Annotated in this window: 37 protein-coding genes and 1 pseudogene; 18 read left to right on the forward strand and 20 right to left on the reverse strand. The window is 44.6% G+C overall.

Translation table 11 applies throughout. From position 1 onward, the window contains the following. Positions 1-210: 210 nt before the first annotated feature. The 3 genes from QT974_RS02085 (at position 211) to QT974_RS02095 (ending at position 2,545) form a co-directional block, all read left to right on the forward strand. Positions 211-972, forward strand: a complete 762-nt coding sequence (locus tag QT974_RS02085; RefSeq protein ID WP_333466870.1) for a Uma2 family endonuclease — start codon at positions 211-213, stop codon at positions 970-972. Positions 973-1,009: 37 nt separating this feature from the next. After that, positions 1,010-1,597, forward strand: a complete 588-nt coding sequence (locus tag QT974_RS02090; RefSeq protein ID WP_333466871.1) for a Uma2 family endonuclease — start codon at positions 1,010-1,012, stop codon at positions 1,595-1,597. Positions 1,598-1,792: 195 nt separating this feature from the next. Further along, entirely contained in the window at positions 1,793-2,545 is a 753-nt protein-coding gene (locus QT974_RS02095) for a Uma2 family endonuclease (RefSeq protein WP_333466872.1), read from the forward strand. 63 nt (positions 2,546-2,608) lie between these two features. On the opposite strand, the gene QT974_RS02100 is transcribed toward QT974_RS02095, so the two are convergent. Both QT974_RS02100 and QT974_RS02105 read right to left on the reverse strand, forming a co-directional pair. Beyond that, positions 2,609-3,043, reverse strand: coding sequence for a hypothetical protein (locus QT974_RS02100; protein ID WP_333466873.1), 435 nt, complete (start codon positions 3,041-3,043; stop codon positions 2,609-2,611). Continuing rightward, the gene (locus QT974_RS02105; protein ID WP_333466874.1) at positions 3,036-3,266 is read right to left on the reverse strand and encodes a hypothetical protein; all 231 of its coding nucleotides are present in this window, start codon (positions 3,264-3,266) and stop codon (positions 3,036-3,038) included. Before QT974_RS02105 ends, QT974_RS02100 begins: the two co-directional genes overlap by 8 nt. A 332-nt stretch (positions 3,267-3,598) precedes the next feature. Between QT974_RS02105 and QT974_RS02110 the strand changes: the two genes are divergently transcribed. Beyond that, complete coding sequence (locus QT974_RS02110) at positions 3,599-3,997, forward strand: tetratricopeptide repeat protein (protein WP_333466875.1); 399 nt, start codon at positions 3,599-3,601, stop codon at positions 3,995-3,997. Between the two features lie 94 nt (positions 3,998-4,091). Next, positions 4,092-8,132, forward strand: coding sequence for a glycosyltransferase (locus QT974_RS02115; RefSeq protein ID WP_333466876.1), 4,041 nt, complete (start codon positions 4,092-4,094; stop codon positions 8,130-8,132). Here QT974_RS02115 and QT974_RS02120 read toward each other — a convergent pair. Further along, positions 8,127-9,287: a glycosyltransferase family 4 protein gene (locus QT974_RS02120; RefSeq protein ID WP_333466877.1), complete on the reverse strand. Its 1,161-nt coding sequence runs from the start codon at positions 9,285-9,287 to the stop codon at positions 8,127-8,129. The genes QT974_RS02115 and QT974_RS02120 overlap by 6 nt on opposite strands. A 522-nt stretch (positions 9,288-9,809) precedes the next feature. On the opposite strand from QT974_RS02120, the gene QT974_RS02125 reads away from it, so the two are divergent. Continuing rightward, the gene (locus tag QT974_RS02125) at positions 9,810-13,334 is read left to right on the forward strand and encodes a tetratricopeptide repeat protein (RefSeq protein WP_333466878.1); all 3,525 of its coding nucleotides are present in this window, start codon (positions 9,810-9,812) and stop codon (positions 13,332-13,334) included. Between the two features lie 32 nt (positions 13,335-13,366). Here QT974_RS02125 and QT974_RS02130 read toward each other — a convergent pair whose 3' ends face one another. The 7 genes and pseudogenes from QT974_RS02130 to QT974_RS02160 form a co-directional block, all read right to left on the reverse strand. Continuing rightward, entirely contained in the window at positions 13,367-15,613 is a 2,247-nt protein-coding gene (locus tag QT974_RS02130; RefSeq protein WP_333466879.1) for an O-linked N-acetylglucosamine transferase, SPINDLY family protein, read from the reverse strand. Between the two features lie 118 nt (positions 15,614-15,731). Next, entirely contained in the window at positions 15,732-16,256 is a 525-nt protein-coding gene (locus QT974_RS02135) for a type IV pilin-like G/H family protein (protein WP_333466880.1), read from the reverse strand. 105 nt (positions 16,257-16,361) lie between these two features. Then, positions 16,362-17,687, reverse strand: a complete 1,326-nt coding sequence (locus tag QT974_RS02140; RefSeq protein WP_333466907.1) for a methyltransferase domain-containing protein — start codon at positions 17,685-17,687, stop codon at positions 16,362-16,364. 264 nt (positions 17,688-17,951) lie between these two features. Next, positions 17,952-18,602: pseudogene (locus tag QT974_RS02145) on the reverse strand (phytanoyl-CoA dioxygenase family protein); the annotation flags it as partial. A 390-nt stretch (positions 18,603-18,992) separates the two neighbouring features. After that, positions 18,993-19,127, reverse strand: a complete 135-nt coding sequence (locus tag QT974_RS02150) for a hypothetical protein (protein ID WP_333466881.1) — start codon at positions 19,125-19,127, stop codon at positions 18,993-18,995. Between the two features lie 17 nt (positions 19,128-19,144). Then, entirely contained in the window at positions 19,145-19,561 is a 417-nt protein-coding gene (locus QT974_RS02155) for a putative toxin-antitoxin system toxin component, PIN family (RefSeq protein WP_333466882.1), read from the reverse strand. Beyond that, positions 19,558-19,803: a ribbon-helix-helix domain-containing protein gene (locus QT974_RS02160; RefSeq protein ID WP_333466883.1), complete on the reverse strand. Its 246-nt coding sequence runs from the start codon at positions 19,801-19,803 to the stop codon at positions 19,558-19,560. The genes QT974_RS02155 and QT974_RS02160 overlap by 4 nt, the downstream gene beginning before the upstream one ends. A gap of 97 nt (positions 19,804-19,900) precedes the next feature. Here QT974_RS02160 and QT974_RS02165 point away from each other — a divergent pair, with 97 nt between their 5' ends. Further along, positions 19,901-20,092, forward strand: coding sequence for a hypothetical protein (locus QT974_RS02165; RefSeq protein ID WP_333466884.1), 192 nt, complete (start codon positions 19,901-19,903; stop codon positions 20,090-20,092). A gap of 66 nt (positions 20,093-20,158) precedes the next feature. Next, positions 20,159-22,282, forward strand: a complete 2,124-nt coding sequence (locus tag QT974_RS02170) for an O-linked N-acetylglucosamine transferase, SPINDLY family protein (RefSeq protein ID WP_333466885.1) — start codon at positions 20,159-20,161, stop codon at positions 22,280-22,282. A gap of 14 nt (positions 22,283-22,296) precedes the next feature. On the opposite strand, the gene QT974_RS02175 is transcribed toward QT974_RS02170, so the two are convergent. The 3 genes from QT974_RS02175 to QT974_RS02185 all read right to left on the reverse strand — a co-directional run bounded on the left by QT974_RS02175 (position 22,297) and on the right by QT974_RS02185 (position 23,996). Beyond that, entirely contained in the window at positions 22,297-22,545 is a 249-nt protein-coding gene (locus QT974_RS02175; protein ID WP_333466886.1) for a ribbon-helix-helix domain-containing protein, read from the reverse strand. 76 nt (positions 22,546-22,621) lie between these two features. After that, positions 22,622-23,227 carry a Uma2 family endonuclease gene (locus tag QT974_RS02180; protein ID WP_333466887.1) on the reverse strand — a complete coding sequence of 202 codons (606 nt, stop codon included), beginning with the start codon at positions 23,225-23,227 and terminating at the stop codon, positions 22,622-22,624. A gap of 181 nt (positions 23,228-23,408) precedes the next feature. Then, positions 23,409-23,996, reverse strand: coding sequence for a Uma2 family endonuclease (locus QT974_RS02185; RefSeq protein ID WP_333466888.1), 588 nt, complete (start codon positions 23,994-23,996; stop codon positions 23,409-23,411). Between the two features lie 524 nt (positions 23,997-24,520). On the opposite strand from QT974_RS02185, the gene QT974_RS02190 reads away from it, so the two are divergent. Together QT974_RS02190 and QT974_RS02195 are read left to right on the forward strand one after the other, a co-directional pair. After that, positions 24,521-25,138, forward strand: coding sequence for a Uma2 family endonuclease (locus QT974_RS02190; protein WP_333466889.1), 618 nt, complete (start codon positions 24,521-24,523; stop codon positions 25,136-25,138). A gap of 124 nt (positions 25,139-25,262) precedes the next feature. Next, positions 25,263-26,438 carry an AI-2E family transporter gene (locus tag QT974_RS02195; protein WP_333466890.1) on the forward strand — a complete coding sequence of 392 codons (1,176 nt, stop codon included), beginning with the start codon at positions 25,263-25,265 and terminating at the stop codon, positions 26,436-26,438. A gap of 423 nt (positions 26,439-26,861) precedes the next feature. On the opposite strand, the gene QT974_RS02200 is transcribed toward QT974_RS02195, so the two are convergent. Further along, positions 26,862-27,488 (reverse strand): Uma2 family endonuclease, encoded by a 627-nt coding sequence (locus QT974_RS02200; RefSeq protein WP_333466891.1) that lies wholly within the window; start codon positions 27,486-27,488, stop codon positions 26,862-26,864. Between the two features lie 261 nt (positions 27,489-27,749). Between QT974_RS02200 and QT974_RS02205 the strand changes: the two genes are divergently transcribed. The 4 genes from QT974_RS02205 (at position 27,750) to QT974_RS02220 (ending at position 31,906) form a co-directional block, all read left to right on the forward strand. Further along, the gene (locus QT974_RS02205) at positions 27,750-28,925 is read left to right on the forward strand and encodes a homocysteine biosynthesis protein (RefSeq protein ID WP_333466892.1); all 1,176 of its coding nucleotides are present in this window, start codon (positions 27,750-27,752) and stop codon (positions 28,923-28,925) included. Positions 28,926-28,986: 61 nt separating this feature from the next. Continuing rightward, the gene (locus tag QT974_RS02210; protein WP_333466893.1) at positions 28,987-30,057 is read left to right on the forward strand and encodes a DUF262 domain-containing protein; all 1,071 of its coding nucleotides are present in this window, start codon (positions 28,987-28,989) and stop codon (positions 30,055-30,057) included. Between the two features lie 2 nt (positions 30,058-30,059). Next, a complete protein-coding gene (locus QT974_RS02215) occupies positions 30,060-30,797 on the forward strand; it encodes an MAE_28990/MAE_18760 family HEPN-like nuclease (protein ID WP_333466894.1) in 738 nt (245 codons plus the stop codon). Continuing rightward, positions 30,794-31,906: a DNA cytosine methyltransferase gene (locus QT974_RS02220; RefSeq protein ID WP_333466895.1), complete on the forward strand. Its 1,113-nt coding sequence runs from the start codon at positions 30,794-30,796 to the stop codon at positions 31,904-31,906. The genes QT974_RS02215 and QT974_RS02220 overlap by 4 nt, the downstream gene beginning before the upstream one ends. Before the next feature lie 69 nt (positions 31,907-31,975). Here the strand turns inward: QT974_RS02220 and QT974_RS02225 are convergent, their stop codons facing one another. Then, on the reverse strand, positions 31,976-33,256 hold the full coding sequence (locus tag QT974_RS02225; RefSeq protein ID WP_333466896.1) for a hypothetical protein: 1,281 nt from the start codon (positions 33,254-33,256) through the stop codon (positions 31,976-31,978). A 589-nt stretch (positions 33,257-33,845) separates the two neighbouring features. Here QT974_RS02225 and QT974_RS02230 point away from each other — a divergent pair. Together QT974_RS02230 and QT974_RS02235 are read left to right on the forward strand one after the other, a co-directional pair. Continuing rightward, positions 33,846-34,772 (forward strand): tetratricopeptide repeat protein, encoded by a 927-nt coding sequence (locus QT974_RS02230; protein WP_333466897.1) that lies wholly within the window; start codon positions 33,846-33,848, stop codon positions 34,770-34,772. A gap of 347 nt (positions 34,773-35,119) precedes the next feature. After that, entirely contained in the window at positions 35,120-36,010 is an 891-nt protein-coding gene (locus QT974_RS02235) for a Uma2 family endonuclease (protein WP_333466898.1), read from the forward strand. Positions 36,011-36,047: 37 nt separating this feature from the next. Here QT974_RS02235 and QT974_RS02240 read toward each other — a convergent pair whose 3' ends face one another. From QT974_RS02240 to QT974_RS02260, 5 genes are all read right to left on the reverse strand, one after another. Then, the gene (locus QT974_RS02240; protein ID WP_333466899.1) at positions 36,048-36,212 is read right to left on the reverse strand and encodes a type II toxin-antitoxin system RelE/ParE family toxin; all 165 of its coding nucleotides are present in this window, start codon (positions 36,210-36,212) and stop codon (positions 36,048-36,050) included. A gap of 222 nt (positions 36,213-36,434) precedes the next feature. Then, on the reverse strand, positions 36,435-36,659 hold the full coding sequence (locus tag QT974_RS02245; protein ID WP_333466900.1) for a hypothetical protein: 225 nt from the start codon (positions 36,657-36,659) through the stop codon (positions 36,435-36,437). A 286-nt stretch (positions 36,660-36,945) separates the two neighbouring features. Beyond that, complete coding sequence (locus QT974_RS02250) at positions 36,946-37,110, reverse strand: hypothetical protein (RefSeq protein WP_333466901.1); 165 nt, start codon at positions 37,108-37,110, stop codon at positions 36,946-36,948. Between the two features lie 84 nt (positions 37,111-37,194). After that, the gene (locus QT974_RS02255; RefSeq protein WP_333466902.1) at positions 37,195-38,922 is read right to left on the reverse strand and encodes a succinate dehydrogenase/fumarate reductase flavoprotein subunit; all 1,728 of its coding nucleotides are present in this window, start codon (positions 38,920-38,922) and stop codon (positions 37,195-37,197) included. A 129-nt stretch (positions 38,923-39,051) separates the two neighbouring features. Continuing rightward, complete coding sequence (locus QT974_RS02260) at positions 39,052-39,366, reverse strand: hypothetical protein (protein ID WP_333466903.1); 315 nt, start codon at positions 39,364-39,366, stop codon at positions 39,052-39,054. A 409-nt stretch (positions 39,367-39,775) separates the two neighbouring features. Between QT974_RS02260 and QT974_RS02265 the strand changes: the two genes are divergently transcribed. Both QT974_RS02265 and QT974_RS02270 read left to right on the forward strand, forming a co-directional pair. After that, positions 39,776-40,501, forward strand: a complete 726-nt coding sequence (locus QT974_RS02265) for a lysophospholipid acyltransferase family protein (protein WP_333466904.1) — start codon at positions 39,776-39,778, stop codon at positions 40,499-40,501. Positions 40,502-40,621: 120 nt separating this feature from the next. Next, entirely contained in the window at positions 40,622-41,437 is an 816-nt protein-coding gene (locus QT974_RS02270; RefSeq protein ID WP_333466905.1) for an alpha/beta fold hydrolase, read from the forward strand. Positions 41,438-41,565: the final 128 nt, after the last annotated feature.

Genomic DNA, 41,565 nt, shown 5'->3' on the forward strand with positions numbered 1-41,565 from the left:
AACAGCGGGCCGAACAAGAACAACAGCGGGCCGAACAAGAACAACAGCGGGCCGAACAAGAACAACAGCGGGCCGATCGACTTGCGGCATATTTAAGAAGTCAGGGTATCGATCCCGATGCAATTTGAAGCGGTGAGACGATCGATCTTAACTCTCAATCAAAAATTCAGAATCTCCAAAAAATTAATTGCAACACAACAATCAAAACCAATGACGGAAAAATCATTACCAGAAATAAAACTAATCCCGTTCGAGTACAACGTAACTTGGGAAAAAATGCCAGAGGATTTCAACTTACCAGAGGATCCTGTGGAAAACATCGACCAACCGCTGTTAGTAGCAGCCCTTAGAGAATCCTTGGAAATCGCAGGATTTATCCAACCTTCAATGCTGATAGCTTCCAATTTTGGATTGTGCGCCAAAGTCAACAACAAAATAATTGTAAAAGCACCAGATTGGGTGTACGTTCCCTCAGTATTGCCTCCAGAACCGGGAGAAATTCGTCGCAGTTATACTCCCAATGCACAGGGAGAATTACCGGCAATAGTGATGGAATTTATATATGAGGATGATGACGAGACTGGGTATTCTGTGAAACCGACATATCCTTACGGAAAGTGGCGGTTTTATGAGCAAATTTTGCAGGTTCCGCTGTATGTTATTTTTGACCCGCGATCGGGAGAATTGGACATATACCGCTTGGTTGCTGGAAAGTACGAAATGCAAGAAGAACCCGATACCGATCGCCGATTTTGGATAGAATCAATGGGATTATTTCTGGGGGTTTGGGAAGGAGAAAAATCTCAGAGAAGGGGTTATTGGTTGCGCTGGTGGGATGAGAATGGCAATTTGTTGCTGTGGGGTGCAGAACAAGTGGAACAGGAACGCCAGCGGGCCGATGAGGAACGCCAGCGGGCCGATCGCCTAATGGCATACTTGATAAGTCAGGGTATCGATCCTGATGCCATTTGAAGGTCGATCGATTTTCGATTAGAAATAAAGGAGAGCCATGACTGCAACAACATTAGAAGAAAAATTAGATCGACCGTTGCTATTTCCAGGGTTAAGCTGGGAACAATTCAAAACCTTAGAACCGATGCTGGATATTCCCGGAGTTCGGCTGTCATTTTTAGATGGGATACTGGAGATTCAGAGAATGCCTGGAAGAAAACACGAAATAGGGAAAGAACGAATTGGTGCTTTACTGGAAACATATTTGCTGAAAGCAGGAGTCGATTTCACTCCAACGGGTTCGTTGACTTTAGAAAATGAATCGGAACGAGTGAAGTGTGAAGCAGACAAATCTTACGAATTGGGTGCTGATAGAGAACGTCCAGATTTAGCGATCGAAGTAGTCGTCACTAGCGGCGGAATTGATAAGCTAGAGGCTTACAAACGCCTGCAAATCCCCGAAGTCTGGTTTTGGGAAAACAGCCGACTGTCTCTGTATGCTCTGGGAGAGGCAGGATACGAACAGATTGCGAGTTCTCAATTGCTCCCAGAACTCGATATTTCTTTACTCGTCAGGTGTGTTAATATGCCGAGTCATGTAGAAGCAATTAAGGAATTCAAAAGGGCGATCGATCTCAATTCTTAGTCAAAAATATTGAGCGTATGTGGCATCATTGAAGAATTGGTAAGCTGTTGCGGAATTAAAATTTAATTTTTTGGGGCCGGCTCGCGCGTCCACCCCACTCGTTGTTTCCAGAAACAGGATTGTTAAAATTAGATGCGCGCCAGCTTAACACCAGAAAAGTTTATAATAGAGCTACAACTCACAGGAAGCACGACCATGACAACAGTCGTTACCACCCTCAAAACTTCTGAAATCATATACCCTAGCGCTGATGGAGAACCAGTGGCAGAAACTTACGACCATCTCTACGCAATTTTAACCACTTTAGAAGTCTTAAAACAATACCTCACAAACCGTCGAGCTACTGTTTTAGCAAACCAATATTTGTACTACGCTCAAGGATTCCCAAAACTGCGCGTAGCACCTGATGTAATGGTGATTTTTGATGTAGAACCGGGTGGCAGGGATAATTACAAAATCTGGGAAGAAGGTCAAGTGCCGAAGGCGATTTTTGAAATGACATCACCGGGTACAAAGTCGGAAGATATAATTAATAAAAAAGACTTGTACGAGGGGATAGAAGTTCAGGAATATTGGTTGTTTGACCCTAGAGGTGAATGGATTCCCGAACAATTGCGCGGGTATCGACTGGGAGAAGATGGGTATGAATTAATTAGAGATAGTCGCAGCGATGTATTGCAATTGCGACTAGAAATAGAAGGAAAACTGATTGGATTTTATCGGGAAGATAATGGGGAGAAATTATTGATTCCCGATGAATTGGCTTCAGCTTTGCAAGCGGAACGGCAACGGGCAGAAGCTGAACGGCAACGGGCAGAAGCTGAAAGTCAACGGGCAGAAGCTGAAAGTCAACGGGCAGAAGCTGAAAGTCAACGTGCGAATGAACTCGAATCTTTGCTAGCTAGTTATCGATCGCAATTTGGAGAATTACCACAGGATAATGGCTAAAGATGGAGGGGTGCGATCGCACTTTACCGAGGCGATCGCACTCTTAGTTCTGAGGTAACATCATTACACTTCAGTGTATTCCTTGCTTTTTTGAGACTCTAACCAACGTTGATAAGCTTCTTTGTCGCCTCTAAAGGAATCGATAGAAACTTGACGTTCTGGCATGGGTTTGAGCGGAGCATCAATGGGCGAATATTGGCAATAGCAGATTACTACCATATCAAATTCACCGATCGGAATATCGGGAGTATAAGTTTCAACTCGCGCCACTTCCCAATCGCTGGTGCGGTAATGAGTGCTGTAACCGTGTCTATCTGGATCGTGTTCTGCTTCTACGCGAACAAACTCTGGGGGACGATAGCCAACTTCAGGAATTTCGTCATTAGAAGAGTCAAAGTGTTCGGCTAAAATCTTGGTTAGGCATTGGGTGTGTTCAAGCTTGCGTTTTTCCCAACCAGGTTGGCGCTTGTCTGCTCTAAAGACAATCCATTTACGCATCTTCATCCTCCTTGCTTTCTAGTTCTTTGTACCAGTCTGGAAACTCCGTTTGACCTTTAAAAACACAATCAACTTTGAAAAATTGGCCGTCAATTTTCTCAACCTCAATTAGTTTCCAACCATATTTTTGTTCCATCTCTTCACAACAATCTGGATCTGCTGCTGCGTGTCGAGACTTGTCTTCATCTGGATCGTAGCGCAACCATCGTGGATTTTTTGGCATAATTGATATTGCTCCCTGTGTTGGTTTGACAACCTTGGAGAAGTCGTCTGGATGCAGTATTTCCGTTACTGCGTCCGGGCGCGTATTTGTATAATTATAGGATAATTCAGTCCTGGACACACTCCGACCAAAGCACTGATTGTTACAAGCTCGGCCTGCTTCTGAACCAGACAATTGGTTGAAGTTGCTTGACAATTATCATTTAATATGGTTTGTAGTTTTCAGCGAAAATTTTAAATGGCGAAGGGCGATCGTTTTGCGATCGAACTTGGGCAATCTATAAATAGGTACGAGTGCGAGTGCCTGGAAAACAGCGACGCCAAGAGTTAGCAATGGAAAGTATACAGAAAAAATCTAGTGATAGTGGGGTTCGTAAGGGCGATAGAATTAAGCAGATTTTTGCGTTTGTATCGATGGCTGGTTTTGCTGGTTCTACGATTTTTGGTATGGTGAGCCTGTTCAGCAGCGGTTTGAGCAGCCAGCACCGACAAAAACCCGTGGCTGCTGTTGTGGTTTCTCAGGAGTCTCTGCTGGCGGCCCAGGAACGCGAATATCAGACGGTTTTGCAGCGGGAACCTCAGAATCAGACTGCTCTTGAGGGGTTGGCAAATGTGCGGTTGGAGATGAATAATAAGCTGGGGGCGATCGAGCCTTTGGAGAAGTTGGTGAAGCTAAATCCCGATCGGGCTGATTATAAACAGCTTTTGGGGCAGGCTAAGGGGAAGAAGTAGGGTGAGGGGATGATAAGGGGCGATCTCCTCTAATATTTTCTCATAAAAGTATCTAAAAATCTCGATAAATTTTTCATATAGTAAATCAATCAATATGATTAAACATATATTGTTATCTACAGACGATCCAGGAGTAGGGGGTGCGGCACAATGCAATCACTCCCTTTTATGCGGATTAGTAAAATTAGGTTATCAAATCACCTGCATACAACCCCAAGCATCTAATCTTTTAATCACTTCTCAACAACAGTTAGGTATTCAGCACATATGGCTAGAAAATTACACAGTTGATTTTTTCAAGCAAACGTTAAACAACCTATTATATCTACCGGATCTCATCATTTGCAGTAACTCCTGTCCCTTTTCAAATTTGGCAGCAAAGCAAGCTGCCATCCAACTAGAGATTCCCTATATCATTATTGAGCATCTGGTTGAGCCTCATCTAGCAGAGCAATTCCCTCAGGCCTACTTAGCTCAGCTATCGCATCACTACGCTCTAGCTAAGTCAGTCATTGCAGTTTCCCATGATAATTTAGGTTTATTGCACCAGCTCTTCAAGCTTCCTAAATATCAAGGAAAGGTTATTTATAACGGCAGACCTTCACAATATTTTACACCTCGCAATTTCTCAGATCGCGATCGCCTGCGACAAGAGTTTAGTATACCCTTAGATGCTGTAGTTTGCTTCACAGCCGCTCGCATAGAAGAGCGCAAAGGATATCAGTATCAATTAGAAGCGATTAGGCAGCTTGTACCAAGGCCAGTATGGTCTAAAATTTACTTTGTATGGGCCGGCGGTGGGATTTTTGAACCGCAGCTAGAACAGGAACTCAAAAAATCAGTTCAGCAGCTAGAAATAACTGATAAAGTTAAGTTTTTAGGACAAATATCAAATATTTCAGAGTGGCTGGATGCTGCTGATATTTTCGTTTTTACTTCCAAATTAGAGGGAATGCCATTATGTGTTATGGAAGCAATGGCAAAGGCATTACCAGTAATTGCCACAGGCGTCAGTGGCATACCAGAAGAATTGGGCAATACTGGTAAATTACTCCCTGACCCGAAAATAGATTCGCAAGCCACAATCAGAGAATTAGTTACAACTATTGAAGACTGGGTGGTCAATCCAGATTTACGTCAGTCTATTGGTTTGGCTTGCCAACAGCGAGCCGAACAAATGTTTAGAGAAGAACGAATGATTCAAGAAACAGTAAAAGTGATTGAAGGTGCTATGTTACCATTCCGAGATTATGTATCGCCTGGGTTTGATATCGTACAGCCTGACAATTGTTTCCCAAACATGATAGTAGGGGATGCTACGGTTCAACCTTGGGTTTACCTGCGTCGGGAAATACCCCATAACTGGTACGTAGACCAGCGACAAGCAACAGTAGGTTTTCTAAGTCGAGATGAGGCTCATATTCTTTACAATACTGCTCTTAAATTTAAGGGTAAAAAAGCTTTAGAGATTGGCTGCTGGTTGGGTTGGTCAGCTTGTCATTTAGCACTAGCAGGAGTACAGTTAGATGTAGTTGATCCTTTATTGTCGCTCCCAGATTTCTATGAAAGTGTCACCAATTCTTTGACAGCGGCTGGAATTGTTGATTCAGTTAATTTGGTCGCTGGTTGCAGTCCTCAAAAAGTAGATGAGTTAGCAGCTCAATTTCAACGCAAGTGGTCGCTGATTTTTATCGATGGCAATCACGAATCACCAGGCCCCCTTGAGGATGCGATATCCTGCGAACAATTAGCAGAAGCAGACGCTTTGATTTTATTTCACGATTTAGCTTCCCCTGATGTAGCTCAAGGCTTGGACTACTTAAGGGACAAGGGATGGCAAACTTTAGTTTACCAAACTATGCAAATTATGGGAGTGGCGTGGCGGGGGAATATTGAACCAGTTAAACATCAGCCAGATTCCAAAATCAATTGGAAATTACCAAAACATTTGCACCACTACTCTGTCAGCGGTTTATCACAAGATTCACCTAGTGATGAATTTATTGAAATTATTAACGCCGTTCGACCTTACACCCTACTGAGTGAAGCGCGACTATTTTCACTTTACTCGCTGGCTAAACAAGTTTGTTTGAACGATATTCCAGGAAATTTTGTTGAGTGTGGAACTTGTAAAGGAGGGGCGGCAGCACTTTTAGCAGTTGTTATTCAACGCTACAGCTTGCGCCCGAGACTTCTATACGCCTTTGATACTTTTGAAGGAATGCCAGATCCTACAGAAGTCGATCGCCACAACGGAATTCCAGCAAATGAAACAGGCTGGGGTGCAGGTACTTTAAAAGCTCCTATTCTTGAAAATTTGGACAAAATCTGTGAATTATTGCAAGTTAAAGATATTGTTGTACCTGTTCAGGGCTTATTTGCTCAGACACTCCCTGAATACAAGTCAGACATAGGCAGGATTGCTTTTCTACACGCCGATGGAGACTGGTATGAATCAACAATGGATATATTCCAGATTCTTTACGATGTTGTTGTACCTAATGGTTTTATACAGGTCGATGATTACGGACATTGGGAAGGTTGCAAGAAAGCAGTACATGACTTTGAACAACTGCGATGTGAGTCATTTTCACTGACAACTATTGATAGCACAGGAGTGTGGTTTCAAAAAAATCAAAAGCCTCAACACCTATCTCCAGTAATTATAATTGACGGTGTATTTTTCCAGCTATTCGATACAGGAATTGCTCGCGTCTGGAAATCTTTACTGCAAGAATGGACAAAAACAGATTTCGCTCAACATATTATTATCCTCGATCGCGGCGGCACTGCGCCAAAAATATCAGGTTATCAGTATCGCCTAATTCCACCTTATCTATCTGACTCTGGCGATCCGTCTGCCGATCGCGAAATGCTCGAGCAAATTTGCATCGCAGAAGAGGCAAGCTTGTTCATTTCCACATATTACACAACTCCCATCTCAACTCCCTCTGTATTCATGGCTTATGACATGGTTCCCGAAGTGATGGCATGGGATATGAACCGCCCACTTTGGCAAGATAAACATCATGCAATTAGACACGCTTCTAGTTATCTGGCTATTTCAGATAACACAGCAAATGATTTAGTAAGATTTTTCCCTGAAATTTCTAGAGAGTCGATCGAGGTTGCTCATTGTGGAGTAGAAAGTATATTCACTCAGGCAAATAATCAAGAAATCAATGAATTCAAGAATAACTATGGTCTTGTCAAGCCGTATTTTCTGCTGGTGGGTTTGAGAGGCGGTTACAAAAATGGAATCTTATTTTTTCAGGCATTTACTAAACTAGAAAATAAAGATAATTTTTCCATAGTATGTGTAGGAGGCGGAGACGAATTAGAAGAGGAGTTTGCAGCTTATGTTTCGGAAACGAATGTCCACCTATTACCGCATATTGATGATGCAGAATTAAGAGTGGCTTATTCTGGGGCTACGGCTTTAGTTTATCCCTCCAAATATGAGGGTTTTGGTCTGCCGATTCTGGAAGCAATGGCCTGCGGTTGTCCAGTGATTACTTGTCCGCTGGCATCGATACCTGAAGTGGGAAAAGATGCTGTACTCTATGTTAATGATGATGTTGATGAGATGGCGATCGCACTTCGCGACATCCAAATTCCTGATGTACGAGAATCGCTGATTGCTGCTGGTTTAGAGCAAGCAAGCAAGTTTTCTTGGTCGCAAATGGCCGAAACAGTGAGTTCAGTTTTGATTGAAGCGACGCTATTGCCTCTACAACTGAGTGAGTTAAACTTAATTGTTTTCCCTGATTGGGAGCAATCAGAAAATACTCTTTATTCAGAACTATCAAGTGCGATCGTGGGGGTTTTGACCCATCCAGAAAAAAACCGCATAACTCTCTTGATAGATACGAGTAATCTCAGAGAAAACTCCGAAATAGATGCTAACTTAATCGTCTCTGATATTGTGATGAATTTACTCATGCAACAAGAATTAGATGGCGTAGAGGAGTCAGAAATTACCCTGATCGGAAAGCTCAGCGCCATCCAGTGGAAAGCTTTATTACCCTGTATTAACTATCGAGTTGTCTTAGAAAACGAAAATCAACAAGCAGTTTTACTAGCTGGTGCAGGAAACCTTCCGGTTTGGGAAGATAATCCCATCGCCAGTTTATGAATTATCTTGAACTGCCATTTCATACAAAACCGATTCTAGTCGATCCATTGTACGAGTTCTACTTAATTCAGACAAAGCTCGTTGTTGCCCCCGTCGAGTAATAACTTCCCACTCCTCAGGATTCATAAGCAGGAAAGATAAATTATCTGCCAAATCTAAAGGATTCTCTGACTCAAAGATTAGCCCAGTTTCACCATGCTCTACAGCTTCCGGCGAACCTCCTGTGTTACTAGCAACTATCGTCAACCCGCCAACCATCGCTTCGATTAAGCCAATGCTGAAAGGTTCTTGAAATCGAGATGGTAAAACCCAGACATTATGTGTGCGGTATAATTCCTTGAGCTCTTCTCTCGACAAAAGTCCTACAAAACGAATTTTTTCTTGCAATCCTTCTAACTCAACAAATTTTTCAAGTGCTTCTACAAATTGAGGATTTAAGGAGCCTCCCGCAATTGTTGCGGTAAAATCAACACCCGCCTCGTGAAGCAAATAAAGAGCCTCGATAAAAACATCTACTCCTTTATAGTGCATTACTAAACTAGCATAGGCGATGCGTAGTTGTTCGCGGGGCGGTAGTTCTGATTGATAGAAGTCCTCAACATCAGCACCAGGATAAATAGTCTGAGCATTTTCAATCGCATACCCTTGTTGTTGTAAAATATCTTTTATATAATTACTAACAGTAATATAACGATATGAACCAGTAGGGGGTGTCAATGCTGATGGGTATCCCGGGTGACCGTTCATCACATAATGGGCAATGGGTACACCATTATTCAGTATTTTTTCTAAAACTGTCGAACCCAAGAAATCCATATTGCCCGCTAAGCAAATATTGGGTTTAAAGGATTGGAGCTCCTGCTCTAAAATTTGATAATTATCTACAGCTATAGCTGCCACTACCGCCGACGAAAAATCTTGGGGGCCTTGGTCAGTCCAAGTTCCCCACAAAGATAAACTGCGATGAACCATCATCGGCTCCGACTCAATTTTTGTATAGCTTGTAGTTAACCCTTCGACATTGGCCGTTAGTACCAGCACTGTATGACCGCGATGATACAAGAGTCTGGCATAATCTGCGATCGCCCGCTCGTACCCCCCGACGACCTGAGGCGGAAAGAGGTTATTAACAACCAAAATTCTCAGTTTGTCCAAAATGCCAATCCTCCCTCATGGAAATCACGCTAGTCAAAGTTTATTATTTAATATGGTTGCGACTTACGCAAGGCCCGTAGGGGATAATAATCACCAAGCCCATCTAGCTAAGATGATGCCTAAATAGATTGCTGGGAAACTCGCCTAAGTCCTGCCTCGGCAGATGTAGGAAAATTTTGGTATAATATGAAAACTACGAACAGCATTGCGGAAGTATATCCGCAAAATTAAGTAAAAAAATCTCCTGGCTAGCCTTCCTGATAGAATGGTATTGGATAATGATTGAGAGACGAGCGATGTTTGAGTGCAAGTCAAAACTGTTCCTTTGTGCCAACGCCATAAGTTCTCCAATAATCCAGTTGAACATTAGCAACCAAATCACTTTTAAACTAAGGAAATTGCCTTACTATGGATTTTCAAAAATTTATTGAACACTTGCCCAATCTTTACGATAACTGGAACCTTCCACGTGTGCGCCCAAAGTCTCAGAAATTTAGACAGGTATTAGACCAAGTGGAAGGAATGACAACCGCTAACATTATGCAGTTGCTAAACTTTGCCGTAGAATGTATGGAGCCAGGGGAAGTCTATTGTGAGATTGGTACTTTGCGGGGCGCTACTTTAATTGGTGCGCTTCTTGACCATCCAAATAGTATGGCTTACGCTGTAGATGATTTTTCGGAATTTGATGATTTTGGGGAAAATATAGATAAATTGAGTGAAAATTTATCGCTATTTAATTTAGAGGATAATATAAATTTTTGTCATCAAAATTTTGAAGATTTTTTTAGAGAATTATCAGCACTCAACCTGGAGGATACAATAGGCGTTTTTTTCTATGATGCCGATATTAGTTATCGCTCTCAGCTCTTAGCTTTACTATTAGTAAAACCTTTTTTATCAAGCCAAGCCATATTAATTTTAACAGATACTCATGAGAAGGAGACTCAGCAAGCTATATTAGATTTTATAGCCAGCCATCCTCAATGTAAGCTAGAACTTTATTTAGACACCCCAAATAATTTTTGTCAAAGTTTTGGGCAGGGAATATTTATTCTGAGCTGGAATATAAATAAGATTAGTATAATCCATAAAACTGTGGAACATTTTGAGGTTAAAAGTCTCAAAAATAACCTCAAAAATCCTCAAGCGAACACTCGCGACAAAGCCCTAAATTTTCTTTTTAAAGACGCTGCCCTATTAACTCACAGTCAACGATATACTGAAGCTGAGCAACAGTATAAAACTTTTTTGCTTTACAAAGGCAATCATGCCCATGCTTGGATGAATTTGGGAATTATTTACTACTTAACAAAAAAATATCAACAAGCACTTTCTGCCCTATCGAAATCTAGGGAACTTGACCCATCAAACTCCGCTCTCTATTATAACTTTGGCTTAGTTTTTGAAACAATTTCAAATTATCAGCAAGCAATAGATGCTTATCGGCAAGCGATCGTGCTAAATCCCCAACATATTGATGCCTACAACAATCTCGGTAATATTTTACTGCAAACTGGACAGGTACAGGAATCTGAAGCAGTTTATCGTCAGGCAATTAAAGAAAGTCCCAATAATTTTAGCAGCCACCAAAATTTAGGGAATGCGCTGATGGCTACTCAGCAATGGGATAAAGCGATCGAAACTTATGAAAAAGCTCTCGATCTAAAGCCTCGCGATCCAGATATTATGAACAATCTGGCTTTAGCTCATGAAGCTAGAGGCGAACGGGCTTTATCCTTGAGTTACTTAGCTTATTCTTGCTACCGTCAAAGGCATTTTGAAGAAGCAGTTAGATATTTTAAACAGGTATTAGAAATTAATCAAGGCGTAGAGCCTGCTGATTATCTTGCCCTTGGCGATTGTTTAAGTGAATTGAATCAGGAAGAAGAAAGTCTAAGCATTCTTAACGAGGGTCTCAAGCGTTATCCAGACGTAGCTGGCTTGTATTTTGCAGCAATTTCATTGCTCCAGACAAGCGGTCGCACTCAAGAAGCGATCGCTGTTGCCAGTCAAGCAGTTATTATACACCCAGATAATTTGCTATTTTATTTCCTAAATAAACTATTATTGCCGATATGTTATGATACTCCTGAAGAAATAACCTTTTACCGCCAGCAATATATCCAAGGCCTGCAAGATGTAATTCAACGCACTAATTTAGATAGTTTTGAAGCCAAAAAAAGCGCTTTGGCTGCCGTCAGGAAGTATACTACAATTTTTTACTTATCTTTTCAAGATTATAACAACCGAGACTTGCATAAACAGTATGGCGATTTTCTTCATAAAGTCGTGTCGGCTAACTATCGGTCATTGGTAGCTCCAAGACGGATGCCACCTGTTGGAGAACATGGCAAAATCCGTATAGGTTATCTATCTGAACAGCTTGGTAACTCAAGTGCAGCTAAATGGATGTTAGGCTGGCTGCAAGAGAGCAACAAAGATAAGTTTGAAATTTATTGCTACCGGACAAGCTCTTATTTGGATAGCGATAGCACTACTCAAAAAATTAGGACGCTCACCGATTTTTTCTACGATCTACCTGACAACTTAGAAGCCATAAGTGAGCAGATAATTAAAGACCAGTTGCACATCTTAGTCTTTTTAGCAATCGGTCTGCACCCACATACAACCCAATTAGCATCACTGTGTTTAGCTCCCATTCAATGTGCTGCCTGGGGGCACCCCGTTACGACTGGACTGCCAACCATTGATTACTTTTTGTCCGGAAACTTACTAGAACCGGAAAATGCTCAAGAACACTATACTGAACACCTAGTTCGCTTGCCTAATCTGGGAATTTCCTATCCCAAGCCCTTGATTCGAGAAATAACTAAAACTCGGGCTGATTTTCAACTTGCTGATGATGCAGTTATTTATCTCTCTTGTCAATCTGGTTTTAAATATCTACCGCAGTACGACTACCTGTTTGTGGAAATTGCTCGCTATGTTCCGAAAGCTCAGTTTGTATTTGTCTTTAGATCCAAAATTTTTCTTAATTCAAGTAAAACTGTAGAAAATAAATTCCGCCAGCGCTTACACAAAGCCTTTACAGCCGCACAATTGAATAGCGAAGATTATTGTGTATTTTTGCCTGCTCAAAACTGGGATGGCTACACCAGCCTTCTATTAAATTCAGATGTATTTCTAGATACTCTAAGCTTTTCTGGCGGTCACACTAGCTTCGATGCAGTTGCCTGCAATTTACCGATTGTCACCTGTCCCGGACAATTCATGCGGGGGCGCCAATCCTATGGAATTCTCAAAATGCTAGGCGTAACTGATACCATTGCTCAAAATGAAGCTGAATATATTGAGATTGCCGTCAGGTTAGGATTAGACCCCGAATGGCGGCGAGAGATTTCCCACCAGATGAATGAGCGTCATGCTGATCTGTTTGAAGACAAAACTTGTGTTAAGGCTCTAGAGCAATTCTACGAACAAGTTGTGCAAGAAAGGCTAAAGCAACAAGAAAGTACAACGTTAACCTTGCCAAATATCTCAGCAACAAAGACTGTACTCCATGTTGGGTGCGGGCCTGAGACCCCAGGTAATTTACCTGAAACTTTCTGCACCGAGGAATGGCAAGAACTGCGACTAGATATCGACCCTGCTGTGAGGCCAGATATCATCGGCTCAATCACAGAGATGAGTGCTGTACCTAACGAGTCAGTTGATGCTGTATACTCATCCCACAACCTCGAGCATATTTATCATTATCAAGTGCCGATCGCATTAGCAGAATTTAAGCGCGTGTTAAAGCTGGGTGGTTTTGCTTTGATTGTTGTGCCAGATATGCAGGTGGCAGCAGAGTATGTGGCTCGTGGTGACATGGAAAAAACACCTTTGTATATTTCTCCTGCAGGCCCAGTACCAGCAATTATGATGTTCTACGGTCTGGGTACATTGATTCCCGATGAGCCCTACATGGCTCATCGCACAGGCTTTACAGCCGAGAGTATTGGAGACAAAATGCAGGAAGCAGGTTTCCGCGACCTACAGGTATGCCGAGAAAATTTCAATATTGTCGTCGTAGGGTACAAATAGCAAGTGTTTAAAACCCAGCAGGGATTGACTGGTCAATGTTGACCTTCAACGTACCTCTGCCACATTTGCTCGTAGGCTTTCTCTATCTCGCGAGCAAACTGCTTGCCATTCCACAGAGGAGATGTTTGCCGCGACTGTCGCAATCTCCCAGATACCACGTGTCGCAGAGTTGGATCTTTTCCGAAGCGCACCCCCCACTCCACATACTCTTCGTCAGTCCAAGCAATCCCCTCCTCCACCCCAACATTCATCATCATCGTATAGCTATTACGCGCTGCAAATTGTTCGCCGACTCGCGTGACTAAAGGAATGCACATCCAGAGGGTTTCTAAAGTTGTTGTCGCACCATTATAGGGATAAGTATCGAGTACCACATCCGCAATCCCTAAATTCGCTCGGTGAGTTGATTCTAAGGGGTCTTGCGGTAAAAAGCGCAGGCGCGAACAGTCCACACCCTCTTCCTCCCCCAACTCGATAAAAAAGCGTTTAACTGCTTCCTCATCGGCGCCCCCTTTAATCAAAAAATAACTATTTGGTACTTGTGCAATAATCTTGAGCTGTAGCCGCGCCGTATGGGGATGGCGCTTGTACCCAGTCTGAGAGCTAAGATATACAACGGCATCGCCAGGAATATTCAAATCCTCCCGACGCCAAGTCGGTGTATCCGCCTCAAAACCATCCACACCTATATAAGTTTGAGGCAAACGCCAGATTTTTTCACTGTAATAATCTTGGGCAGACTCCGGTAGAACGTAGGGATCGGCAATAAAATAATCAACAGCCGGCAATCCGCAAGCATCCCAACCAAGCCAAGTCACTTGAATCGGCGCGGGTTTAAGCCCTAATACTTCACAACTTACATCTAAGGTAAGGCTGTCGAGATCGATCAAAATATCAACCTCATCCTGATAAATTTTTTCAGCCATTTCCACGCCGGAAATCCCCCCTTTGTGAGATTGGTCAAATAACTCAAGATACCATTCTTTTAACGGGTCTAACCCTTTTACATAAGCCATGAAATAGCCGTTAATTTGAAAGCGATCGCGGTCATGATACTGAATCAGCCAGCGTGCCAGCCAGCCCACAGAATGCCTGCCCAAACAATGAGAAACATAGCCAATCTTCAAACGCTTACCAGACTCACTTGAGCTTTTCCGAGCTAAGTGTCCTTTTCGGAAACGCTCGGCCCGATCTTTAGCATAGACTTGAATATTAGCTTGGCAGAGCTGAGCAACTTGGTTGTGAATTTGTCTATTAGTTTCTGCCCGATCCTGAATGTATGGAAAAAAGAAAGTTGTGCAAAACAGATTTTGAGTTCTAACTGAATCAAGGGAAAGCGACTGTTGAGCTACCAGTAACCCAAGCTGTGCTTGGTGTCTCTCGATCACCTCACCAACCTCTTCCCAATATCCCGTCGCACCCAAAAGCCCTCGAAGAATCTTGTGATTCCCATAAACTTTATCTGGCAATTCCTCTGCCAACGAATAGCACAATTTAGCAACTTCTATGCCTTTATCATATTGCCGAGAACTTTGATAAACAGTAGCCAAATGGTGCATAATCGCCAACCGCTGTAAAATATCCAGCTTTTCAGGATCTAAACGGGCGCAGGCCTCAACAAAGCGAGCTGCTAGTTGCGGCAATACTGCCCCAATTTCAAGAGCTGCTTGAAAAACTGTTTGCAAAAAAATGTGAGGCTCATAGGCATAAGCCACACAGGCTTCCGCTAATTCCAGGGATGACGGGTGCAGGGGAGCGCGATCTAAAACACTCTTCAAAACTTCCATTAATAGCAGAAAATCTACTTCAATCGGTGGCTCTGACTTGAGAATTTCAATCACGCCTAAAGAATTTAGTTGGTCTCCTGTGTAATTTTCAAGTAAGATGGAAAGCCCAATCAAATGCAAGAGGTTATTAATGTCAGTTGGGTTGATTTCTCTTATATGCTGGCGGATTGCCCAAGCCACTGAATAGTCTTCGAGATTTGCTTGCCGCTCGGCTTCTGTTTGCAGCACTTGAATCAATTCCACTGTCTCGATCTCTACTTCTTCCAGCTCTCCATCTGCCATGCCTAACAGCCAAGTCGTTTGAGCTTCTAGTTCTTGCCCTTGCAACAGCAACATCAACCCCAAATACCAGTAGTAAGACTTGATTTCGGGTTCGGCTTCGATTGCCTGTTCATAAAGATTCCCAGCCTGACCGTAATTTTTTTGGAGCAAGTATTTATGAGCTTGTTGCTGCCAATCGACCGACAGAGTGGATATAGAGTTATCAATCATAAAAGTAAAAATTTGATGAGAAAGCATAAAGAGATTGAGCAGCGCAAGTAGACGCTATCCAATCTCTTAAAAATTTTAGGTTAGGCAAACAAAAAACCTGAATGAGACGATGCCTTTCCTACTTCTTGACTTCCTCGCTATCTCCTGTACAGCTTACAGCCGCCGGGTTAGTAACAGCACCCAGTGCGCTCTGAGTAGTAGCCTTAGTCACGCACAATACTGCCACAGTAGTTGATTCGCTCGTAGCTGTATTTCCAGATAGAACTACGCTGCCTGTATAGGCTCTGAGTGCCGTGACGATTGGTATTGCTTGATTCCCTGCATACTGGTTTGTCTGGCTGACGATGGTATAAGTGAAATTACTTGTTTGAGTCTTGATGCCAAGTCCAAGTAAATTTATATCAGAGATGAACCCACCCACTTCCGCGACTTTAGCTTGCTGTGCCCGGTTCATCGAACCCGCGTACTGCTTGGCTTCTGACTCCTTAGCTTTGTTGGCTTGGTTGAGGAAGGAAGGCAAAGCGATAGCAGAAAGAATCCCGATAATGATAATAACGACCAGCAGTTCAATCAGCGTGAAACCCTTATCCTGCTTTCTCTTCTGTAGGTGTTGCAGGAACTTTGCTTTAAATTCAGTCTTCATGAGTTGTTTCTCCTAGAGGGGCGGGATGCTTGATTTCTAACTTCTAAAAGTAACTTACCCATTTGCGCTAGTTTTCATATCATCCGCCACCATTTTTTTATTTCCTCAACTATAGCGCTCCAAAAACACGTAAAGAAAGGCTTCTAGCCTACTCAACAGTTCAGTGACTTCTTCAAAAGCTGTATCTGGGCTAACAGCCTCCAGAGTAGCGGGCTGCACCGGTCTGAGCTTGAGCCAGCGTTCTGCCAAGGAGAGGGCAGAAGCAGATCCCTCCCACAAAGGTAGCAGACAAGCTGCCTTCATACTCTCGATCGCCAGCGGAACTGTTGTGGGCAAAGGTACATAACGGCTAATGGTGAAAGGTTTTTGGTTAGCAATGCAGTCGAGCAGGTCTTCTTTTGCCTGAGGAGTCCTTAGCTGAGGATGCAGGTGTACCTGTGCTTGCTGCCAGTCCGCCACATCCCATTCCGAAACAGGTAGAAATGAGTGAGCCTGGTTGCTGTGACCGCACCAAAAATCAATCAAACGGTGGACGGGATGTAATAGTTCAAACAAGTGAAGCCGCTCTTCCACAGAAATTTCTGGGAGGCTCATGGCTAGAAATGCAGGCAAGTTATCTGTATCTTTGAACAGTTCGAGTAATTCCCAGTGCCGCCAAGCCACCATGCTGACGAGTTCTAAATCTGTAGCTCTCAAGGCTGCAAACACTTCAGGAATGGTATAGCCTTTGTCCCCTTGTAATAAATAATTCATTAGCACCCGCTCTTCCTGTTGTTCAAGATCGGGACCCCAAGCTACTCGCTTCAGTATGACTTCATCTTTCAAAGCTTTCATCGTTTCTCTGGTTAAATCAATCTCTAATTCGCCCGGATTTCCATCCATTAAACCCATTATTTTAAACATCTTTTGAGCTCTAAAATAGCTGGCTCGCTGAAATAAACTGTGGAGATTGGTACGGATAATGCCCTCGGGTTTCAGCACTGATTTCATTGCTTGCAAACCCCCAACAGGATCTGGCAATAGATAAAGAACCTCGTCATTGTTTATATAGTCAAACTGTAGACCTAAGCCTGGTAGTTCTTCTATCGGCATAGCATAAAATTCTGCATTTTTAAAGCCGTGATATTCCAATCGTTGGCGGGCTAACTTAACTGATTCTTCTGATAGATCAATTCCCACGATTCTCGACCCTGGATTTGCTTCTGCCAAGACCAAGGCTTTGTACCCACTACCACAGCCGGCATCCAAAATAACTTTTCCTTGAGTTTCTATTAGTTTTTGATTCCTTAAATAGTAAGGCGTGACTAAGTTATGAATATAAAGCAACTCATACTGATCCTTAGGAGATTCTTCGAGTGGAGTTCTGGGGTAACAAACAGTATCGAATTGCTGACGAATTTTTTCTATTCCCTCAACATATTTATCTTTCATGCTGAAATTATCCTGATGCTGACTTGAGGGTGGTAGATCAATTTTCTCTAGTTCTGTAGCGAGTTCGGCAATATTCTCTGACAGAGGATACATATGCTGGTACTGAAGGATTTGTTTGCCTATCAAAGCCAAACGCCCTTCAAAATTAGGAGTAACGGATGGGTCAAGTAAGGGAGTTTTATAAGGCTCAACATCACACCTTTGAAATTCAAAAGCTAAGCTGATGCGCGGATGAGGCGCTCTTTCGCTGCTGCGGCCTCCCCAGTGCAATACTGCGTGATTCCAACACAAAACAGAACCCGCAGTTGCGGGCAATGCACGAATGTCTTGAAAGTTGATACTTTCCTTTTTTTCACCTTTTTTGATGTTACCATAATTGGCATCAAAAGGAGCTGGCAGGATGTACATACATCCATTGAGTGGGATGGCATCGCTGAGGGGAATCCAGATGGTTACACACTTGGGCATTCCGTCTGGTAAAAGAGTATTTTCGGTGTTGTCGCGGTGTGGCTGCCATCCTTTTTCGGCATTAGTAGTGTCGATGTACCAACTCCAAAAAGCGGGCAACTGTTGATACTCCTCACCGAGGATAGCTGATAATATTTGCGACAACCGAGAAAAAGTATGCCAAAACTCATCGTAAATGAAGGCGAATGGCACAGGCCAGCCTGACTCTCGCAGTTTTTCTATGCCAGCAGCCATCCGCGAAATCTCTGCTTCAGACAAAAATGAATCGAGTTGAAAGTAGCCTTCTTTTTTGAGATTGAACAACAGTTTGTCGATGTGTTCTTGCTCAATTGAAAGAACACTTCCAGATACTGAAGTAACATCTTCACTTACGGTTAGCTGCGGATTCAGATTTTTCCAATATTCGGGATTTTGAGCTTGCTCTAAAAGATTTTTGAGGCTAATCATCGGTTTTGGCTGTGTCTCCGGTGAGTTGACGACTGATAATTTATCACTTTTTCCGGTAGGATGCTTTACCAGTTTGAACGATCGCGAGCAAATAGGTCTGATCTTGCGGAGTTAGGTTAATGTAGGAAATCTCATTGATGCGAATCTACCTTTAAAATAAAGCTTACCCAAAATTATCATAAATATTATCAGCACTCCCGGCACGATCGATCGCACTTTTCCCCAAACCCCACACTCAACAAGACCACAGCTTTGCCATAATAGTTAAGGTCAAAGTTTCCCGCCCCGCGCCAAACCGGATTATACAACCAACCAGCACATCAATGAACACCAACTCAAAGTATTCACCGGGCCGCCCTTTCCCTGGCCATCAAGTACGCAGGGCCTAGCTTATCCATCCCCTCCACCAACTTCAACGCCCCGATCGCCCGCCGTGTTTCCCCCAGCCCGATCGTAGCAGCTATCCTCGGCTGGCGGGCATCGCAACAGCCAAGATACGAGATGGAGGGCGATCGTCCGTACCACGGTTTGCTACTTTGCTCTCAATCGAGCCCCTCTCCTAAGATTCGATCCAGAAAACCAGAAACTGAAACAATCTTAGTATTGCCCAAAGTTTCTACCTCAGTAAAATCTCGATCGCCAGTTATTAAAAAATCTGCATTACCAGCCAAAGCACAAGCAAGAAATTTAGCATCTTTCCTATCTCTAGGAAAATCCACCTCAACCTCCACCTCGATCGACTGCGTTACCGTATCAAAAATCTCCCACCACTCTTCTATCACTTCCTGGCTTAGCTTAAACTTGGGACGTAACAAAACATCCTTATATTCTGCTAGAATTTCTAGTGATACCAGCCACTTCCAGTCCGGGCGATCGATGATTGACTGAATCGCTCTTTTGGGCATCCCTCCCCTCAAGATCGCAGATACTAAAATATTAGTATCAACAACAATCTTCATTCGCCTCTCCGGTAAGATTCAATCTCCATTGTAATCTCCTCCTCTGTAATTTCTTGAACGTCTGGTATAGCTTGCGTTTTATCAAATAAGTTCTTTACTTTACGAGCAATGATTCGGCGACTATTTTGCTCAGATAAAAGCCTTAACGCTTCTCTCAGCACCGCTTCTACATTTTCATATTTTCCCGTGTCTAACTCAGATTGGATCAACTGTTCTAATTCTGGGTTTAAAACAACATTCATCGTCACTTTCCTGTTAAAAACTGTAATGTGCCGCAGTCATGACAGAGACTTGGCATAATAGTCTCAATATCTAATTATACAACCAACCAGCACATCCATGAATACCAACATCAGCCCCATCCTCAAAGTATTCTGCTTCTCCGCCGCGTTTTCCCTGGCCATCAAGTACGCAGGGCCCAGCCTATCCATAGCCTCAACCGACTTCAACGCCCTGATCGCCGTGTTTACCCCCAGTATCATCCTAGCTGCGATTCTGGGCTGGCGGGCATGGCAACAGCAGCCGAGGTAGGAGTTGAGGAGTCGCACAAAACACCAAAAGCCGCACAATACCAAACAATACAGGACAGACGATCGCATGGATCTAACCACCTTGAATCTCAAACCCTTAAACTTGCTCATTTTCCCCGATTGGAGCCAACCAGAAGAATTACTGTATTTAGAGTTGGCCGCAATTATTAAAAGTATTGTCACTCATCGCGATCGCCATAATCTAGCTCTTTTAATAGATAGTACCGAAATTTCAGAAGACTCGGAGTTAGACGCTGATTTAATTTTATCCGGGATTCTCATGAATCTCTGCATGGAAGAAGATTTAGACTCAAGCGTCGAACCGGAAATTATTTTATTAGCAAACCTCAGTCAAAGCCAGTGGCAAACTCTTCTGCCACAGATTCAATATAGAATTAAGTTAAAGGCAGAAAATCACCATACAATAGCCGACTCTGGAACCGAAAAAATCCCTGTAGTGGAACTGGAACAACTTAGTGATATCGCCCTTGACTCCGAAGCATTGGTGTTGAAAAAATTTGGCAGCCAACTCTACACTCAAGGAAGATACGAAGCAGCCATCAAGCACTATCAAAGGTTTTTAGCATCCCAGACAGGAGATATAGAACTGTATTCTAACTTCAGCGAGTGTTTGAGGAACCTTAACAGAACCGAAGAGGCGATCGCAATTCTCGAACAAGGCATTCGCCATTACCCAACAGCCGGACAACTGCACTTTGAAATCATCAAAATTTGCCAGCAAAACGGACGCACTCAGCAAGCTATATCGAGTGCAGAAACAGCCACCAAAATCCTGCCAGACGAATATGTTTTTAAACTTTTTAAACATTTAACACTGCCGATTGTTTACGACACCTCAGATGAAATCCTATTTTACAAGGAAAGATATGTCCAAGAATTAGAAATATTAATTCAGCAAACCTCTCTAAACAACCCCCACGAAAAAATTAATGCTTTGCGTGGTTTTGGTAGTTTCACTAATTTCTACCTAGCCTATCAAGCCCACAATGTTGTGGAATCCCAATCAAAATATGCCAATTTAGTTCATCAAATTATGGCCGCCAACTATCCCGAGTGGGTGGAACCGCGACAGATGCCTCCGCTGCCGGAAAATGGGAAAATTAGAGTCGGTTATGTTTCTAGTTACTTGCATTCTTACAGCGGCACTTTATGGTTGACCGGCTGGTTGCGCTATGCCGATACGAAACAAATAGAAATTTACTGTTACTACACAGGTAACGAACCAGATATAATTACAGAACAATTTCGCCAATACAGCCATTTATTCCGCCACATTCCTCACAACTTAGAAGCTGTATGCCAACAAATTATTGATGACAAATTGCATATTCTGGTATTCCCTGAAATTGGCATGGATGCACCAACTATCCAAATAGCAGCTTTGCGCCTCGCACCCGTGCAATGTTCGGCGTGGGGACATCCTGTCACCTCAGGTTTGCCCACAGTTGACTATTTTATTTCCAGCGAATTGATGGAACCGGAAAATGCACAATCGCATTACTCAGAAACCTTAGTTAAGTTGCCTAATATTGGGGTTTCCTACCCAAAACCACTCGTGGGAGAATTAAACAACAGTCGCTTAGATTTTGACCTCCGAGAAGATGCAATAATTTACTTTTGCTGCCAAGCTCCTTTCAAATACTTACCGCAATATGATTTTATTTTAGCAGAAATTGCCCGCCGCGTTCCGCAAGCTCTGTTTATTTTTCCGCGCGGCGAACTGTTGCGAAAACGGCTCAAGCGGGCTTTTGGTGCCGTCAATCTCGACAGCGAAGATTACTGTCTGTTCCGAGCAATTGCAACTCGACAAGAGTATATAGCCATGAACTTTCTTGCCGATGTTTTCTTGGATACTTTCACTTGGTCGGGGGGCAATACGTCTTTGGAGGCGATCGCCTGCAATTTACCTATAGTAACCTGTCCGGGAGAATTTATGCGGGGACTGCACGCTTATAGCTTTCTCAAGATGCTGGGAGTGACAGACACAATTGCCCAAAACGAAGCAGAGTATATTGAAATTGCTGTTAAGTTGGGTAAAGATTCGGAGTGGCGGCGAGATATTGGACAACGCATGAGTCAGCGACACGATTATTTGTTTGACGATCGAGTTTGCGTGACTGCTTTAGAAGCTTTTTATCAAAAAGTTGTTCGAGAAAGACTTGAAAATTAAAGCAATCTTATTTCCTATCCCTGGGAGCTCCGGTAAGTTTCAATCTCGACTGCAATCTCCTCCTCGATAATTTCTTGAACCTCTGGTATATCTTGAGTTTTGTCAAATAATTCCTTGACTTTGCGAGCGATGATTTGGCGAGTATTTTGCTCACATAAAAGCCTCAAAGCTTTTCTTAGCACCGCTTCTACATTTTCATATTTTCCAGTGTGTAACTGAGATTGAATCAACTGTTCTAATTCTGGGTTTAAAACAATATTCATCGCCTATTTCCTGTTAAAAAATGTTGAGATATAGATGAAAACACCGCCCTGGCACTAAAAGAGAGATCCTAGATTTTTAAGTCGGCATAATATCGTCGAGTTTCAGTTGTAAATCTGGAAACAAGCAAGAAGAAATAGTATCTCCCAAGCGATATTGCTGCTGCTGGTATGCACCATTAACTAATTGGCAGACTGTGAAAGTCGGTTGCTTTGGATTGCCAATAAATTGCCAACCACCCAAGCCCCGAAAGTCCACAATCCAATATTCGGGGATATTCAAAAAAGCATACTCTTCCACTTTTCTTGCATAATCATCTTGCCAATTAGTGCTGACCACTTCAGCAACAAGCTTAATGGTACTACCGTTACAAATAACTGGTTCTTTTTGCCAAAGTGGTTCTTGACTTAGTTCTGCTTTATCTAAAATAATTATGTCAGGACGGAGCGCTGTAGCTTCAGCATATAGTGGTTTTATTAGACAATTTTTGGGTACCAACCAGTTGAAGTTATCCCGAAAAATTTCGACATAAATTCTCCCCGCAATGCTCCCGGCAACAGCTTCGTGAGGACCAGTAGGTTCCATGTCTCTGAGTTCTCCATCAATTAGTTCATAGCGTGTATTATCCCCATATTGGGAGATAAACTCCTCAAAGCTAAATAATTTTGGTGTAGTGTAGGTCATAGATCGTGTTTTAACGGGATGTAATTTAATTGTAAGTTATGCGATCGCGCTCCCAGCTTGACAATTTCGCCCGATCGCCCTTATCGCCCTGTTTGCCCCACTATCATTATAGATGCACTTCTAGACTGGCGAACCCAACCCACTCAAACCAAATTAAGCATAAACAATAAGTTCGATCGCCCTAACCGACAATTCCCCTCCGAAACTCCCTCATCGCTTCCACACTCGAAGCCATCAGCAAGCAGCGACACAGTAAATTAATATCTAAATCTGGCAAAACAACACTTGCAGAAATTTTTGCATAACCCTCAGAACCCAAACGATACATAGCCAATACACCATCTTCCCAGAACCTGACTTCAGACACTCCCAATACTCGATAGCGCTCCAATTTTCTCACAGTACCGCTAGTGAAGACTACTTCGATACATAAATCTGGAGGAGAATTGGGGGTTATACGTCTGCCAATAAAATAAGATTCATCAGCTTGTACAGACACTACCCCTTCCGTTTCTTGGGTAAAGCTTCCCGTAGGTGCAAACTCAATTTCATTTTCGGCGCAGTAGATAGCCAGCAGCGTACAAATTGTTCTACTAAAAAATTCGTGTTCCGGGGAAACTGCCAAAATTTCTACCTCTCCTTTGTAATAAAACAACTTGATTCCAGGAGAGTCAGAAAACCCCTGTTCAATTAATTTGAACTGTTCCCAGCTAATCCCAGAATGAATGAATCGTTGGTCTAGTGGTCGTAAAAGTGTCTGTGTCATCATGCGAACCTCTATCAAACTATTGGAATAATCTTAAACAATCATCATTTAGAGTGCATCTAGTTTTTCAAGAGGGCGAAGCATGACCGCATATAAGTTATTAGTTATCATCTCATATTGATTTCGGTCATGCTTCGCCCCTACAAAGATATTTGCCTTGCGCCAGATGCACCCATCATTTACCTCTCCGGTAAGCTGTAATCTTTCCTGCAATCTCCTAATTCATCGCCTATTTTTTGTTAAAATTTATCAAGTGCGATCGCACTTCCAGCTTGGCTAAATTTGTTCGATCGCCCTTTCGTTACCTTCCAACCCCACATCCAGCGCCAGTAAAGACTTGTCAAAATAGTCTCAATGCCTAATTATACAACTCAAGGTCAATTCTAGGGACAAGACGGCCCTCGAAAGAGCGATCGCACTTCTGGCAGTAGAGACACAATCGAGAAGCGCGATCGAGCTACACTTGTCTAAAGGCAACTAAATCCCAGCCCAGCACAACCATCAAAACCCAAATAGAGGCCATCACCATGATTCAAGCCCTACCAGAATTTGTAACATTCGATGAATTCATTGACTGGTGTCCTGAAAACTCAGAACACCACTATGAATTGCACAATGGAGAGATTGTTGAAATGCCAAAAGCAACAGGCAAACATTCTAAAGTCGCCGGTTTTACCGTACTGAAGGTAGGAATTGAGATTGAGCGCCTCAATTTACCGTACTTCATCCCCAAAGAATCTGTCATCAAACCCATCAGCGAGGAATCGGGGTATGAACCAGATATTATTGTACTCAACGAACAAGCAATTGTAAACGAGCCGCGATGGGAGAAATCATCAATTATCACAAGGGGTTCATCAGTACCCCTAATCGTAGAGGTAACTAGCACTAACTGGGGGGATGATTATGCCCTCAAATTAGAGGCGTACGAGGCAATGGGTATTCAGGAATATTGGATTGTAGACTATCTAGGATTGGGTGGAAGACGGTTTATTGGCAATCCCAAACAACCTACTTTTTCAGTTTACCAACTAATTGATGGGGAATATCAAGTTAAACTGTTCCAAGGGGCTGAGGTGATTGAGTCCCCAACTGTCCCAGAATTGAATCTGACAGCGCAGCAGGTGTTCGCCAAAGGGAATTGAGCAGGCTGCGTTGTAGGAGTATATTGTAAAGAGGCGATCGCATTTAAGCTATCTTGTAGAGACGCGAGTGCAAAAGCGTCTAAAGCAAGGTCGGCAATTCCCCGTTATAATATCTAAAAATCGCATGAAGCTAGGACAGTGGATCGGCTTATTAGCCCTCATCGCATCTTGTTACATCCTCTGGCAAATCAGGCAAGCCCTACTGCTGCTGTTTGCCGCCATCGTCTTAGCCACGGCATTAAACAAACTAGCACGCTACTTACAAAAAAAATTCCGGTTCAAAAGGCCGATCGCCGTACTGTGCTCAATTAGTTTCTTATTCCTCGTCTTCGTAGGCTTGTTCCTGATAATTGTACCACCCTTCGCCCTGCAATTCCAACAACTTACCCAAAGAGCCCCTCAAGGAATAGCACGATTAAATGATTGGGTAGATGCAATCGAAACTCGCTTCTCCGGACAAATTGGCCAACGGTTGCCGAATCTTGATGTTAACGACATTATGCGACAACTGCAACCTTTATTCAACCAACTCGTTGGGGGTGCAGGAGCCTTTGTCGGCAACACATTAGGTGTCATTCTGAGCTTTTTGCTGGTCTTAGTTTTGACCTTAATGACCTTAGCAGATCCCCTCTCTTACCGCAAAGCATTTATACAACTATTTCCCTCGTTTTACCGCCGACGAATCGAGGGTATTTTAGATGAATGCGAAATAGCTCTAGGTCGATGGGTAATTGGTGCGTTAATTAGCATGAGTGTGATTGCTTTTTTGAGCTTAATTGGTTTGTCAGTTTTGCAAGTTCCCCTACCGTTAGCTCACGCTGTAGTAGCAGGATTTCTGAACTTGATTCCGAATATTGGCCCTACTATCAGCGTCATTCCGCCAATGACGATCGCACTTTTAGACTCTCCCTTAAAATCAGGTTTAGTTCTCATTCTTTACTTTCTAATTCAACAGTTTGAAAGCAACATCCTCACGCCTTACGTCATGGCACAGCAAGTATCGCTGCTGCCAGCAGTAACATTAATAGCTCAAGTATTCTTCGCCACCTTCTTTGGATTTTTAGGCTTATTGCTAGCCCTCCCCCTCACAGTTGTCGCTCAAGTTTGGATTAGGGAAGCGCTAATTAAAGACATTCTCAACCAGTGGAATGCTAATCCTCAAAGGTTGGCCGCAATTGATTCGGCTATCGACGAAGAATATGAATCTATAGGAGTCACACAAAGCAGGTCAGAAAAGTTACCCGAACACAAACCAGACATCCCTGATGATGCTAAAAATGACGAGACTGCCAATCAATAATTCAGGTTTGTAGTCAGGACTTCAGTCCTTCTTTATCCCCAGATAGAGGACTGAAATCCTCACAGGTTTGTAGTCAGGACTTCAGTCCTTCTTTATCCCCAGATAGAGGACTGAAGTCCTCACTACCAACTGAGTAAATGACGCTGCTGATAAAATTGAATAATTCAGGTTTGTAGTCAGGACTTCAGTCCTTCTTTATTCCAGATAGAGGACTGAAGTCCTCACTACAAACTTAGTAAGCTTATGGTACCGCGACCGTTGAATAACTATCTTAAGCCATAGCATTTTAAACCGCATCAATTCAATTTTGTAGTCAGGACTTCAGTCCTTCTTTCTTCTAGATAGAGGACTGAAGTCCTCACTACAAACTTAGTAAACTTATGGTACGCTCGCCCTTCACTAACTATCTTAAACCATAGCACTCTAAACCGCATCTTTTCCAGCGCTAAAAATCTGTTGCACCGTCAAATTCAATTCTGGAAATGTGGGCGAAACAATTTTATCGTTCCCCCGAAACTGACTAACTTGATACTCGCCATCAACCAAATGGTGAACAAAAAAAGTAGGTTGTTTCGGATTGCCAATATAGCGTCTGCCGCCCAGTCCCAAATAGTCGGCAATCCAGTATTCAGAAATGCCCAAAGCTTCGTAATCTACCAACTTGTAGCCATAATCATCCCGCCAATTGGTACTGACAACCTCCACAATTAGCCGGACAGAACTACCCATTGTAATGATAGATTCCTTTTTCCATCTCGGTTCGCTGTCCGTCCCTTGTCTGTCCAAAACGATCGCATCCGGTTCGTAACCAGATAACTCGTTATCAGCTTTAACCACGCATTCCTTGGGAACGAAGTAGGGCAATTTCAGTCTCTCGATTTCAATCCCTAGCTTCAGGCAAAGGAAGCCAGCTACTTCTGAATGTTCTCCGGTTGCTTTAGGCATCTCAACAATAGCTCCATTGTGCAGTTCGTAACGGTTTATCGAATTTTCAGGATACCAGTCAATAAATTCATCGAACGTGACTGGTTTTAATATCGCTTGAGTCATCGAGTTCGCTCCTTATATTATTTATTTATGTAGGACTTATGCAATCATCCTCAGAAACCCGGTTTCTGACCATATTTATCGCGATCGAACCCAAGATTTTCGTAGAAACCGGGTTTCTTAGCCTCATTCTTATTATGATATTATCAGATCCGTTATAATGTCTTCCTTTCATTTTAAATCTAGCCCGATCGCCAAAACTGCATTTGTGCGATCGACATTCCATGAAACTAAAATCTAAAAACTAAAATCTAAAATAGTCTTATGAGATCGATCGACGAAATCAACGATAAAATCAGCCAAGGCAAAGCCACAGTCTGGACAATCGAAGAACTCAAAACCCGAGTCAGAGAAACCAGCATTAGCCAAGCAGCAAAAGAAGTCGATGTGATTACCGCAGGCACTTTCGAGCCCATGGAATCCTCAGGCGCCATCATCAACCTCGGCCATACCGACCCCCCGATAAAAATCCGCCAGTGCTGGCTGGACGGCGTTTTAGCCTACTCCGGCTTCGGCGCCGTAGACCTGTACCTGGGAGCCACCCAAGTAGCCGAAGACGGCGAAGAATCGCGAGAACGGGGCGGCGGACACGTCATCGAAGACTTAATCGCCGGCAAACCCGTGCAGTTGCGGGCGATCGGGCAAGTCACAGACTGCTATCCCCGCGCCTCCTTTGAAACCACGATTACCCGCGATACCATCAACCAGTTTTATTTATTCAATCCCCGGAACGCCTATCAAAACTTTATTGTAGGAGTCAACGGGGGCGATCGCCCGCTGTTCACCTACCTCGGCCCCCTGCAACCGAACCTCGGCAACGCCGTCTATTCGAGCCTGGGAGCCATGTCGCCGCTGCTAAACGACCCCCACCTCGAACTGATCGGCATCGGCACCCGCATCTTCCTAGGAGGCGCTCAGGGCTACATCACCTGGGAAGGAACCCAACACTTCCCGCTGCAAAAACGGCAGCCCAACGGGACTCCGATCGGCCCAGCCGCCACCCTCGCCCTCATCGGCGACGCCAAACAGATGAACTCCAAATGGGTGCGGGGCTGCTACTTCAAAAACTACGGCCCATCGCTAATGCTGGGAGTCGGCATCCCTTTTCCTGTTTTAAACGAAACAGTCGTCGCCCACTGTGCAGTCTCAGACAAAAAAATAGTAGCGCCGGTGGTAGATTTCTCTATCCCCCGGCGCGTGCGTCCCACCTTTGGTTTAGTCAGTTACGCTCAATTAAAAACTGGTCGTATTCTCATCGAGGGTAAACCCGTGCGGGCCGCCCCGCTGGCGAGTATGTTTCTCTCGCGGCAAGTAGCATTGGAATTGAAGCAGCAAATTGAAGCGGGTCAATTTACCCTCACGGCCCCAGTTGCTCCCCTACCAGTCGATCGAGTATTTCTCCCGCAAGATTTGTGGGGGGCACAAGTCAGGCTGGAATAGACAATTCGTAGACTAAAGTCATGGATTATAACTTGAATGAACCACGAGAGGATATTCAAAGATGATCGACGAGAACCAGTCTAAATTCACTGATGAGGAGGTTGCTAATGCTGAGGTACAGATTTTTGAACACACAAAGAGAATTGAGTTCTATCTGACGGAATATTCCATTGAGCTTCTGGCCCAAAAGATGCAGAATGGAGATTTCGAGATTCCGGCCTACCAGCGCGAGTTCACATGGGAACCAGAGCGCAAATCCCGGTTCATTGAGTCGGTATTGATGGGGCTTCCGATCCCTTTCCTCTTCTTTTGGGAAAGCCCGTCAACAGGTAAGCTTGAAATTGTTGATGGTTCACAGCGCCTGAGAACGATTCAGGAGTTCGTTCTTGGTGACTTTCCCCTAGGTGACTTGGAAGAACTATCGCTACTGACCGGATTTCGATTCAAAGATCTACCCGAATCTCGGCAACGAAAAATCAAGAACCGTTCCATTAGGGGGATCGTGCTCAATGAACACGCCGATGAGCAAGCACGATTCGATCTTTTCGATCGAATTAACACAGGAAGCAAGGTCGCGAACAAGGCTGAGGTGCGTCGAGGTGCGTTAGGAGGTGCTTTCCTCGACCTTGTGATTTCACTCGCCCAAGAGCCGAGCTTTGAAGAACTTGCACCAATATCTGACAAGCTTTTATTAGAGCGTGAGAGAGAAGAACTCGTTACACGATTCTTCGCTTACGGTGATGGACTGGAGACATACAAAGACAGAGTGTCGCCATTTCTTTTCACCTACACGAAGAAGATGAACGATCGCTTTAAAGATAACCCAGCAGAAATTGAGTCCTATCGGCAACGCTTCAGGGACATGATAGACTTTGTATCGCGCAACTTCCCGTCGGGTTTCCGCAAAGCACCTAAAGGTAAGGCTACACCCCGATCGCGTTTTGAAGCTATAGCCATTGGAAGCTATCTGGCACTTCAGCAACGGCCTGAGATAGCCAACCAATCGATCGAAGTTGAAGAATGGTTGAATAGCAAGGACTTTACAAAAGTGACCGGAGCAGACGGTGCGAACGCCATAGGCAGACTCAGGGCTCGTATAAATTTCGTTCGCGATCGTTTACTTGGAGATTGAGGATGGAGGATTTGAGCCAAGCTTTTGAAGAGCGTTTACAGGAAATCGAAACTTACCTTGACCTGCTTGAATCCATACAGCAACAAGTGCAGGGAGGATCTCCACAAATCGGGGAAGCTACAATCACTCCACAACAGCAGAAAATCCTCTATTCGAGTGTTTACTTACAGCTCTACAATCTTGTCGAGTCAACGATTACTCGGTGCGTAGATGCCGTATCTCAGGCAGTGGTTAATAACAGCTCGCTGCCCAACGACTTGTCCATTGAGTTGCGCCGCGAGTGGGTGCGATGCACCGCACGCACTCATACCGATATCAACTACGAGAATCGCCTGGAATCTGCATTGAAACTCTGCGATTACCTAGTCCAATCACTTCCCATATCAACTTTTGAAGTTGAAAAAGGTGGAGGTGGAAATTGGGATGATGAAGAGATTTACAAACTTAGCAAACGTCTAGGATTATCCTTAAATATAAGTCGTGATGCTAATCGTGCTGTCAAACAACCATTTCGGGATGACCAAGGCGCACTTTCTCTGATCAAAAGTTTTCGGAACAAACTAGCACACGGTAATCTATCATTTGCAGAGAGTGGCAATAATATTACTGTTAGCGATCTCCGTGACCTCACTGAACGAACAGCATTGTATCTAAGAGAGGTTGTAAATTGCTTCAAGTTATCCATAGATGCACATGAGTTCCTAATGCCGGAGAAGCGACCTAAAGGAGCAAAGCCATGAATCCAGATGCGACTATCATCGGCACTCATATGAGCAAAAAGCCTCATACCGATCGCAGAAGTACAGCAATTAGCTGCATCGATCTATTTTGCGGTTTGGGCGGTCTGACACATGGACTGATCAAAGGAGGTATTCATGTTGTTGCTGGTATTGACATCGATCGACAATGCCGCTTCCCATACGAGAGCAACAACGACGCCCTTTTCGTCGAGCAGGATGTCAGCACTTTATCTGGTGCCCAACTTGCAGACATTTTTGGCGATGCAAAATTGCGTTTACTGGCCGGCTGTGCGCCCTGCCAACCATTCTCGACTTACAGCCGTAAGGGACGGCAGGAACGCCAGGATAGCAAGTGGGCACTGGTATCCGAATTCGGTCGGCTAGTACGGGAGACTCAACCCGAATTCGTGACGATGGAGAATGTACCACAGCTTTTAGAGCATGAAGTTTTCAAGGATTTTTTGAAGGAATTAAAAGGCTATTCGATAGATTGGAGCATTGTAGATTGCGCTCAATATGGAGTTCCACAAACTCGTAAACGGCTGGTGCTACTAGCATCTCGATTCGGAGCTGTAGAATTAGTACCTCCAATTTTTTCCAGACAATCCTGCACAACTGTGCGTGAAGCCATTTCCCATCTACCCGCCCTAGCAGCCGGATGCTCCGATCCAAATGACGCACTTCATACCGCCTCCTCACTCAATGACCTGAACCTCCGCAGAATCAAAGCCTCAAAACCAGGAGGCACATGGCATGACTGGGATGCTTCACTGCTGGCACAATGTCATCGTAAGAAATCCGGACAAACTTATCCTAGCGTTTATGGTCGTATGAAGTGGGACGCCCCGGCTCCAACGATCACAACCCAATGCTTTGGCTACGGTAATGGTCGGTTCGGGCATCCGGAACAGGATCGTGCAATTTCTCTCAGAGAGGCAGCCATCCTTCAGACTTTTCCCGAAAACTACCGCTTTCTGGCTCCTGGCGAGCGAGTCTGTTTCAGCAAACTGGGACGCTTAATAGGAAACGCTGTTCCTGTTCAAATAGGTCAGGTAGTGGCGCAAAGCCTACTCGATCATGTAGAGAAATTTGATAAGTTCCTCAAGTAAAAATGCAAGATTAAAAGTTTTTTAACCTTTAATCTTGCATTTTTACTTGCCTTATTTTTGCCTTATTTTTTATTCTTCGCTGGGTTTAGGCTTCTTAACTGGCTTAGGAAGAGGTTCCTTGGGGACGGCAGGTGCGACTGCTGCCGCCGACTTAATATTAGGGCGTTCTATGCCAGAAGCATCACCGCTGGGTCTAGGAGTAAAGGGACGCTTGCTTCCCCCTCCTTTGTAGCCACCGCCGCCACTAGGCTTGCCGCTTCCGGGGGGGAATTTCCGCTTTTTAATAGGCAGGGCGCCAATATTGTTGGCCTGCTGAATCATCAGACTGTCAGCTTGCAATTTGACGTGGAAATCCCAAAAAAACCCGATCGCCTTTGTGCCTAAATCTCCCTTGAGTTTCAGCTTAAAAAACTTCATCTTGTCATCATTCTTGCGGGGAGCTTGCTTGATTTTGACGATGACATACTTTTCTTGATCTTGCAATTGTTGATAAATCACCTCACCTCTAATCGAAAAATAGCCATCTTCAACATCAGGTTCCGAGGGCGGTAAAGATGCGGTCGATGCTTCGCCGCCCTGCTCAATGTCCCCTGCTTCGAGGTTTTCATCATCAGAGGAAGGTTCGGGAGATTTTTTGAGCGTTTCGGGTTCCCAAACTCCCATAATTTGGGCGTGCAAATTACCGTCTTCTTGCCTGGTGCGGGGATAGACCACCCACAGGTGTTCTTGTTCGAGATCCAGGTGATTTTTGACTAAACTCATGACTCTACCCAGCAAAACTGCGTCAATGGCAGTTCCGTCGGCAGCTATTAGCATACCCCGGGTAAATTGCTCTTCGGATTGCGTGTAGCGGCCCCGCACCAAACCAACAGCTCGATACTGTCTGGGTTCGCTCGGGGGCGGAATCGGGTGCTGGCGCATCACCGAAGCAATGTCATCGGCGGCCTGAGTGTCATTAACGGCAGGCTCGGCGGTGACGATCGCACCGCCCGCAGGTACTGGAGGTGCGGATTTTGGCTCCGATGGTACCGGAGCATTGCTGGGCGGTTCTTTTGGCTTTGTTTTGTCCCGCTCGACAGCCAAATTGTAGCGCGGTCGGTGCAGCGAGTCGGTTGGCGCTGGGGCGTCCGTTGGCGCTGGGGCGTCCGTTGGCGCTGGGGCGTCCGTTGGCGCTGGTGGTTGACTGTTGTCAACAGGTGCAGCCGACGCGGCAGACACAGGACTTTCGTCTGGTGTCTCGGGAACAGAGGCTGTAACTTCGGGCGGATTCACGGCTGTATCGCTTGGCTGAGCCTTGCGAGTGGAAGTAGATTTGGACGATTTGGAAGACCGGTTCGGAGAGGGGTTCATAAAAAACTCCTTGCAGCGGAGACACATCCCTTGAGGGAAATTAGGAATAAACTGAAGAAACTGCTTTAACTACTACTAGCACCAGACTTGAGGCTAGCGCCGCCAAGTTTGATTTTGACCCGTCAACGCCAACTTTGAACGCTTTGACTGCCTTGGGATCGCTAGCTGCTAAACTCCTTGCTGGCAAAGAGTTTGACAGTTGCTAACCCCATGATAAGGTCGATCGCGCGAAAGCTGGCGTTGCCAGCTTGTAGTATTTAGGATATTCAGCTTGCCTATTTTACTTAATCCAATTACCTAGCGGGCCGATCCGCCATGTTTTAGGTAATTTTGAGCTTCACCAAACTCTCATTGGACACTCCTCGGCAGTCTTTGGGGCTGCGGGTATGAGTGTCCAAAATTGTTTGGCGGGCGTGGAGTTGTGGGTCTGTTACCATATTAGCTGCAAGCAAAAGACTGCTTTGTCAATTGGACTTTGAAGTTAAGAACTTTTATGGTTGCATGGATCTGGTTAAATTGCAGATGCCCCTTGGCGATCGGTTAATTTCTAAGAAAACAGTACATTTTAAGCTGGGATAGTGTGAATTTTATGGAGAAAGCAAACAAGCGTCGCGGGTTGATTGGTGTGGTGGTGGTGCTGGCGATCGTCGCTTTTGTGGGATTTAGTTTGCTTCCACCAATTTTGGACAGGATTATCAAGGCCAATCAAGCGCCAAGTCGATCGACTCCAACGCCAACTCAGACAGCCGCATCTAACGAAAAGCAATCGCAGTTGCTGCAAGATCAGGTTCGGGGGTACGAATTGGTTTTGCAGCGGGAACCTGACAATGTAACGGCTTTGCGGGGCTTGTTGCAGGTGCGGCTGGAGTTGATCGGACAAGGAGTGGGAGCAATTAAGGATGTGGTGCCGACTTTGGAAAAGTTGGCTAAACTGAATCCTGAAACTACTGAATACGGGATTTTGCTGGCTCAGGCGAAGGAACGCACGGGCGATCGCGAAGGAGCCGCTGGGGCCTATCGGTCTATTTTAGCGTCTAAGCCCGGGGAGATTGCGGCTTTGCAGGGATTAGTGAATTTGCTGTTGGTGCAGCAGCGGCCCGAAGCTGCGATCGGACTGCTGCAAGATACGCTCAAGGCTGCTCCGGGTGCGAATCAGGCGAAACCGGGAAGTATTGATGTAACTTCGGTGCAGTTGATTTTGGGACAGGTTTATGCGGTGCAGAAACGATACCCAGAGGCGATCGCGATTTACGACGAATCGGCTAAGGCGAATCCGAAAGATTTTCGTCCGACTTTAGCTCATGCGATCGTGTTGAAGGAACAGGGCAAAACAGACGAAGCAAAAACGTTGTTTGATAAAGCTACTGAGCTAGCTCCACCTAACTATAAAGACCAAATTAATCAGTTAGCTAGCGGCACTCCTTCGCCTTCTCCAAAAGCAGATGCGAGTCCCGAACCGGCGGCTCCCGAACCGGCGGCTTCCCCAAGTCCTGAAGGTTCGCTACCTAAGCCTTAAGGATAGTTTTGAGTTTAGAGTGCGTGATAACTGTAGGGACACAGCACTGCTCATTGGTGTCAACAACCAGGTCAAATCTAATCAGAGACTGCTGGCAAGACTATTCAATCTAGATCCCCCCTAACCCCCCTTCTTAAGGGGGGGACAAGACTCTTCTCAAAGTCCCCGCAACGATTCGGGGGATTTAGGGGGATCTAGACTACGATAGAAGCGATATTTTTCAAGGGTTTTAGTCTTAAGTTGACACTAATGAGCAGTGCTGTCTCCCTACCCATGCAGCGTTCTTTAACCTAGATTTGAGATTGCCAATTACCAATAGCTAATTAGGCAAGATATCGGAGGGAATTATGACTACTAGCGTTAACCAAATTGTTCTACCTCCTGCTTTTCCAGACCACACTCAATTACCAGAGTCGGATGGTACTTTTGTGAAAAATTTCCAGGAGCATCCACAAAGTTTAATTTTAACAGATTCGATCGGCCCGATTTTACAGGCACTTCATCCTGATGGACAATATGCGATCGGTCAAGACTGCGGCATTTATTGGCGAGAAACAGAACCACCGGAAAAAGGTGCAGAAGCTCCTGATTGGTTTTACGTTCCCAATGTACCTCCTAATATTGACGGTCAAATTCGCCGTTCCTACGTGCTGTGGCGGGAACACATAGCACCGTTAATTGCTCTGGAATTTGCTAGCGGGAATGGCGATGAAGAGCGCGATCGTACTCCGTTATCTCGCAGCGAGGAAGGGGTAATCACGAAACCTGGCAAGTTTTGGGCCTACGAACGGGTGATGCGAATTCCGTATTACGGCATCTATGAAATTAACAGCGGGCGATTAGAAGTTTATCGGTTGATTGACGGATATTATCAACTTTTAGAACTGAATCAGCGCGGTCATTTTGCGATCGCACCTTTAGGCGTAGAATTGGGACTTTGGCAAGGAAGTTATCAGAATCAAACCATGCTGTGGCTGCGTTGGTGGGATGAGGAAGGTAATTTGCTGTTGATTGGCGATGAAAGAGCTCAATTGGAGAGATTGCGAGGGGAACAACAGCGGGAAAGAGCCGAACAAGAAAGGCTGCGAGCCGACAGTGCAGAACAAGCACGACAAGCTGAATTTCAGGCAAGAAGGGCTGCAATTCCTCGGTTGTTGGGAATGGGTTTGAGTGCCGAACAGGTGGCGGAGGCGTTAGGTTTATCGGTGGAGGAAGTTACGGAGGATGGTGGAGAGTGAGATAGTGAGAGAGAATTGGGGAAAAGGGCGATCGATCTTAATAGACTTCATCGTGGGAACCCATTTTGAGCAATAAAATCGCTTCCTCTTCATCTTCTGGATCGGTGACAAACTCAAATAAAATCCGATAATCATAGTCTATTGAACATGACCAGATACCGATAAATCTCCCGCCAATTTGTGATATCGTTTCCGGTTGCATCAGAATGATTTAACCGCGAAGGCGCAAAGGACGCAAAGGAAGAGAAGAGAGAGATTAATACAGGACGATGAACAGAGGATTTGATATGAGTTCGCAAGCTGGGGTGAAAGCAGTCTTCAGACAAAAGTTCTAGCGTAGCTTCAATTAAAGGGCGAAGTTGAGGATTTTTACGAACTAACTTTTTGAAAGTACGAATAGATTTGGGAGTCCAACCAATTTTCATCAATCATCCAACTCCGCCATAAAATCGGCTACCGAACCAAATTTAACATTGCCCTCAGCATACTCTTGACGAACTTCTGCGATTTCCTTGAGTAATTCATTGCGTCGCTGTTGTCGCAGACGATTCTGAATAATATCTAGAAGCATGGCTTGGTCTTCTAATGATAAAATTTCTACAGCTTCAAGAGCTTGCTGGAATTGAGATGTCTCTGTCGTTTTACTCATATTTATTGTTCAGTAATTTACCAGATTATTTTCATTTCAACCAAGGGTGAACTTTTTTTTGAACATATCTTCCCAATGGTATCCCTAGAATAAAAAAAATAACCACAAACTCTTGGTTTGTGTTGCCGAAAACAGCAAAGAAAACCATTGATAATAGACAAAACCAGAGAATCCAAAAAGCTATTCCACAAATACAACCATCTACTTCACGAAACAGAAAAAATGTAGACTTTTGTGCAGGTTGTGATGGCGCTATTTCTGGAAATGTAAAGCTTCTGGATTCCCGTTATCCACGACGATATTTTGCTTCATGTTCTTCTTTTTTACGCTTATGTTCTTCCCATGAAAGCCATGCCATAAATACACTTGCACAAGCTGCGATAGCTTCCCACATAAATACTGCCTCTTCAGAACCACAATATTTTTTATTAATTTTAGCCAAATTTATCATATCTTAGCATTTTTCACTTCTGCTGTGTGTAAGATTTTCCTTGTTCCCAAATTCAGCAGGGGAACAAGGATTTCACACTAGCTTCTAGTATTTACGTTCCTGCGGCTCAAACATCGTAATCGCCACCGGCATATAAGCCAAATCAATCCCCGCAGGCGAATAATAGGCCAGCGTATGCTTCAAGAAATTGCCATCATCGCGATCGCTAAAATCTTCCCGCGAATGAGCGCCCCGACTTTCCTGCCGGTTCAAAGCTGAAGTTAAAATCATTTTTCCCACGATTATCAAACTCCGCAATTCCAAAGCTTCCACAATTTCCGTATTCCAAGATTTACCCTTGTCGTCTAAGTAAACTTCTTGATATTGTTTTTCCAATTCCTCCAATTTATGCAAACCTGACTGCATCAATTCGGCGCTGCGAAATACTCCGCAATACTCAGTCATCGTATCTTGGAACTTTTGCCGAATTTGGTTGATTCGGTATTGTCCGGGACGGTCTACAAGTGCTTGAATTTGCTGTTGTGTTTCCTGAATGTAACGCTGTTCGTCTACTGTGGGTAACTTGCGATTTTGGACAAATTGTGCGATCGCCGCGCCAGTCACTTTACCGTAAACAACGCATTCTAAAAGCGAGTTGCTGCCCAAACGGTTTGCGCCGTGAACAGAGACGCAAGCTGCTTCGCCGGCGGCAAAGAAACCGTCCACCAAACCCTCAGCGCTGCTGCGAACTTGCCCGCTGACATTAGTCGGAATTCCCCCCATTGAATAGTGAACTGTCGGACGCACGGGCATCGGCTGATTTACGGCATCAATGCCTAACAAACGGTGGGCTTCTTCCCAAGCAAAAGGTATTTTGCTCATGATTTTTTCGCGTCCCATGTGCCGCAAATCGAGGTAGATAAATGGGCCGCCTGCACTACCATTGAGATTAATTCCTCTACCTGCGCGAATTTCTAAGGAAATCGATCGCGATGTAATGTCCCTGGGTGCCAATTCCATGCGCGACGGGGCATAATTGGCCATGAATCGATCGCCCTCGGAATTGATCAAATAAGCGCCTTCGCCCCGCACGGCTTCCGAAATCAACACTCCCACCGGATACAAACCCGTCGGGTGAAACTGCACGAATTCCATATCTTCCAGTGGCAATCCCGCCATCGCCGCCATCGCCAAACCGTCTCCAGTCGAGGCGTAATCGTTCGAGGTGGTGTTGTAAACCCGGCCGTAACCCCCCGTAGCAAACATCACCGCCTTAGCGCGCACGACGGCAATTTCGCCGTCTATCAGGTTAAACATAACTACGCCCTTGGCTTGGCCTGCTTCCAAAATCAGGCGTGTGACATACCACTCTTGATAGATGTGAACTCCACAGCGGCGCAGATTGTTGACTAATTCGTGGAGGATAGCGTGGCCGGTTTTGTCGGCGGCGTAGCAGGTGCGGTTGTGGGAATGTCCGCCGAATGCGCGCTGGGCAATTCTGCCGTCTGGAAGGCGCGAGAAGAGGACTCCCATGTGCTCTAAATCGATGACTACGCCCGGTGCTTCGCGGGTGAGGATTTCTACGGCGTCTTGGTCGGCTAAATAGTCTGAACCTTTTACTGTGTCGAAGGCGTGGGCTTTCCAACTGTCATCTGGATCGACGTTTTGCAGGCTGGAGGCCATGCCGCCTTGGGCTGCGACAGAGTGCGATCGAATCGGGTGAGTTTTGGCAACAACAGCTACCTTTAAACTGGGGTCAGTCCGGGCAATTTCTACGGCTGCGCGGCAACCTGCTAAACCGCCGCCTACGATGATTACGTCGTGTTCTAGCATTTTTTTTAATTATTTTGAGTGTTCTGCTCAACTTATGGTGACGCAAAAAAAAACTTCCTACCAAAAGATCGGGAAGTTTTTTAACTTTTGATTTGAATTGAAAATCAAAGTCTAAAATCTCAAATTGAACTAGCCGACGTTTTGGACTGACCTCTGAGCGGACTGATTTCCCGTTGCAGAAGGTTGATCTTCGGTGGCGGGGTCTACAGAAAGCACTTCAATGTTATTGAGCAGAGTTGTCACGAAAGCAAACAGCAAGAATGGCAGAGACAGCACTAAAATCAAGCCAACTGTAGCCAAGGCGTAGATTTGGCGGGCGCTGCTCCAGAGGGCGAGTGCGGACGCTAGACTCAGGAAGATGACTATCAGCCAAACAATGATTTGACCGTAAATGTCGCCAAAGGTGAGGGTACATTTAAGGCGATAGTTTTGAATGTTATCCATTTGATGCCTCGGGAGATTGCTATTACGACTTGTCGAAAAATACTTTGACAGTGCGTCAATGCCGACTGTAAATTTTTTATTTTAGCTGCTGCAACTTGCTTTTTGCGTTGTTTTAAACATTTTTATAGAAGTTTGCAACAAGACTTTATACATTTGTGCTTCTGACTGGGAAATTTTACCGAAACCAGACTTAAGCACTCCGACAAAGAAACCGGGTTTTTACTGTTTTGGCGCCTGTAACGGGTATTTTCGCAAAAAACCCGGTTTCTGAACCCCCGTGCGTCAGGACTACGACAGAAAGGTACAAGGGGAAAGTCTACTTTTTGACCGATCGCGATTTTTGTAAAGTAATGTTAAGCTGCATGGGTATGGAATCAACGTTTATAGCGTTTTACCTGTGTTTTAGCCCATGTCTTTCGATCGCACATTAATGATTTCGCGCTGTTTCCTGGCTGGTGTGGGAACGCAGATGTTTGTACACCACCAGCAGCGGATTCCGCAAGAGAGTCCGGTACTGGTGGTGAGCAATCACCGCAGTTTCCTAGATCCTGTCGTGTTGACGGTGGCATTGGGTCGATCGATCCGGTTTGCGTGTCATCATTACATGGGTCAAGTTCCGGTGATTCGGGAAATTGTGACGACTTTCGGCGCTTTTCCCTTAGAAGCACCGGAGCACAGACAGCAGCATTTTTTCTCTCAAGCGACGGCGCTGCTACAACGCAGGGAGATGGTGGGGGTGTTTCCTGAGGGTGCAGAACCGATGGTGAACTTTACTCAACCAAATAATATGGGGAAGTTTCAGCGGGGATTTGCTCATTTGGCTTTGCGGGCGCCGGTGCGAGATTTGGCGGTGTTGCCGGTGGCGATTGCTTCGATGGAAGAACAGTCGGTACCGTCGGGGGTACCGCTGAAGTTGTTAAGTTTGTTCGATCCTTCAGAACCTTTGTTCGATCGCGCGGGGTGGCATCCTGTGATAGTTTATCAGCGAGTTAATGTTTTAATTGGCCGCCCTTACTGGATTACAGTCGATAGACAGCAGCAGTATCGAGGCAAAAAAGCCAAAGTAGTTGTTGCTGAACTTACAGAACACTGTCAGGGGGAAATTGCACAATTACTCGATCGAGGGTGTGTTTAAGTCAGTTGACAGTTGACAGTTGACAGTTGACAGTTGACAGTTGACAGTCAAATACCAAATACCAAATACCAAATACCAACTACCAAATACCAACTACCAACTACCAGATTAAGTTTAATCATGCCAACTGCTAACAATAAGGTTCGTTTTCTGTGCCCGAAACCGCCAAAACCCGATCGCCCTTTATTTGTATTTCTGCCGGGTATGGACGGGGGCGGTTTGCTGCTGCGATCGCAAATTCCTAAATTAGCTCCGCATTTCGACATTCGCTGCTTAGCTATACCAGCCGACGACATGGCTAGCTGGGAGGTACTGGTTAAGGAAACAATTGCCTTAATTGAAGCAGAAAAGAAAGTTAATCAGCGACCCGTTTATCTGTGCGGCGAGTCATTTGGGGGATGTTTAGGGATAAAAGTTGTTTTAGAAGCTCCCCAATTGTGCGATCGACTAATTTTAGTAAATCCAGCTTCTTCATTCCGACAACAGCCTTGGGTGCAGTGGGGTTCCCACCTAACTCAGTGGTTGCCGGCAAACCTTTATCCGCTGTCGGTAATCGGTTTGTTGCCGATATTAGCATCACTGGGAAAGATTGGGCGGGACGATCGGCGAGCTTTGCTGGAAGCGATGCAAGCGGTACCGCAACACACGTCTGTGTGGAGATTGGCGTTAGTGCGATCGTTCAATGTTGATGAAAATCAGTTGCGTGCGATCGAACAGCCGACGTTAGTAATTGCTAGCGGTGCCGATCGGCTGCTGCCTTCTATGGCAGAAGGGAAGCTTTTAGTCAAGGTAATTCCGAATGCTGAAATGGTGATGCTGGCTAATAGCGGTCATGCTTGTTTGTTGGAAACAGATGTTGACCTTCATGCGATTATGGAAGCTCACAAATTTTTAACAGAATCCGAAGAATATTTATCATTAGTCAGCAGTCATTAGTCAGCAGTCAGGGAGCATCTCATTTTTGTAATTTTTTTTTAGTGCGAGCGTCCCCGCTCGCGAGCTATATTAAGGTTCTTCCTTACTTGGTATGCTAAACTAACAGTTAAAATGCCAAGTAAGCAAAC

Origin of the sequence: Microcoleus sp. BM001215392 (assembly GCF_036700185.1) — a bacterium.
In the GTDB taxonomy this organism is placed as follows: Bacteria; Cyanobacteriota; Cyanobacteriia; order Cyanobacteriales; family Microcoleaceae; genus Microcoleus.

Excerpts from the sequence above, each read along its gene's own strand:
- QT974_RS02085 (WP_333466870.1), top strand. The coding sequence starts at position 211 with ATGACGGAAAAATCATTACCAGAAATAAAACTAATCCCGTTCGAGTAC.
- QT974_RS02090 (WP_333466871.1), top strand. The coding sequence starts at position 1,010 with ATGACTGCAACAACATTAGAAGAAAAATTAGATCGACCGTTGCTATTT.
- QT974_RS02095 (WP_333466872.1), top strand. The coding sequence starts at position 1,793 with ATGACAACAGTCGTTACCACCCTCAAAACTTCTGAAATCATATACCCT.
- QT974_RS02100 (WP_333466873.1), bottom strand. The coding sequence starts at position 3,043 with ATGCGTAAATGGATTGTCTTTAGAGCAGACAAGCGCCAACCTGGTTGG.
- QT974_RS02105 (WP_333466874.1), bottom strand. The coding sequence starts at position 3,266 with ATGCCAAAAAATCCACGATGGTTGCGCTACGATCCAGATGAAGACAAG.
- QT974_RS02110 (WP_333466875.1), top strand. The coding sequence starts at position 3,599 with ATGGAAAGTATACAGAAAAAATCTAGTGATAGTGGGGTTCGTAAGGGC.
- QT974_RS02115 (WP_333466876.1), top strand. The coding sequence starts at position 4,092 with ATGATTAAACATATATTGTTATCTACAGACGATCCAGGAGTAGGGGGT.
- QT974_RS02125 (WP_333466878.1), top strand. The coding sequence starts at position 9,810 with ATGACAACCGCTAACATTATGCAGTTGCTAAACTTTGCCGTAGAATGT.
- QT974_RS02130 (WP_333466879.1), bottom strand. The coding sequence starts at position 15,613 with ATGATTGATAACTCTATATCCACTCTGTCGGTCGATTGGCAGCAACAA.
- QT974_RS02135 (WP_333466880.1), bottom strand. The coding sequence starts at position 16,256 with ATGAAGACTGAATTTAAAGCAAAGTTCCTGCAACACCTACAGAAGAGA.
- QT974_RS02140 (WP_333466907.1), bottom strand. The coding sequence starts at position 17,687 with ATGAAAGATAAATATGTTGAGGGAATAGAAAAAATTCGTCAGCAATTC.
- QT974_RS02155 (WP_333466882.1), bottom strand. The coding sequence starts at position 19,561 with ATGAAGATTGTTGTTGATACTAATATTTTAGTATCTGCGATCTTGAGG.
- QT974_RS02160 (WP_333466883.1), bottom strand. The coding sequence starts at position 19,803 with ATGAATGTTGTTTTAAACCCAGAATTAGAACAGTTGATCCAATCTGAG.
- QT974_RS02165 (WP_333466884.1), top strand. The coding sequence starts at position 19,901 with ATGAATACCAACATCAGCCCCATCCTCAAAGTATTCTGCTTCTCCGCC.
- QT974_RS02170 (WP_333466885.1), top strand. The coding sequence starts at position 20,159 with ATGGATCTAACCACCTTGAATCTCAAACCCTTAAACTTGCTCATTTTC.
- QT974_RS02175 (WP_333466886.1), bottom strand. The coding sequence starts at position 22,545 with ATGAATATTGTTTTAAACCCAGAATTAGAACAGTTGATTCAATCTCAG.
- QT974_RS02180 (WP_333466887.1), bottom strand. The coding sequence starts at position 23,227 with ATGACCTACACTACACCAAAATTATTTAGCTTTGAGGAGTTTATCTCC.
- QT974_RS02185 (WP_333466888.1), bottom strand. The coding sequence starts at position 23,996 with ATGATGACACAGACACTTTTACGACCACTAGACCAACGATTCATTCAT.
- QT974_RS02190 (WP_333466889.1), top strand. The coding sequence starts at position 24,521 with ATGATTCAAGCCCTACCAGAATTTGTAACATTCGATGAATTCATTGAC.
- QT974_RS02195 (WP_333466890.1), top strand. The coding sequence starts at position 25,263 with ATGAAGCTAGGACAGTGGATCGGCTTATTAGCCCTCATCGCATCTTGT.
- QT974_RS02200 (WP_333466891.1), bottom strand. The coding sequence starts at position 27,488 with ATGACTCAAGCGATATTAAAACCAGTCACGTTCGATGAATTTATTGAC.
- QT974_RS02205 (WP_333466892.1), top strand. The coding sequence starts at position 27,750 with ATGAGATCGATCGACGAAATCAACGATAAAATCAGCCAAGGCAAAGCC.
- QT974_RS02210 (WP_333466893.1), top strand. The coding sequence starts at position 28,987 with ATGATCGACGAGAACCAGTCTAAATTCACTGATGAGGAGGTTGCTAAT.
- QT974_RS02215 (WP_333466894.1), top strand. The coding sequence starts at position 30,060 with ATGGAGGATTTGAGCCAAGCTTTTGAAGAGCGTTTACAGGAAATCGAA.
- QT974_RS02220 (WP_333466895.1), top strand. The coding sequence starts at position 30,794 with ATGAATCCAGATGCGACTATCATCGGCACTCATATGAGCAAAAAGCCT.
- QT974_RS02225 (WP_333466896.1), bottom strand. The coding sequence starts at position 33,256 with ATGAACCCCTCTCCGAACCGGTCTTCCAAATCGTCCAAATCTACTTCC.
- QT974_RS02230 (WP_333466897.1), top strand. The coding sequence starts at position 33,846 with ATGGAGAAAGCAAACAAGCGTCGCGGGTTGATTGGTGTGGTGGTGGTG.
- QT974_RS02235 (WP_333466898.1), top strand. The coding sequence starts at position 35,120 with ATGACTACTAGCGTTAACCAAATTGTTCTACCTCCTGCTTTTCCAGAC.
- QT974_RS02240 (WP_333466899.1), bottom strand. The coding sequence starts at position 36,212 with ATGCAACCGGAAACGATATCACAAATTGGCGGGAGATTTATCGGTATC.
- QT974_RS02245 (WP_333466900.1), bottom strand. The coding sequence starts at position 36,659 with ATGAGTAAAACGACAGAGACATCTCAATTCCAGCAAGCTCTTGAAGCT.
- QT974_RS02250 (WP_333466901.1), bottom strand. The coding sequence starts at position 37,110 with ATGATAAATTTGGCTAAAATTAATAAAAAATATTGTGGTTCTGAAGAG.
- QT974_RS02255 (WP_333466902.1), bottom strand. The coding sequence starts at position 38,922 with ATGCTAGAACACGACGTAATCATCGTAGGCGGCGGTTTAGCAGGTTGC.
- QT974_RS02260 (WP_333466903.1), bottom strand. The coding sequence starts at position 39,366 with ATGGATAACATTCAAAACTATCGCCTTAAATGTACCCTCACCTTTGGC.
- QT974_RS02265 (WP_333466904.1), top strand. The coding sequence starts at position 39,776 with ATGTCTTTCGATCGCACATTAATGATTTCGCGCTGTTTCCTGGCTGGT.
- QT974_RS02270 (WP_333466905.1), top strand. The coding sequence starts at position 40,622 with ATGCCAACTGCTAACAATAAGGTTCGTTTTCTGTGCCCGAAACCGCCA.